Below are 57671 nucleotides of genomic sequence, written 5' to 3' on the forward strand. Positions count from 1 at the left end.
TAAAATAGTTACGTTAACATCTGCATTGGCATTTAATTTAATATGGCGTTGTCCATACGCTACTCCAAGAAAAAATGATGTGCCAAAAGGAAATATACTCAATTTACCTTCAAATTGAGTGTATTTCATTTGCAGTGTATTGATTGTAAAACTACTGCTTTGATTATTTAATAAAGATTTTATTTGCGGAATAGCAAATAAGTTCACACTGTTATATCCAGCGTAACTCACAGATAATCCAATGTATTTAAAAATTTTTGATTCAATACTGAAATTTGGACCCATCAATAAGCCAAAACCTACCATCGGACCGATCCGAAAAGATCCAAACAAGCCATCATCTGCATCCGGCCTAGATTCTTCTTTTTTCTCAGCCGTTTCTGATTTTTTCTCTTCCTTCTTATCCGCTGCTTGTTGTTCTGTTTTTTTTACCTCTTCAGCGGGTTGATTTTTGGGCTCTACCTCAATTTTTTTCTGAGGATTTAATGCGTCATTTGGCTTTAAAATCTTATTATTTGTCTTTTGAGAACCCTTGGATTGTATAAATGGATTATCACTTGGTATTGGATTTCGCGTTGTATCATTAATAAGTGGATTGTTAAGATATCTTTGAGAAATAGGTACGGTCGGATCTTCCTGAGCAGAAATTTTTGAGAAAAAACATAATAAAAATATGATTATAATTGTTTCCAGTGACTTCCTCATAAGGACTCAGATCTCCAGGAACTCCCATAAATTTAATTTCTAATAAAGATTATATTTTATTTGTTTATTTTATCAAGCTAATAAATTCACTCACCCATAAATCGCCTCTTATTTTTTCTTCATCAAAGAGAAAAATCGAATCATTATCTAGGATAATTTTACCCTCTTCTATGCCACGCTTGATTTTAGCATTTGCAAGAATCTTCTGCGAAATTTTTTTATTTTCTGTTACTTTTTCAAGCCAAGATAAAGAAATTCCTTTCGGAGTTCTTAGTAAAGTAAAGATCATTTCTTCTAAATATTCTTGTTTTGTACGTGAAGGTTCAAAGTGAATGGAAAAATTTTTCATCCTGTTTTCTTGTTGGGAAAAAATAAGTTCATCGTTACCGGGAGCATAACTTTTAATTTCCTCCTCGCCAATACGGTAACGAATACCAAAGGGATGCTCTTCAGAAGAAGGTAAAAGTCCATGCGCACCAGTTCCAATACCAACATAGGGCATTCCATACCAATAAATATTATTATGATATGTTTCCATTTTAGAAAAATTACTTGTTTCTAACTGTTTGAAGCCAAGTGATTTACACTTATTTAAAAGTAATGAATATTCCAAAGCAGCATTTTCGTCACATGCAATATCTTTATTTGCAAAAAGAGTTCTTTTTTCTATTGAAAGTGCATAGGCTGATACTCCTGTTGCTCCAGCCTCATTTAACTCCTGTATTTCATCAGCAATATTTATGGTACGGATTTCTTTTTTCAAACCATAAATTAAATCAACTTGAATATTATTAAATCCTGCCGCATGGGCCCATTTTATATTTTTTATCACTGTTTCTCGTGTGTGCTTTCGTCCAAGAATTTTTAAAGTTTCTGGGCAAAGAGACTGGGCGCCAAGAGTTATGCGATCGAAACCAACTGATAAATAATCAGAAAATCGACGTTTGATATTTGTAAGCGGATTTGTTTCTAAAGTCATTTCCTCGATATAGAAACGGTCACGAATTATATCTATGAGTGGTTTATAAACAAAAGCATCAAATAAACCAGGAGTTCCGCCTCCAAAATAAACAGTTGCGTACTCTTTATTTGTTGAAACGGGTATTTTTTTCAGAAAAAATTCAAGTTGAGCTGACAATTCAGAGAAAAATGAATTGACGTCTTTTTTGGTAAATTTTGATGTTTTAACAAAATCACAATATGGACAAATATGAGGACAAAAAGGAATATGCAGATAAATTCCAATTCTGGATTTTTGCTTAGGAAAAGAAATCATTTTTTTATTAACCACTTTCTTGAAGAAGAGTTTCTCCAAATTGTAAATACTGTTGCAAGAGCATTGTAGGTTTCTACTGGTTCTAATGTTGCAAAATTAATACGCATCTCATCACTATATGTGCCATAAGGATAAAAGATATGGCCTGGTGCAATGGATATTTGTTTTTCAAGAGATCGCGTATGCACTTTTTGTAAATCACCACCTTCCGGAAATTTAAACCATAAAAACATTCCAGCTTCTGGATGACTCCATTTTGAGTTTTGCGGAGCTAGTTTTTTAAGCATAGCTATAAGTGTATCTCGCTTGGAGCGATATTGATCACGTGATTTTTGAATATGTTTTTTGAGTATACCTCTAATAATCATCTCATATATGAGTTGCTGATCAAAAATCGAGGATGCTATATCTGTTTTTAATTTTGTTAGAATAAATTTTTGAATTATTTCATCACTGGCAACAATATATCCTAAGCGAATTCCTGGGGCAAAAATTTTTGAGAAACTTGAAATGTAAATCGTTTTCTTCAAACCATCCATAACAGAGAGTAAAGGAGGTAAAAACTCATCGAAATTAAGTCCTTTAAATATGTCTAACTCAACAATAATAGCATTTATTTCTTGTGCCAGATTTAATAAAGAGTGTCTTTCAATTGAACTGAGTATTCCTCCTGTGGGATTATGGCAATTGGTATAGGTCAAAATTATTTTAGGTTTTTTACTGCGAATTTCATTTTTCTTGTTTTCATCTAACATAAGATGCATTTGAGTTCTTTTAATTTCTATTATATCTAAGCAGCGGCTGGATAATATTGGAAAAAGTAAGGCAAAATTGGGTACCTCTATGACGACACTGTCTCCCGCGGATAAATAGGTGTCAAAGACAATATTTAAAGCATGCATTGCACCATTTGAAATAAGAATTTGAGAAGAATTTAAAACAGGCATGCCAATCTGTTCAAGTTCAAAGGTCAAAGCTTCCCTTAAATTTGCAAGTCCATGAATAGATGGATAGGAAAATATTGCAGTGTGAGAACTTGAAAGTATAACTCGCGAAATAGCTCTTAACTCTTCCATTACAGGCAAGTTTTTTGGAGGCTCAGCATTTCCTAAATAAGTTATGTTTTCATTAATAGAAGTAGAACAAGGTAATATTTTTGGAAGACATTCTTGAATTTGCAATTGAGGTAAAGTGTTTGTTTGAGACAAAATATTTGATTTTTCAGCAAAAGATGTGCGTTCATCAGGATTATTTTTTACAAAGTATTCATTTAAACTTCTTTGCTCAGCCTTATGGTTTCTTTTCATATTATAGCTGACATAATAACCGCTACCACGCTTAGCAGTGATAAAGCCAGAATCACATAATTTTTCATATGCGGAAATTACGCCAATTTTATTTATACTTAATTGAAGTGACAAATCTCTGATACTAGGTAATTTTGTTCCAATAAGAAGTGTACCGCTTCTTATTGCTTCTTCATATTGATCGGCTATTTGGTCAGAAAATGACTGCTTCCTATTGCGATCAATTTGAATTTTTTGAAAACCGACCATCACCTAATACTCCATAAATTCTAAGGATAATTATAATGAGCATTCTATTATAACTTGCTTCTTGTAGCATTTTTGTAAAGAACTGACCAGTACAGTTGCAATAAAGTCATCGGTACAGTTTGAACTTCTTGCATGAAAGTGTATCTAACGTTTTTCTGCACAATAATTTATTCTAATTTCATGATTAAGTGTCACAAAAGTATGAAACAAAATTGACTCTTAATTTTTAGCATAAAGATATTTAAGGAGGAGAAGAATATGAAAGAAAGAAATATTTTTGATATACACTCAGTTTACTTAAAAATGCCTGTCAACGATACATCACAATGGGAGCGTATTGAAGGAGTGAATGATGGGCAGGCACGTTTGGACAATAAAGCGGAGCAAAGTTTTATTGTTGACAGTCCGAAACTAAATAAAGTATCGAAAGCAAAATTAAAAAATATAGATTTTAATGGTGCTGTTAGAAAAGTTATTAAATTTTTGAAATAGATTTTTATAAAATTTCGTATTCTGATTAAAAACTCTCACTCCGCTCCACTTGGGAAACCTTAGGTGGAGTTATTTTTTTGCTATAATTAACTTATAAAACTTGCTGCTGCAACACGATAAATGCTGAGATAGCCTGTTCTTTTCCATAAATACTGCATAATATAAACTAACTTAGGATTGTGTTCTTCATTTTCTTTAAATGCTCTTGCAATGATTTCTGTCCATTCTGTTTTTTCTAAATTTTCCCACTTTGAGTCATACAAATTTTCATATTTTTTATGTAAATTTTCTAAATCCATGCGTTTTGGAAAATTAGCTTTAGAAAATAAAATACAGAGCATTCCTACCCAGTAGTTTTTAATAGCAAAAAGCTGTTGCTCTATAGGTAATTCATTTGCTATTTTTTCCATAGCATACAATGAAGTGAGCAAATGGAGAATGATAAAATCACCTGGCTGAGATAAATAAACAATTGTCATAGTGTAATAGAGCTGCTCCCAGGATAAAGATATTTTTTGTTGCATTATCCACAAAGGTTCTTCATAGATGATGGGATGTCCTTCATTTAATACTTTTACAATACGATATTGCAAAGAGTTTTTAAGATCAGGATGTATTTTTTGAGCCGCTGCGGATGTTTTATCAGAAATTAAACTTTCTGCCCAATTGTGAAGTTCTTCAAAATTGTTATCCCATTTTTCAGCAATATTTAAAATGGAATCTATAACAAATTTCTCATTCGAAGATTGTTTTTTAAAAAGACATTCTGGCTGACATGAGATAAAAGAATATGCCATATACGCAAGACCTTCAATCATCATACAGCGATTGTTTACGCTCAGACCCCACCCCAGGTGAATTGTTGCATGGGCTAAGGAGCCTGCCCAACCTGGCAGTAATTCCGGAAGATATTTTTTTAATAATTGATCTCTACCCAATTCTTTTTCTTGTTGGTCAAAAAAATTGTAGTAGGAAGCATAGCTCGTGCGATGGCCGAAATAATCTTTCCAATTATTTTCTGTAATAGAATTAATAGAAGGTTTAGTTGCCTCGGAAATGAGATCAGTCTTAGTTATGTAAGCTTTATGGTATGCTTTAATAATTTCTGTATCTGCCCCTAAACCTGCGAGGGCAATGACTGCATGCTTGGCATGATTTGTCGCATATTTAGAATATTCAATATAGTATGACCGATCATTTAACAACTCTTCAATTGGATTATTCTGTTGCATCTGACTAAACCTTTCTAAAAATAATCGTTGCTTATTATTATGATTCAATCGTTATCTAGAAAAAAAGTTAAAACATTTCATGTTTCATAGATGATTGAGTTTCTCTCTTGTTATCATTTTTCAATAGATACTAAAAATGTTTAATATATTTCTTAAAACTCTCATGATTTTAAAGTTATATAAAGATAATGTTGATGTCAATTTTTCTAAATAATTAATAGCTTTTCAACAGATTTATTTAAAATCACTTTAACTTTTAAGGGAAATTTTAGCTAATATTATTATTATAGTCAGCTTTCATCATTAAATATCGCTGACCGCTCCATGTGGTTTTTAACCAAGCTGAGTTATTTTTTATATCCCAGACACTCACTAATTTTGCTTTTTTTCTGTCCAAATGATCTTGAAAAAAAGCTGCTTTTATGTACTCTGGAGTGATTACAATCAGAGGCTCTGTACCAGCTATTTTGTTTTGCATATTTTGTGTGCTTAGATTTTGGATATCAAAATTTGGAAACTCTGTATGCGCTGCCATAATTTTTGTTTTTATGCCGTTTTCAAAATCATTATTCACTTCCCAATAAAATATACCACCGTGTTGAGCTTGAAATCTTTTTGATTTTCGCAGTTTCTCATATAAATATATATTTTCTGAGTGAAGTGGGTTTTCACCATTATAATCGGCAAAGCAAAAAAGATCATGATCTCCGTATATTTTTTTATTTGGAGCGATTTTTAAATATAAGAATGGTTCTTTGACGAGTACAATATCTTTATATTTTGTCTTGTATTCTCGATCTTCTTCAAAATATTCATAAGTTCTACTTTCAAAGATGCCTTTTAATTTCTCTGCAAGTTGTTTATCAATAAAATGCTTTTGTTTTATTTTTTTTTAAAGTGTTTTCCCAAATTTCTTCTTTGAGCGGGAGGAATGATTTCTTAAATTCTGCGAGGGAATTAATTTTTATACCAAAATTAATTCTATCATCTTCAAAAGGTTTATAGTGCACGACAGCACCAATATCTTTAGGAAGAATTTTAGGATTGAGAAGAGTGTCTTCATATTTGCAGGTTTTATTTTTTATTTCTCTGGGCTTTGTAGGATGACCAACTTCGTTTGCCCAAAAAGCACTACAAACAGTCGGTCGGATGACAATAGATAATCTAAATTGTCGCGCAATATAATAAGCTTCTTGTAAAGCGCCTTTGACCATATTGTTAATAATATATTCTTGTTCTGCATCTTTTTGTAGTGAGTTTAAAATATTTTTTTTCTTGAGATTATAGAGTCGATTTACAAATAAGTCACGATCATATATTGGTGATAGATCTGCTTCATTATAAGCAAAAACTTCTTCTTTAAAATAATTTTTTCTTAGCAAGAACTCTTTAAACATTTTTTTTTGAGGGAGATCGAAGTTTTTAAAATGGAGCATAAAAAATTTATCCTTTAAAACGTTTTAAAAATATTAAGAAATATAATTAAAATTTATTATTTTATAAATAAATCACATTATTCATTAAAGAGAACAATGTAGAATCAAAAAAAAAAATAAGCAAAAAGCAAACCATAACTTAACAAATGGAATTTAAGGTTGTTAACTTAGAATTAAATGGATGGAAAACGTTAAAAAAATGCATTTCACTTTTTAAAAGGATACCATAAAAAATGATGCCACTTTTATAGGATATTTATAAAAATTCATTTATGAATACATAAGTTTTTCCTGGGCTTGATTGACATTTAGGATGAGGCATGACAGTTTCCAACTGTTGATGGTTTTTAGAACTTTGATAGTATTTTTATGAATATTTTAAAGTTACACAAATTAAAAGGGAATTTAGTGAGAATCTAAAACTGTCCCGCAGCGGTATGAAAGAACGAAATCTGCATTAGAGCACTGGATATCTGGGAAGCTGCAGAGATTAGGAATCATATAGTTTGTATATGCGTGCTTTTAAGTCCGAAGACCTGCCATCATGCACTCAATGTAGGTGCTTATAGATCAAGATCCGAGGGGATCTTACTGTAAAAAAGAATAAAGTTATGTTCAAAATAATAAGTGTAAACTGTTGCACTTTAACATTTGCTGTATCTGCACAAAATTCTATTCTGCATCAATATGCTTCTGAAAATCAAAATAATCCCAAAGTGATTTCTGAAACTCTTGAAAATAAGCAAAACGTAATAACGATTCCTGTAATTCCTGAAATCAACGATTCTGAAAATTTAACTGTAGCAGAGAAAAAAAATCAATCTGCGCAGGAAGCTGTAGAAAATCCTGCTCAATTAAATGTCAATCAAGAAAATATTTCTTCGCAAATTGTCCCGGGCAGTGCGGCTGCGCCAAAAAGCATTTCTGACCTCGTTGATAAAGTAACAGCTGCGCAGGTGGAGCATTTTGGCGGAGAAGCAGGAGCGCTCAGAGTTCGACTGCGTGGCGCTCGTGCTTTTGAACCGACATATTATTTCAATGGATTTGTTTTAACCGGTGCTGGAAGTGGGGAGCAAAATTTAAGTTTGTTGCCTCTTACTTTTGTTGGGCAATTAAATGTTTATCCCGATTCACCACCTTTTTGGCTGAGTTCAATGGGTATCGCGGGAGATATAAATATTCGATCCTGTCGCAGGATTGATTGTTTTTTTTATGGAAAAAGGAATAGTAGCAATTTATTTAAACTTGAAACACGTATAGGATCTTTCGGCTATCAAGAAGGATCCGCATCTCACTCTCTTAAACTTGGGCAAAAAAGTGAAATCTATACTTCACTCGACTATACAACAAGCCAAGAGAATTATTCTGTCTTTAACAATAATAATTCCAATTTAAACGCAGATCAGGGAACCTACGAAAAACTGCAAAATAATGATTTTTCTAAAACGAGTGGTGGAATTGGCGCAGAAAGTTATTCCAATACATTTGGCAAAATTAATTTTGATTTTATTTTTGGCTTACAGAATAAAGGGGTTCCTGGACCCGTTGGAAGCCAAGGGGCTAAGCAGAGACTTGAGCGCAATATATTTTTAGGTTTGATACGCTCTGAAAAGTTTTTTGCTGAAAATGGTTTGCAGTGGAATAGTCAAATTGGTTACCTTTACAATACGAGTGAAAATAAAAGTTTTAATTCTACCACAAATTATGTTGCGCAAGCTGCGTCTTCTTATAATTCCTCTTTACAAGCAAAAACATATTTTATTTTGCCCTCAAGTCTTATCAGCCAAGAGCAAACAGGTTTGAGTTTAGATATTATTTATGCGACCCAAAAAACGAGTACGACCGTGCCGAATTCTGGTTCATCGATGGACAGTCATGTGCAGGTTGAGCGCACAGAAATCCGTCCAAACCTGTTTGAAGCCGTAATTTTTCCAATGCAAAAAAATTGGACTCTGTCAGTCAATGCCAATGCTTGGATGTCCATGGCGAATTCCAATGTAAATATGAATTCCAATTATCCTAGTATAAGTAGTATGTCTTCATACGAAAATTCCGAGCGCGAAAAACCAACGGCAGGTTATACTGTTTCCTTGCAGAATAAAATTTTTAATACCGTGCAGTATATTCGTTATGTAAAATCGCAAAGAAGACCTTATTTATCTGAAATATATGGGTCACCGGATGGAGTGATTCCCAATGTCAATATAGTTGCAGAAAGCAGTCAGAAAATAGAAACTGGGTTTAACTTTCCTATGGGAGAGTTTGGTTATTTTTATGCAAAAGACAGTGATCTTATTTTTCTTATTCCTGTGTCGCAAATTTATTATCAATACAATAATATTGAAGACAGCGCGCGTAATGGATTCTTTTTAAATCTAGACACGAATATCACTCATAATTGGAATATAAGTTTTACTTATCAATATCTGCTAGCAAAAATGCTTTATAAAGGAGAAGAAACAGATGTTCCAAGGTCTGCTCGGCATTTTGTAAATGCAGCAACTTCTGTCGAAAATATTCCCCTGGGATCTATTTTTACTTACAAAACTTATTTAGGTGCTTATGCAAATGTGAATTGGCAGAGTTCATTTTATTTGGATTACACAAACTCTAGTCAGATGGACATTCCACCTATTTATAATTCTGGGGTGGCTTTTTCTTTTTACAATTCATTGTCAGCGCAGAAATTTTCTCTTTCCCTCGATATTTATAATTTAGCCAATGAGTCGTTTGCTACTTTAACAAGTTCTTCTGGCTCAGTGCAAAGTGTTCAGTCAAATGGTTATCTTGGTTATCCTCCCCCTGGTCGGCGTATTTATTTAACTCTTGCAGGAGAATTTTAGTATGAAAAGATATTCTTTATGCGGTCTGATTCTGTCGGTTCATTTCTTTATTGGTTGTGGTACAGAAAAGCAGAATGTTGTGCCCACTATTAATGTAACAGCTGATCAGGTTTTATTTACGAGTGATGATTATGGTAAATTCAATGACCTTTATTCAATTGATTTGGCGACTAAAAAATTTAATACTCTGCGGCATATAGATGCTTCTTCAGATACAGGAGCTTATCAAATAAATAACGCGGCTGGGGAACTTGAGCATTTTTATCATGTGGAAAAATTTTCACAGAAAAATAATACGCGGGTGACTCATTACTCAAGCACTTATCGGCAAAATGAAAATGTTAATTTCCCGATAAATACTAAAGATCTTATTCTTCATAAAGGCAAACTGTTGGGCATTGGTTATGATGATCGGAAAATAATTAAAACCGATTTAAATTTAAATGAAGAAATGCCAGCAACTTTTATCAAGGGGCTTGAGCATGATATAAATTCAGTTTCAAATTCCGATAAAAATATAACTTCTATTTTAATTGCCAATGAGCGTGTCTTTGTTGTTTCTGCTGGAAAATATGAAAAAGATGATAATAATACAGATGAGAAAAAGCCAAAAGTTTATTTATTAAATCAAGAATTGAATGCAGTGGAAAAATCCTGGTCTATGCAGTATTGTTTTAATGCATTTTCCATGCAAAGAGTCGAAAATAATAGTAAATTATTAATATCATGCAATCCGAATTATGGAACAGGAAATAATAACCCTTCATTTATTTTAATTGATGCAAATAAGATTAATATTGATAAAAATATTGATGCAATGAATGAGCAGAGTTTTCTCGATAAGGATGCTGAAGAGATAGTTTTACTAAATCAATCACAAAGATCTGATTATTATTTTGTCAAAGTCAATGGAATTTCTCTGGATAAAAAACAAGCATTTATAACTGAATATAAAAGAATTGGATTTGGCTGGGAAGCAAAAGGGGAAGTCGAAAACTCCTACTGGTATAACATAGAAACTAAAGAAATTACCCCCACAAAAAATGTTGCGGGTCACGTTATTTATAATAAAAAACACAATATGTATTTATTTAGTTGTTTCCTTAAGAACAATGTGTGTGAGAAAGATAAATTTGTTCTCGCAAAAGATATGTATGGAACGGATCCGGAGTTAATAGACGTTAAGATAAAAGGCATCTTTTCTGGTTTTGCCAAAGTTTTAAATTGATTCTCTATGCAAAGATATTTTTTTAAATCCCATTGTGCAGCCGATTTTGCTTGCTAAGGGTGCTTAAAAGCAGGTAATCCTGAGCACGGATGTCTGCCAGCGTGCAAGACGTGGGTTTTATTTAAAATATGAAAGTTTAAACAATGTCTTTATCTCTCCTTTTTTACTGTCGTGCCGGTGTTGAGAATGACTGCGCTGCGGAAATCATGGCCTACACAGCCGCCAAGAATGTTCAAGGCTTTGTAAAAGCGAAGCAAAACACAGCACATGTGCTCTTTCAGGCGCACAGTCAAGAGGAGTTGATAGCACTCTGGAATGACATTCAAATTCGCGATTTTATTTTTGTCAGACAAATCCTGTTAGCATCTGAACTTATGAGCAATTTGCCAGATAAAGGCAGAACTGTGCCTATATTACGGGCATTTGAAGAAAATTTTTCTTCAATTTTAGCAGGTAAAAAGTACTTGGACGATCTTTTTGTTGAGGCACTTGATGTTGAAGTGCATAAAGAAGTCTTAACATTTTGTAAAAAATTTACGAGCCCTATGCTCTCTGAACTGCGGAAAAATGGTTATGTTGTTGGCGATAAATTGCAAAGAGCTCTGCGCTTGCATTTGCTCTTTTTAACCGGGCAATCCTGCTATATAGCCCTTTGTGCGCCGAAAAAGGCCTCTCAGTGGTTTATGGGCATCCCTCGTCTTAAATTCCCAGCCGATGCCCCCAGTCGCTCAACCCTGAAATTGGAAGAAGCATTTTTTGCCTTTATCAACGAAAATGAACGAGAAGAAAGATTGAAAGCGGGAATGACAGCTGTTGACCTCGGCGCTTGCCCGGGGGGCTGGACGTACCAATTTGTCCGCAGAAATATTTATGTTTTCGAAATCGACAATGGTGAAATGGATACTAAGCTCATGAAGACTGGGCTTGTGGAGCATCTAAAAGAAGATGGCTTTAAATTCCGACCGAAAAAACCTGTCGATTGGCTTGTCTGCGATATGGTCGAGAGACCTTCTAAGGTAACAGACTTGATAATTGAATGGGCCACATTAAAATTAGCCAATGAATTTATTTTTAATTTAAAATTACCTATGAAAAAGAAATATCAAGAAGTCTCAGCATGTCTTGAAAAAATCCGCACAGAACTCGACCAAGAAGGCCTTGCGTATGAATTGAAGTGCCGTCAACTTTATCATGACCGTGACGAAGTCACAGTTTGGTTAAAGCTCAAAAGAAAATAAGAGAGTTTATTTGCAAGAAAAAATAAATTATGTCATTTTGATGTAAATATAATAATCTTGCAAAGGAGTTTTTATGTTTTTGCGAGTCAATGAAAATATTTATTTAGATCATTTAAATATCAATTTAGCGAAAGATCTTGCAGATATTATCGAGAAAAATCGCAGTTATTTAAAACAGTGGCTTCCTTGGCTTAACCATTCAATTTCACCATCTGACAGTGAACAATTTATTAAAAAATGTTTAAAGGATTACGAAGAGAAGACATCTTTTACCCTTGGCGTTTGGTATGAAAAGAATTTGGTAGGTCTTATTTCATTTAACGATATTAATTTGCAAAAAAATGAAACTAAAATAGGTTATTGGTTAGTTGAGAATCGTATGGGATATGGGATAATATCAGCTGCTTGTAAAACATTTATTCAGTATGGAATGGCTGTTTTAAATTTAAAAAAGTTTATTATTTGTTGTGCAAAACAAAACCATAAAAGTAGTGCAATTCCTTTAAGGTTGGGTTTTATTAAGGTTGCTGAAGTCAAGGATGCAGAATGGTTATATGATCACTATGTCGATCACAATGTGTTTGAATTGCTCTGTAATTAACATTTATGTAATTGTATTCGACCTGTTAATTTTATTTTAACAGGTTTGCGAAAGTTATTTTATATAATCAGCTTCTGCTCGCTTTAAAGCAGCTATGAGTTCTGTTACGTCGTCAGAGTTTGTATTGAAAGATGTTACTAAACGAATGAGTGAGGTTTTTTCCAATAAATTTTCAGCAAAGACATAAAAATAATATTTTTTAGCAAATTCATCTTTCATAGCAGTTGGCAGCTCAATAAATATTTCATTTGCATCGACTGGATAACAAAGTCTTATGTTTTTTATTTCTTTAATTCCATTAGCAATTTTCTGAGCCATGCTATTTGAATTCAAAGCGCATTCGTGCCACAAATCATTTTTCAAATATGCCAAGAATTGTGCGGGGATAAAACGCATTTTGGAGAAGAGTTGCATGGACTGTTTATGAATGTATTCAAAGTCTTTAATGAGGGATTTATTAAAAATTATAACTGCTTCTGCGAGTAATGCTCCATTTTTAGTTGCACCAAAAGAAAGGATATCGATACCAACGTCAGCTGTTAATTCTTTTAAGGATTTATTTAAGGCAGCTGCAGCATTAGCTAAGCGTGCACCGTCCATATGAACAATCATGGATTTAGCATGGGCAAAAGCACAAATTTCTTTTAATTCTTCTACTGTATAAACGGTACCATATTCTGTTACCTGTGTTAATGAAACAATCTTTGGATAATTGTGGCGAATAGGATGAATAGAATTAAAGTATTTTTTTAGACTTTCTAAGGCGATTTTACCGTTAACATTCTGAATTGTAAAAAGTTTTGCTCCGGTAAAGTTCTCGAAAGCACCACATTCATCTTGGGCAATATGAGCTACATCTGAGCACAAAACACCATCTATAGATCTGAGAGCAGCTTGTAAAGCAACGACATTTGAGGCTGTTCCTGTGGCAAAGAAATACACTTCACAATCAGTTTGAAAGATACGTCTAAACTCTTCTTTTGCGCGGATTGAGTAAGTATCTTTCCCATATGGAAGTTCAGTCACAAGCATAGATTCATTAATAATTTTAATGATTTCAGGATGAGTTCCGACGTAATTATCACTCGCAAATTGCGTAATTTTGTATTCTTGCATGAAAAAACCCTAATAATATAAAGAAGCCGCTTGCCAAAGTGAAGTCAAATTTGCTAGCTTCATTTTTGGTTTGGGCATCTTAAGCACAAATCATATGTAAAGGAAACTCTTTTATAGGAATTCCCTCATGAATTTCACTCTAAATATTAGCATTGTCGAAAAGTTTTCAAAATTAATTGCAAATCGTGAATTGTTTTCTTGCCATATTGCTTCTGCTCATCATTCATCCCATCATTAAAATACTTTCTGTTTAAAATTGATCGATTTATAAATAAAGTCTTTTAATATCTGTTTCCTTTTTAACTCTGAAACTGTATATATAAAAAAGTATTTAATGTTTAAAAAATAAATTAAAAAAATTTATTTATTTTTAATACTATAAAAGGATGAAATCTTATGAAATTATGTAAAAAATTTGCTACTGCTCTCATCGCTCTTTCTCTTTATGGTGTAAATTATGCAGATGAAAAAAAAGATAATAGTTTTTTAAATGTTCAAAAAAAGGGTGAAATTCGAGTGTGTTCTCAAGCTGGTTTTATTCCGTTTGAAATGAAAGATAAACTAGGTGAATGGAAAGGTTTTGATGTAGATATAATGCGTAAATTTGCTGAGTTTCATTCACTAAAATTAACAATGCTCGATACAACTCTAGATGGACTGATTCCAGCATTGATGACAAATAAATGTGATATGATAGCTTCGGGATTAACAATTACCGAAAAAAGAGCTAAAGCAGTCCTTTTTTCAAAGCCAGTTTTTAAAGTAAAAATCACAGCCGCATTATTAGATACACCTGAGAATAGGGAAAAATTTAAAAACTTTTCCGATATTGATAACAGCAATGTTAAAATTGCCTCACACACAGGTTCAGCAGCAACCCTGTATTTAAGAAAAACAATTAAAAGCGCCAATCATTTACAATTTGATAGTGAAAGCGCTGAAGTCGATGCTCTTGTCCAAAAGAGGGCACATGTCTTTGTTGATGATAATGTTTTTATTGATCAAGCTTCTAAAGAAATGAATATTAAATTCTATACCTTAGACTCTAAGCAGGAAGGTGATCTTGCAATAGCAGCCAGAAAAAATGATGTTGCTCTCATTGAGAAGTTTAACAATTTTTTAGAGATGATTGATAAAAATGGACAATATGAGAAAATCAAAAAGGTCTACTTTAACTGATTCTGCTTTTTTGGAGAAATCTATGACTACAACTCATTTTTATGAATATCTTTCTCAAACTCCTCAATCGAATGAGCAAGAATTTGCAATAAAAAATTTGTTTCGCATAGCTCGCACTAAAAACCCCTCCGATGCGGAAGGTATTTTGCAAGGTTTAAAAGCACTTGATTTAAGTTCTTTTCCTGAAACAAAAAAATATTTAATGGATTCATCTTTTTTTAAATTTATGCCACATTTGACGTCATTAAATTTAGATTACCAAAATATTACAAATTTAAATGACATATTATTTTTAAGCTCTCTCCAGAGAATTTCACTTAAGGGAGTAGGGCTTAGTGATTTTTCATTTTTATTTCCTCTTAATAATATAGAAGAGCTTATTCTCGAAGAAAATAATATAACGACTTTATCTGGTATTGAAAAATTCATAAATCTAAAACTTCTTTCATTAAAGAAGAATAAATTAAGGAAGATTGATGAAGTTGCAAAACTAGAAAAATTAGTGAGTTTGAATGTTTCAGAAAATGATATTTCAGATATTTCTTTTATTAAATTAATGTCACATCTTAAGTTTTTCTCAGCGAATAAAAATATGATTGAGGATGTGAGTTCCGTTGAAAAAGTTAAAAATTTAAATACTTTGAGCTTGGCTGAGAATCAAATTAACAACGTCGAGCCTTTGCAGTATTTAATTAGTCTAACAAAACTTGATTTGCGCAAAAATAAGATTAGAAATATAAAATGTCTCAAAGAACTGAGGAATTTGTTTGAACTGGGATTATCAGGAAATCCTCTTTATGATGATGACTACGATTTATTTCCGAGATCATTAAGGATAGAATAAATATGGATGGGAACAAAGTCATTAATCACCGGATCATTTTTCTGGTAATTCTCTTTTTAGTTCCCATTTCACAGGTCTCAATAGATATTTACTCCCCTTCTTTACCCAAAATTGTGACATCACTTTCTACTGATTCAAGTGCAGTGCAAAAAACAGTTTCACTGTTTTTAATTTCACTTGGTATTGGTCAATTTTTTTATGGACCAATTTCAGACAGGTTTGGTCGAAAGAAAGCCCTACTGTATGGAATGATTATATTCACAATAAGTAGTATCATGTGTGTTTTTGCAGAAAGTATTGAGTTTCTAATAGTTGCTCGCTTTATTCAAGGATTTTCATCTGCCTCAATTGCTGTCCTCTCAAAAGCTGTGTCAGTTGACCTGTATAAAGGTGTTGAGCTTATGAAAGCAACTGCGTGGGTTGGATTAGTCTGGGGTGTTTCACCTATAATTGCTCCAGTCATAGGTGCGTATCTTGATAAATTTGGTGGATGGCGTTTGCCTTTTATTGTCCTCAGTGCTTACGGTTTTATTTCCTGTGTAGTCATTGTCTTTTTCATGCAGGAGACCAACACTTCACCGCAAAACTTAAATATTAAGAAAATTCTCATTAATTCTCTAAAAGTTGTGAAGAATAAAGATTTTTTATGTTCAACTATTATTGTAGCTGCAACTAATCTAGGAATTTTTTCATTTACCATGATGGGGCCTTTTCTTATTCAAGACATTATGGGTAAAAGTGAAGTTTTTTATGGACAAATGGCATTATTAGTTGGTCTTGTTTATATGCTGGGTGCTTTTGCGAGCCGATTTGTCATTAAGTATTTTGAAGGGCAAAAAATCATTCATTTGGTTTCAACCCTGCTGCTCATAATGGGAATATTAATGGTTTTTCTTTCTTTTATTTTTCCACATTCCATTTTTTTATTTATGCTTTCATCTTGTATGGTTGCTTTTGCTTCTGGTATTCTATATCCCTATTTAGTTTCGATTATGTTTGCTCCATTTAAAAATTTAGCGGGGACAGTTAGTTCAAATTATGGTGTTATTTCATATACATTTTCCGGACTTGTCACAATATTTACAGGTTATCTCGTTATCACCTCCATCCGTGAAATAGCATATACTTATGCAATGGTTGGTATAATTACATATATCGCCATGAAAATTATGTATTATTTACCGTCAAGAATATAACAGTTTTGTAAAAATATTTATTTTAATAAAATATATTAATTATCAATTCGAAAGAAATTTATATGTGCATTTATTCGAAATTTTTACAGATGATCGTAAAAAAATTTCAAATTATTTTATTTATATTAATAGTAATTACTTCTTGTGCTGACTCCGAATTACATTCAAATAAAAATAGTTTTTCTGAACTTTATTATTCAGATCAAAACGGAGTACATATATTGTCAGAAGCCGCTAAACAGGGTGGAAATAAATACCTGATTTGGACTGCTGAAGTAAATCCTTATAAGCGATCAATTTCTATAGTTCGAGCCGAGCAAGATCTTTCACGCAGTCAAAAGGTATCTGTTGTAGCAAATAGTGAAAATGCTATATTTGCAATTAACGGTGGTTTTTTTAAAATATTTGATGAAGAAAGTCATTTGTTACCAAATAAATATTTGCAAAAAAGTGGTATAAATCCAAATATATTTCCATACTATGCGTTGCCTAAAAAAACTTTAAAAATAAATAATACTTGGTATGGTACCAACGCTACTTGGCACAGTGCGGTGGGTTGGAATATAAGTGAAAATAAATTTTTAATGGATGAGATATCTGTTACTCCTGTTTTAACATTTACAAATAATATAAATCGTAGAAAAAAAACTTTAAAGCTATCTGCGATAAACAGTTTGTCATTTAAATATCCATATATAGCATACACAAATCTTTGGAAAAAACCTATACAATTTCCAAATTTTGGATTTTTGCTTCTCTGGAATAAAGAAAATGATCATAAGGCAAAAATAATTAATTTAAGTGAAATTGAAAAAAAAGAAGAAAGAAAATTTAAAATTAATAATAATGAAATTATTGTATTTTTTAAAAACTTAACAGATATAATTAAATTTAGCGATGTGAGTGGTTTACAAATAGATTATAGTATTAAATCTAATAGCAAAGAAGATTGGAATAAAATGGATTTCATTGTTGCCGGAAATCCTTTGCTTATTAAAGATGGGCAAATACAATCCCCTTTTCCAAATAAAAACTTCTATGTTCAAAAATTTGCACGTAGCGCTATGTGCAAGCTTAAAAATGGTAATATTCTTTTTGCTACATTGGGTAAAGGTGATATAACTGAAAACGTAAAAGATGGTGCTTCTATTCAAATTTGGGCAGAAATTTTGCAACAAAAGGGTTGCAAAGTAGCAATTAATTTAGATGGTGGTGGATCCTCTGCTTTTTATTACGATAAAGAATTGAAGAATAAAGTAAATACTACCAAAGAAAAAAGTGGATATTCTGACTTTGATTATTATAAGATAGTAACTCAAGAGAGATTTATTTCAGATGTTATTATTGTTAAATAATTTTTAGAAATACGCGATGATGTTTAAAAAATATACGAACCTAAATTGGGTTGTACTCATACGTATTAAACATCTTCATACTTTTTATTTCACCATTAAACCGACTTCCACCAAAAAAATCATATAGAGAATATGAAAAATCATATTTTAAAGGATTTGCATAACCTATTTGATTTAATTGCGCGCTCGATATTATACGAAATCTTTGAGGATCAAAATCACATAAAATTTCAATTGGTTTTTCTCCAAGTTGGAGATTTACTTCAGAAATTGCTTTGTTGTTAGCTATATTAGGATTGAAATTAATTTTGCAATGATGCCAAAAAGTGCCATCGTCCTGAAAGACTGCTTTTACAAAATACTCTCCTGAAATTTTTTCCGTCTTTGGATCGAAGCCAAAATTATTTGCTTGGGTGGGAACTGAATTATAAATGCTTGCAGGTAGAAATAAATATTTTGCCTGATTGAAAGTTTCTGCTTGAATTATACTTTTCATTGAGTATATTTTTCTTAAATTGCCTTCATTTGCAAATTGTTGATGAGCGATATTAACTTCTTCAACAAAAGCAGGGCACTTATGATTTGCTTCTTCATTAAAGCAGTATGTTAAAGCATTTGAACTGTGTTCCATTAATTGCTCGATTTTTGACTCTAAAGTTTTTATTTCTCCTGGTAGTGCGACAGGAATAATTGGACGTAATTCAGGCTTAGATATTAAATATGAAATATATTTACTTAAATAAATTTTGTCCTCAAAATCACTTTGATATTGCTTCGTTAATTTAGCAATGGCTGATTTCGTTAAAGGAGATAGGTTCTCAGGAATGTAATTTATGCCAAAAGTCGAGTATTTTTCAGATGAAGGATTAAAATAATACAAACTTTGGGGATTGCTTAAATCTAATCCATTTTGAAATTCACCTTGAGCATAGGAAATTATATTGTCAATAATTTTATTACATTCTTGAATATTTTCTTTACTGCAATTGCTGATAGGGTATCCTGTTTCACTGGGTTTACCAAATATTTGAGCAAGTTTAGATGGGTCGCCACCATTTTGAATTGCTTTTACACTTAAGGTAGCAGATATACCGCTTTTAGTAACTGCATTTTTAAATTCCTGAGTTATGCTAGCAATTCCTGAAATATTTCCTTTAAATTTTGTATCAAATTCAGTTTTATCTTGAGCTGAGTTGAAATTTAAAGTGACTGTAGTGATTAAGGTTGCACCAGCTTTACTATTTGAAATAAATGAATCTCCACATATTTGCCCAAATTTTTTTTGAGCAAGTGCTTTTGCTGCGGTCTGATTTAAAAGATCAATACCATAGTCATCGGGCAGTTCATAGCTTGCATCCGCAGAGTAAGTTTGAATAAAAGTAAAATTGTCTGTGTAACGTGAGTCAGTGATATCTTTTAAATAACTGGCATTTGCAGTTGCTGAAAACCATGCGTAAGATATCTCTGCTCCAGCAGAAATATTAAGTACGGAAGATAGATCTTTTTGTGAAACAGATCTTGAGAAATTTATTTGTCCTGATAAGTTTCCGAATTTTATATTTTTGGGATCTTTATTATTTTTAAAGCAATTAAACGACATAGGCATGCCAAAAACTTTTACCATACCGTTTCCCGGGGTTGAGTTATCAGTATTTGATGATCTTATTTCCCCTATTTTTTCTAATTGAGTGTGTTCTTTTGCTAAAATGGAGAGTGGCAGAAACATGCAAACGGGAATATAAAGCTTTTTAAGCAGTAACATTGCTTTGATTCCTTTCACTATTTAATTATAAATTAGACACTCTGTTTATTTAAAATTATTATTTTCTAGCTGTCAAGGAAAGAATTAATTATAAAAAAAATTTATATTAATAAAAATTACTTATATTAATTTTATTTATTATAAAATATTATTATTAATTATAAATAAAATTAAAAATTTGTTGCTTGTTTTTTTTAAATACGGTATTTGATGTATCTATTTTTCATTATGAAAGGGATTTTCAGTGAATGTGTCTGCTCAACTTAAAGTTTTAGAAAAACAAAAACAAGAACTAATACAGAAAATACCCGAATTAAAACATTACTTTGTCGATCTACAGTTTTCTCAGACGGGTGAAAAAGTATCTTTTTTGCCGATACGTTGTTTTAGAGATTTTATTTTACATAAAACATATTCGCATGATATATCGAGAGGTTTTAAAATATTTAATTCAAGCGGGAGCACTGGCAATAAGCCTTCACAGCATATCTTTTCACATGATGCTTTGGTTAATTATGAATTAAATACATGTAAAGGATTTTTATCTTTTTTGGAGCGAAATAATTTTAATAAAAAGACTCCTATAGTGTCACTTATCCCTTCTGTAAAAAAATGGAAGAGTAGTTCTCTGTCTGCAATGATAAGTATGTTTGAAAATCAGGGATTTAATATTCTTTGGTGTGATCTTGAAGAGTCATTAGAAAATATTTTAAAATGTTTAAAAGAAATTCAGACACAATCTGCATGCATTATATTTGGTACTTCTTTTCATCATTTTATGCTAGCTCACTTGGCAAATTGTGAATTGAAAGAACGCATGCAAAAAGAATTCACACGTCTCAATTTATCTGTTATAGATACTGGTGGAACTAAAGGCAGAACACAGGCATTTACTCTTGATGAGGGACTTGCAATTCTTAAAAATTTTTATAGATCAGAAAAACTGTCTATTTTTTCTGAATATGGAATGTGTGAACTTGGTTCTCAGGCTTGGTCAAGTCAAAAAATTCATGATGGTACTTTTCAATGCAACGAGACTTTACAACCTTTTGCTGTTTCAATTGAACAGAAATCTATTTTGCCTTTAAATGAAAAAGGATTTCTTGCATTTATAGATTCAGTTAATTATGAGTCTTATGGTGCAATTATAACTGAAGATATTGGTTTTTGTTATGCCAATAATGCTTTCAAACTGATTGGCCGAGGCCCGGACTCGACTATCAAAGGTTGTAGTTTAAACATAAGAAATGTCTATAATTTTGATAAGAATTCTTATAAATACCTCATCGAAAATAGCAGCAAAGAAAATAAAAAATTTGTTTTAACTGATTTAATTTCTCAATTAAAATTGTTTGATTGGAATAACACTGTTATTACCGATTTGGTGAAAACTCTCACAAGTGTTGAGAAAGGTATCCCTATCGACAAGAAATTTAAGAATAAAAATATTCTCATTATTTCGGCTGCAAATACACCAATTGCCTGGGTTTATCCTTACATTATTGCAGCTGAAAGTGAGGCAAGATCGATCGTTATTAAAGTACCAAGTTTGCGTTTAGATGATTATTATTCTGGAGTTGTCTTAAAATACACTCAAGATCTGATTTTTGTGGTTGCCAATCTTTATGCGCAGGTTTCTACATATATTGATCAAGGCAAATCAATTGCCCATACTTTCAATGAATATGACTTCGTATTAACTTTTGGCAGTGAAGAAACTTTGACAACTATTTCGCAGCAAATTAATCCCATCAAAACAAATTTTATTGGCAAAGGCGATATCAAAAATTCTTTGATAGTGAATACTGTTCTTGATTCTCCAAGCACGATTGCACAGCATTGTAGTGTTTGGAATGGACGTGGGTGCTTAACGCCCATTGCTTTATTTTTAAAAGGCGATGCGTTAAAAAGTGAAAATTGGACAAAATTATTTGCCTTGGAATTTGAAAATATTTTTATTGAGCGTGCAAAAATAGGGGAACCAGAAATCATTCAAAATTTTTGCCATTCACATAATCTTTTATATGTATCTAGCCAAATTCGAAATTTAAATATTGATATACAAACAGTCTTGCATAAAGGAAAAAGAACCTGTGTGGTTGATTTATCAAGATATTCAGAGGACGAGTTGAAATCTTTTATACCAGATTTTAGTTTTGGTGGATGTGGATTTATTTATATTTTTAATGAATCCCTCAGTTGTAAATTTACAGAGCTTAAAAGATTAAATATTTTTCCAGATATTCAAGATTATTCTTTTTAATTTTTTTCGTTTATGTCTGGATCTTCTATACCATATTTGGATAATAGTTTTTTATACTTGTCACTCTTCTTAAATTCTATGATATTATCATCAAATATTTTTTTATATTCTGCCGCTTTTTTACTTTTTATGGAAAATCCTACGTAATTTATATCTAAATTTAAAACTCCGGCTTGTTTTAATTTTTTTTGTAATTTTTCTGTATTGATAAAATGCATTATGACACCTTCGTTGTCACATATGAAATCTAATCTATCCGCTAAGATCATCTTAATAATTTTTTCAGTTGCGTCTTCGCCAGAAATAATAGATACTTTACCGCTTTTTTTCTCTGTTTCGTTTTTAATATATTTGTCAAATTCAGGATGTATACTAGAATAGTCAAAACCATTCTGGACTCCGATGCGAAGATTCCCTATCGATTTTACTCCTTTGAAACTCCAGGGAGTGTTTTTTCGGGTAAAGCAGCTTATTTTGTACTTAATAAAAACATTTTTTGAAAGAGTGATATTACTATATTGGTTAGCCTCTACGAGTGGAGTTAAGTCATAACTTCCTCGTTCAAGTTCATTCACTGCTCTTTGCCAGGGCATGAATTCAAATGCTAATTTATGGCCAAATTTTTTATATATTTCAATTAAAACTTCATTATTTAATCCCTTAAGACCGTTGTTTTTTTCTGGAATGCAAATATAAGGGCAGTACTCAACTGCAGTGACTTTAATAACGTCCGCAAAAAGATTAACATGAAAGATTAAAAAGATAGAATAAAATATTATTTTTTTCATTACTCATATATCCTTTTTTGATTTTATGGTTTATTTTTTGCATCTTTATTAAACTTATTGAGTAATTTATTAATGTAATTGTTTTTTTGTGACTCAGAAATACCGGTGTCTAATATTTTTTTTATTATAGCTGCGTTTTCAGATTTTTTACTTATCATTACATAATAATTTTGTTTTGGCATAACTGCGTTTGGGATATAAGCAAGGTCATTTAATTTGATCAAACCTTTACTTGCTATGTAATTTACAACTTCAAGTTGTTCAATCGCAAAATCAAATCGGCCTATTTGCAGTTTTTGAAATAATAATTCTCTATTTGTGGAGCCTGCGTCCATAATCACTTTATTTTCAAAATATTTGTAATTAAAACCTAAATATCCTCCAACCGTATAATTTTTAAAATCCTCCAATTTATTAATAACAGCTTTTTTCTTGAAACGTTTTTTTACATAAAATAAAACTATATTTGTTGAATAGAGCGGTTCTTCAGTGAAAAAGGCATACTCCTGCCTCTCTGAATTGATTGAAGCATTGGGGACGACATCGATATTCCCATTTTGGATCTCTACTAGACACCTTTTCCAGGGAAGAAGAACGTTTTCAGCTTTTATATTATTTTTCTTAAAAATGTTTTGGACAATTTCAACAGCTACTCCTGTTAAAGAATCTGTCCCTTTAGATTCACCATCCTTGTACATAAGATACGGGGGTTTTAAGCCGTCTTCCCAGCAAATAGTTACCTTTTTCAGTTCTGCAGAAAAACAAAGCTGAGCTTTTAATAATAAATAAATTAACATGATTATTCTTAAAAAAGATAATCGAAGCATAAAGATAATCCTGCTTGAGTTTTAAGAAATTTTTATTTAACGATACTAACAAGCATATTATAGTTGAGTCTAAAATATTCTTAGGCAAATAAGAAGAAAGCAAATAAAAAAAAGACCACATTTGTGAAAACGTGATCTTTTTTTGACTCTATTAAAAGTTTTGTACTTAAGCCAAATGTCCTTCAAGAGCAGTGAGGTTGGCATCAGTAATTTTTACAGGTAAAATCAGGCCCATAATATTTCTAGGCGAATGAACTTTTACAAGGCGACCTTCATAGGAACGTCCATACCAAGTGTTTTCATTTTTACGATTATTATAGAGTATGAGAACATCACGAACTTTACCAATTTCTCCGAGATTTTGTCTTTCTGTCTCTTTCTTTTGGAGATCGAGCAAAATTTGTAGACGTTTGTCCTTTACGTCCTCAGGAACTTGATCCTTAAAGCGTGTGGCTGGAGTGCCTTTACGAATTGAGTATTTAAAAGCGTAAATAAATGCATACTGCATTTCTTTTACGAGACTGAGGGTGTCGGCAAAATCTTGATCTGTTTCACCTGGAAAACCTACAATAATATCTGTGCTAAAAGCAATTTCAGGACGTACATTGCGGATCCATTGTACACGTTCTAAATACTCTGCACGGGTGTATTGACGATTCATTCTATCTAGAATGCGATCGCTACCCGATTGTACAGCAAGGTGAAAAGAGTTAGTTACTTTAGGTAGTTTGGCAAAGGCTTCTGCAAGTTGAGGAGTGAAGTCATGTGGGTTTGACGTTGTGAAACGGATACGCTCCACTTCAGGGATATCGCTGACAGTGTGCAATAAATCCGCAAATGGCAGTTTTCCGTTTGATGAGTGAATATCTGCTGCACCAATCAGGTCAAGTCCATAAGAATTTACATTTTGCCCAAGTAATATAATTTCCTTGACTCCTTTTTTAACAAGGAAATTAATTTCATCAATTATTTCATTTTCTGGACGACTTTTTTCTCTTCCGCGTGTGTATGGAACAACGCAGAAAGTACAAAAGTTATTACAGCCTTTAATGATATTTACATAACGTGTAACTTCGTTTTTATTTTCATCATAATAAGGAGGTATAACATCTATAGGAATAGAATAACCTTGTTCTTTATTATCAAATTTAGTCAACACATATGGTGTGTGCTTATGTGTTGTGTAAGTTTCTTCTGTCTTGCGTTCAAGATCATTTTTTTCAATTATTTTTTCAATTAATTGAGGCAATTCTTCAATCTGATCGGGGCCAAAGATCATATCAATATAAGGAACTTCTTTGGCAAGAGCTTGTGACTCTGCTTGAGCCACACATCCTGCTACGGCAATAATAATATTAGGATTTGCTTCTTTTAAGGGTTTGATTTCGCCGAGACGACTGACCACTTTATGCCGTGCTTTTTCACGAATATGGCAAGTATTTAATAGAATAAAATCTGCATCATTAAGGTTTTCGGTTGGCCTATAATTTAACGTACCAAGAAGTCCAAGCATGCGCTCAGAATCGGCAACATTCATTTGGCAGCCCCAAGTTTGCATATATACTTTCTTTAAATAGGTCTCATTTTTTTCACCAACATTTGGATAATTGACTTGCGGTTTGGGCATGTATTTAGCAAACAATGCTTCTGGTCCGCTCGGTATGGAGGCATCTAAAGTAACTTTATTTTTAATTCCAAACATGATTGATCCTATTTAAAGTAACAAAGCGAAATTAACGTTTCTTTTGTTTTTTTAATTTTTCTTCTTTTTTTCTTTTTTTCATTCGGTTGATTTCAGCTAAATCTGCTGAACTGAGTCCTCCGCCCATGCCACCAGGCATAGCAGGTGAGCCACCCCCGCCAAACATATTGGCAAGTCCGCCCATGCTTCCTCCAGGCATACCGCCGCCGCCCATCATTTTTGCCATTTTCGCCATATTTGCCATTTGATTTAGCTGTCCAAGCCCAGGAATTTTAGAGAGAATTCCTCCTCCGCCGAGGCCCATACCGCTCATCATCTGCATCATTTGACGCATTTGCATGAATTGATCGACAAGATCTTTTACTTCTTTCTCACTATGAGCAGAGCCTTTGGCAATACGAGCAATACGCCCGCGTGCGGACTGTGATTTTTGAATAAGCAGAAGATCAGGAGTTTCACGCTCTTGGACTGTCATTGACTGAACAATGGCACCTTTACGGGTCAGGTCTTTATCTTTGACTTTATCCATATCCTTTTCTGACAACTGTCCTGCAAGAGGGGTCTTGGCAATGATGTCTTTAATAGGACCCATTTTTCCAATCGTACCAATCATTTCGAGGAAGTCATTGAAATCAAAATGACCTTCCATCATGCGATTTGCGCTTTTTTCTGCTTTTTCGACGTCGATGGCTTTGCCAAAATCGTCCATCAAACCAACGACATCGCCCATACCTAGGATACGGCCTGCCATACCATCTGGACGGAACTCTTCGAGTTTTTCGAGAGACTCACCAGTACCGACAAATAAGATGTTTTTTCCGGTAACTTTCTTTACTGAAAGTGCTGCTCCACCACGTGTATCACCGTCTAATTTTGTTAAAATAACTCCCGATAAACTGAGGCGTTGATCGAACGCAGAAGCTGTGCGAACGGCATCTTGTCCAATCATAGAGTCAATTACGAGAAGAATATTTTGTGGTTTGACTTTAGCTTTTATAGATTCGAGTTCTGTCATGAGATTATTGTCGATTGCAAGACGACCTGCGGTATCGATTATGACTAAGTCAAGCCATTCGTTACGTGCAAACTCAATACCTTTTTCAGCAATTTCAACAGCATCATTTGTATCTAAGGAAAATACAGGGACATTGATTTTCTCTCCTAGAATTTTCAATTGATCTCGTGCAGCTGGGCGGTAGACATCGGCTGCTACGAGGAGTGGTCTCATTTTGTGCCGCTCTGCTAACAGCTTAGCTAATTTCGCTGCGTGAGTTGTTTTACCTGCGCCTTGTAGGCCAACGAGCAATATTACTGTTGGACCTTTGGTATTTTTAATAATTTCTGTTTGATTACCGCCTAAAAAGTCAACGAGTTCATCATGGCAGGTCTTTATAAAATGATCTCCTGCTGAAACCTTTTGGCCAGACTTTGCCTTGAGCTGAACGACTTCATCGAGGGCTTTTCCGCGGACGTTTTCGAGAAATTGTTTAGTTACTTTAAGATCGACATCAGCGTCTAGAAGCGATCTTTTAATTGCCTCAAGAGCTGGCGATATATTTTCATCTGTCAGGCGGGTTTGGCCCTTAAGCTTGAGAGATGCGTCTTTAAATCCTTGGGTGACTAAGTCAAACATTTTTGTAACCTTTCCACAAAAAATCAACTACAAACGTGATTCTATAACTCTCGCAATAGGCAAAGGTCAATGTAAAATCACGCATACTCTTAGCAGTGGTTTTGCACCTAGAGCTTTGCTAGGCTGAACAGAAATCACACTGGAGACATTTAAAAGACTCTGGTATTCAGAGCATGTGCAAAGACATCGCACTTATTAAGGAGAATGAATTATGTCTGATATCGTATTCGTGTTTCCAGGGCAAGGAAGCCAGACCGTTGGAATGGGTAAAGAAATCTCAGAGCAATTTCAGGAGTTTAAGGAAACATTGCAAGAAGCTTCCGATTCCCTTGGTTTTAACATGGAACGCTTGTGTTTTGAAGATCCCGAAGCAAAATTAAATTTAACCGAATTCACGCAACCCGCTATCTTGGCAATAAGTGTTGCTACATTGCGTGTATTGCAAAAAAGGGTTGGAGTCACTCCCACTCTTGTTGCTGGCCATAGTTTAGGAGAGTATTCGGCTCTTGTTTCTTTAGGGGCACTTGATTTTTCCGATGCGTTGCGCGCTGTTCATTTTAGAGGTCAAGCAATGCAGCGTGCTGTTCCTGTTGGAGTAGGAGCTATGGCTGCCTATTTGGGGAATTCGAGTGAACTTATTCCTGAAATATGTAAAGAAGTATCCACATCTGATTGCAAAGTTGAAGTCGTTAATTTTAATTCCCCAGGACAGCTCGTTTTAAGTGGACATAAAAAAGCTGTGGCAAAAGTATGTGAAGAAGTTTCTGCAAGGAAATTAGGAAGAGCAAAAGAGCTCCCAGTCAGTGCACCTTTTCATTCCTCTCTTATGCAACCAGCAGCTGATGAAATGGCCAAATTTCTTGCCAATATTCCATTGAATTCATTTTCTGGAAAAATCGTTGCAAATGTGGATGCAAAATTACATACTGTGCAGTCCTATACTCATGAGACGCTTATAAAACAGATAGCAAATGCAGTTTTGTGGACACAATCTTTAGCAATATTAAAAGACTCAGCACCACACGCAAATTGGGTAGAAGTGGGGCCAGGGAAAGTCTTACAAGGACTCACTAAAAAAACTTATGAGACTGTCAATTGCCTAGGAACTCAAGATTTAACTTCACTTAAGTCAACAATTGAAACTCTCTCAAAATAAATTTGGAGTAATAAACAAAGTGCCTAAATTAAAGTCACAAGAAGATATCTTAAAAATGCGTGAAGCAGGAAGACTTGCTGCACATACTTTGCAGCATGCTGGGACTGTTATAAAGCCTGGGATCAGCACTGAAGAAATAAACACAGCTGTGCATGAGTTTATAATTTCTCATGGGGCTTATCCGAGTCCTTTGAACTATAAAGGCTATCCAAAATCCGTTTGTACAAGTATTAATGATGTAATATGTCATGGAATACCAAGTAAAACTGAAATTTTAAAAGAAGGCGATATTATAAACGTTGATGTTACTGTTACCTTAGACGGTTACTTTGGTGATTGTTCAAGAACTTTTTTTGTTGGAGAGCACATTTCTGAAGAAAGTATTAAGGTAACAAATGTTGCTGAAGAGTGTTTAGCGCGTGGGATAGCAGCTGCTAAACATGGGAGTCGCTTAGGAGATGTGGGTTGGGCTATTCAAAGTTATGCTGAAAAAGAAGGCTGTGGAGTCGTAAGAGATTTTGTCGGTCATGGAATAGGAAAAGTTTTTCATGAACCTGACTTACAAGTTCCACATTATGGCCGCTCAGGGACGGGGCTCAAAATTGTCAGAGGGATGATTTTTACAATCGAACCTATGATCAATGCTGGTGACTGGCGCATGAAAATGATGAAAGATGGCTGGACTTCTAAAACTTTGGACGGTAAACCTTCTGCACAATTCGAACATACAATTGCTATTGTTGGAAATGGTATTGAAATTCTAACGGCTCTTGAAGATGACCCGATTGCAATCCGAGCAAAGGCTTTGGGAGCAAATATTCTCTGGCCTGAATTAAAGGTTTAATACTTTTTATGTTTCATACAGAAAATCTAACAATAATAAATATTATGGCTTCATCTGTAGATGGTAAGATTTCTGCTCATAAAATGGAGTCTACAGAAGATAGAAATAAAAGTGGTTTAGTTTGTAATGAAGATTTTTTACGTATGAGAAATTTAGTTGCAACTTGTGATGCAGTTTTTTTAGGTGCAAGAACTATATCTACTGAAAAAGGGGCTTTTCGAGTTGCAAATCTTTCACAAAAGCAAGAAGAACCTGAGTGGATAGTTTTTACTCGAAGCGGGGAAATTTCTTTTTCTCATGAATTTTGGCAACAGAAAAATATACCCAAAAGTATTTTTTTTGTATCTTCATTTAATAAAAATGATGAACCATGTCTTAAAACTGAAGAGAAACAATTTCCATTTGCAACTATCAATTGCTATTTAGGCAATATTATGGGGCTTCTACAGCATTTAAAAGAAAAAAATTATAAAAGGATAGCTTTACTTGGTGGCGGAGAGTTAAATGCAGCTTTTTGGGAACAAAAGCTTGTTGATGAGTTATTTCTAACAATAAGCCCAATAGTTATTGGAAATAAAAATGCTCCAGCGCTGATTAGCTCAGAAACAATTTTAAAAAGTACACTTGAGTGTGAAAATGTTTCTCGCTCCGGTGATTTTATTTTTATTGACTATAAAGTTAAGAAATAATATACCGCATTATCTTTTTAGTTTTAAACAAAATTATATGGATATTAATTTATGGAACATGATATTTTAGTGCGAAAAGATAGTGAAAGTTGGGGAAAAATAAGGACTATTTTTTTTGTTTCAGGTATAATATTTATATGTGCAATAGGCTTTGTTGCTTCTGATATTTATTTACCCTCGTTACCAACAATTGCTGATTACTTTAAAAAAGATGCTGCTTATGTTCAATTAACAATGAGTTTGTTTTTATTAACAATGGCTATTTTTCAAATTTTCTCTGGTTCAATATCGGATAAATATGGAAGAAAAAGAGTCTTATTTGTTTTTTCTCTAATTTTTATTTTATCCTCTTTGGGGTGTTTCTACTCTTCGTCGATAAATGAACTCATTATATATCGTTGCTTACAAGCTCTTGGTGCTTGTGCTGGTATGTCTATTGGACAGGCAATGATTGCAGATGCCTTTGGTGCAAAAGATACGGGCAGAATTCTTTCCATCACAATACCTCTTGTTGCTTTTTCTCCTGCAATAGCTCCTGTTCTTGGAGGTTATATTGAAATATTATATAATTGGAGAGCAATATTTTTAGCTTTAGGTATTTACGGATTAATTATTTTATTCTTACTTTGTTCACCTATATTTCCTAATAGTAAAGTTACTGCAAAAAAACAGAAATCCGCCTTTGATTTCCCATTATTTTTAGCCATGTTAAAAAATAAAAAATTTATTGGTTTTGCCTTATTTATGATGACTTCTAATGCAACATATTTTTCATTTTTAGCAGGGGCACCTTTTCTGTTAAAAAAGTTTGGTTATTCACCTTCAGCAGTTGGTTATGCTTTTTGTATCGCTTCCTTCCCATATATGTTTGCTTCGCTGTTAGGAAGACGACTTTCATATAAATTAAGTAATATGCAAATCATATTTTTAGGCTTGGTTTTAAATATCATTGGTGGAATTATTTTTCTTATAATGTATTACTTTTCATGGCAGCATATGGCTGCTCTTATGATTCCTATTTTTGTTATTACAATTGGGAATGGATTTTTAATGCCTTTTTCTTCAGCCAACGCCATTGCTTTGTACCCTAAAAATTCTGGATTAGTGACAGGAACTATGGGATCGGCCCAACTTACAGCGGCTTCCTTAGGCACAGCAATGATGGGTTTTATAGAAAATGGAACATTTCTTCCCTTTGCTGCAATTGTTATAAGTTTTTCGTTGTTAACAATTTTTTATTATTTATCTGTATTTGGCTCTCCTAGGCTCTATCTAAAAGGTCAAATAGATTATTAATTTTACTGTTTTTAAAATGAAGTGATAGCAATTGCACGATGTGAGTAAAATGGATGTGGATTTAATTTATAGAAGACGAGTGCTTAATTTAAGAGTTCATTTAAAGTAATGGTCAATAAAGGGTTTTGTATCCTGGGAAAATTTTTCCATTTTGTGTGGCAAAGACAAACCAATTGTTGAAGATGCTACTTGCTGGTTGTGGATATGGATATCTATTCCCAAATTCTTCCGCGCATTTTTCTGCAAGATAAATATAAGCATTTTCTCCGCCCGTCAGGATAAAAACTACGAAAGAGTTTGTAATATTCATTGGATAAAAGCGCCATTTACCTGGAACAGTTATATTTCTATTATTAAGCCACTCCCAATCGTTATTATCATTGCTGCAATAAATATAAGCTTCAGCTGCAGTGGAATTATTTTGTGGAAAAAATGCAGCAGTTGCAATGGAATTATTTTGTGGAAAAAATGCAGTAGTTGCCAGAATTGAAATTAGGAAATGACTAAGCTTCATATAAAACCTTCCAATCTTAAATTTTTCAAACAATTTTTATATTATATTTTAAAAAATAGAATTCAATGAAAAATTATTATTTTTATTGAAAAATTTAAATATTTTTACGGAAATGTGGATATTCAGATTGAAAGAAAACATGAATCACTTCTCTGACAAAAAGAGAAATTTTTACTTACTTGGGGAGTTGCTCATAAAAGTGAAATTTTTTTCTCATCAAAAAATGGAGAATAAGGTAATATTTGCTTAATTTGCTCAAAAATTAAGTGTTAATCTGTAACAAGGCGTACTTTATGACAGGGAAAAAAAATGCTAAAAAATATTTATGCTCCACTCTCGGGCGGGGTTCTGCAAGAAAGAGTCATGGAAATTATATCTAATAACTTAGCAAATACCAATACAACCGCATTCAAAGAAGATGAAATCGCATTTCAAGAACAAGAGGCAAATCCCTGGCCAAGTTATGCATTCCCACATCCTCCTGCGCCATTCAAAATAAATATGCAAGAACTTTGGCCGCTCAAAGGGAATGAAATGAATTATGTTACTCTCAGTGAGATAAAAACAGCGCACACACAAGGTCCTGTGAGGAAAACATCGAATACGACTGATGTTGCCATTCAAGGAGATGGTTTTTTTGAAGTGATGACACCTTTTGGCGAAAGACTAACGCGTGATGGTGGTTTTAGCATTAGCAATGATGGAATTTTAATTACAAAAAATGGAGCAGTAGTTCAGGGAGAAAATGGAGCAATAACTGGACTTGGTGGAAAAGAGTTAAGTATTTTGCCTACTGGAGAAGTTTATGCGGGCAAAAAATTTGTAGACAAATTGAAAATTGTTTCCTTTGAAGATACCAAATTACTTGAAAGGCTTGGGGAAAGTCTATGGATCCACAATGGGCCTCCTGAAAATTTAAAAGCTCCATCAGGTGATATTGCGCAAGGATATTTGGAAGGAAGTAATGTTAATCCAATGCGGAATCTTACCAATATGATAATTGCTCATAGAAGTTATGAAGCATTGCAAAAAACTGTAAAAGCCCATGATGATACAATGCAAAATGCAAATAAGATTTCTGAAATATAATTATTCCTTTTTTTTTTAAAATTATAGTTTAAAAAAAGATTTTTTTTAAAACTTGAAAGACCTTCTAATTTGAGTTAATAAGTCTTTACTTATTCAATAGTTTTTGGAAGGTTAAATATGAATCTTATATCATTTCGATCGATTCGCTATTCAATGTATTATACAATTTCAATTGGTATTTGTTTCTCATCGTTTTCAGAAGAGTTTCTAAAACAAAATCATAACTTTATCCAATCTAATTCTCTTGTCACGACAACTTTATCTCTGGAAAACGCCATGGATATGTCTGAACAATATTCATTTGCTGCTAAAATGGCAGAGCAAGACGAAAACTCCAGTGAAGCACAATATAATGCATCTATAAGAAATATGTTTCCCACTTTAAGTGTGAGTAGCACTTATTTACAAAATAGTAATCAAGTAAATAAGCTTATTGGGACAACGACGGGTGCGCAGTACGGATTTCCTGATACGACATCCATGACTGGGACATTGAATGTTACACAACCGCTTGTAGGTTTGATTCCTCTTTTCCTAGGGGTGAAAGCAAATGCCGCACAAGCAAGAGCTTCTTCGCTAAACAAAAATCAAAGCCAAGTGGATGCTCGTTACAATGGTGCAAGCACTTTTATCAATGCGCAAAAAGCAAATCAATTGTTAAAGACCGCTGAATCTTCTTTACAGGTTTCAGAAAAAGAATTGCGTGACGCCGAAGCTCAATATAATGCAGGGAAATTAACCAACGCAGATTTATTAAAGTTCAAATTAAATCTCGAGAATTCACGATCGACTTTAATTCAAGCGCAAACAACATATAAAATTGCAATGCTAACATTGGCAGAAGCAATTGGAGTGAAAGATTTTCGAAGCATTTCTTTACAAAGTGGTGACAAATCTGTTTTTGAAAATAAAGGTGTCAAAATACCAGATTTAAATTCCGACTTAACGCCAGCTTATGCCCTTAGGTTCGATCTAAAGGCAGCGCAAGAAAAAGTTGAAGCAGCAAAATTTTCAAAGTATCAAACAATATCTTCTTATCTGCCAACACTGAATTTTATAATGAATTACACAAGAAATTTTTTCATTGATGATGTCACAGTCGGTAACACAACCTATAAAAAGCAAGATATTCAAGATACATTTTCATATGGCCTTCAATTAAATTGGGTATTAATGGATTGGGGGGTGCGACAAGCACAGATTAGCAATGTGGCAGCTCAGGAACAAAAAGCGAGATACAATCTAGAAAATTTGAATTCACAAGCAAAAATCGATATCACACGTTCTTATTTACAATTGAAAGATGCTGTGCAAGTTCTCGAATCCGCTGTGGTTTCAGTTCAGTATGCACAAGATGTGTATGATCAAATGAAAGCTCGATTTGACAATGGACAAGTCACCGCTACGGATTTAATAAACTCTTCCAATGACCAAACAACTGCAAGGGCAAATTTAGCCAATGCACGAGGAGGTCTTGATCTTGCATGGATTGCTTTTCAAAGAAGTACAGGTGCAAAATTAACAACAATGAATTGAATGTATCATTAATTTAAATTCAATTAAATCTTGCTATATTTGAAAATAGTCAATAGGCTTCAAGATAATTTGATAATAGGTCATATATCTTATTAGCAAATTATATTTGAGGTGTGAATGCTTGTAAAAAAAACTGTGACTCAAGAAGAAATCAATTCTATTTTGTGGCAGGCTTGTGATACATTTAGAGGAATTTTAAACTCCGCCACTTATATGAATTATTTGCTTCCTATGTTATTTCTTAAATATATCTCTGATTCATGGGAAGTAAAATATGAAAAAATAAAAGGTGAAACATCTCTTCAACGTGATAATAAAAATAATCTTCAGTTTGCAGATCGATTTATTTTACCTAGTAAATGTCATTTTAAAGATCTCTACAAACAGAGAAATTCAAAAGAGATTGGCAAGATTATCAATGAAGCTTTTCATAGAATTGAAGAAGAAAATAAAGAAAAACTCAACGGAGTTTTTCGTAACATAGATTTTAATTCTGAAGCTTTACTTGGGCAATTGACTGAAAGAAATAATCGTTTAAAAAATTTATTAGAAGATTTTAACAGTCCAAAGTTGAATTTAAGAAATTGTCTTATTGGCAACGATGATATTATTGGAAATGCATATGAGTATTTGATTCATAAATTTGCTGCAGGTGGAGGGCAAAAAGCGGGTGAATTTTATACTCCGCCAGAGGTTTCAGAACTCATTTCGCAATTGATTGAACTAAAAGCAGGTGAAAAAATATGTGACCCAACCTGTGGCTCAGGTGCATTACTTATAAAATGCGCAAATAGTCTTATGAAAAAAGGGATAACTGATTTTAAAATATATGGGCAAGAAATTAATGGACAAACATATGCTTTAGCAAAAATGAATATGTTTTTACATAATATCGATAATGCTCGAATTGAGTGGTGCGATAGTATTCGCAATCCTAAATTAATAGAAAAATATAAAGTAATGAAGTTTGATGTATTGGTTGCAAATCCACCATTCTCACTCGAAAAATGGGGGGAGGAAACTGCTGCAAATGATATATACAATCGTTTCCAAAGGGGTGTTCCACCGAAATCAAAAGGGGATTATGCGTTTATTTCACATATGATTGAATCTATGGAAGAGAGCACTGGACGTATAGCAATGGTTGCCTCCCATGGTGTTTTATTTAGAGGATCGAGTGAGAAAAAAATTCGCCAGGCGTTGATTGAAGAAAATTTATTGGATGCTGTTATCGGTTTGCCAGCTAATTTATTTTATGGAACGTTAATTCCAGCAGTGATTTTAATTTTTAAGAAAGAGAAAAAAAATAATACAGTTTTTTTTATTGATGCAAATAAAGATTTTTCAGGGGAAAAATCACAAAATTTCTTAAGGGTGCAGGATATTGAAAATATTGTAGCTGCATATAAAGCTAGAAAATCAATTCAGGGATATGCTTATTCAGCAGATCTGAGCGAAATTATTGCTAATGATTTTAACTTAAGCATATCAAGATATGTTGAGAATGACGAAATTATTGAGGAATATGATCTTTCGACGATACAATCTGAAATCAATCGACTGGAAAAAGAAATTTCTATTTCACATGCTGATCTGAATAAAAAACTCCAAGAATTGGGTTTTAATTTATGAGTCTTTATAATGACTAAAAAGACTTATTTACTAAAAAGTTTAAGAGATTTAGATATTAAAATTATTGATGGGGATCGGGGAGCAGAATATCCAAAAAGTAATGATATTTTAAAAAGTGGATATTGTGTTTTTTTAAATGCAAAAAATATTTCCGATGAAGGTTTTGTATTTACTGATATAAACTTTATATCATTTGAAAAGCATAGTAAATTATTAAAAGGAGTTGTTAATACAAATGATATTGTATTAACAACTCGAGGTACTGTTGGTAATTTAGCTTTATTTGAGAATAAATATTCTTTTAAAGCTGTTCGTATCAATTCAAGTATGGTCATTATTAGAAATGAAAATTCTAGTATCAAAACTGAATTTTTATACAAGGTTTTAAATTTTGATTTCGTTAAAAATCAAATTAAAAAAATATCTTATGGAAGTGCACAGAATCAAATAACTGTGAAGGATATTAAAAATATTATTCTTCCTATACCTACTCTTGAAAAGCAAAAAGATTTTTTAGATTTTATTTTTTTATGGGATAATATCATAGAAAATTATAAAAAACTAATTGAGTATTTAAAAAAATATAAAAGAATTCTTCTGCTGAAAATTAGTAAACCTAAAATAGAGAATGTTAAAATAATTTTTGAGCAAAAATTATTAAAAGAAATTTGTGTAATAAATATTGGTACAAAGTTTGAAGGGCAATTTAAATACAAAGAAAATGCTGAAGTTCCATTTATTAAAATAAATGATCTTAATTTGCCAGGCAATGAAAAGTATATTGTTAAAACTAAATTATCACTCGACAAAAAAGATATAAAAAAAATTAATGGTAAACTATTTAATAAAAATTCGATTGTTTTGCCTAAAGTAGGCGCAAGCGCATTGCTGAATAAAAGAAGAATCTTATCGAGTGAGAGCGTAATTGATAATAATTTATTATGTTTAACTGCGAAAATACATAAGTGCAACCCTGAGTATTTGTATCAATTATTACTAACTTTAGATTTATCTAAAATTTCTCAAGAGAGTGCGATTCCTTTAATTAATAAGCGAGATTTATCAAACATAAAAATTTTTATTCCAGAATTAGATAAACAAAATAAAATTGCAAATATACTAAAAAAACATGATGAATTAATTGAAAATAGAAGTAGAATTTATAAATTATTAGTTAAACAAAGATTGATAATATCAAATAATTATTTCTTATAAAAAAACAAAGATCCGAGATTTTTCTTGCAAACCACTAACATAACTGATAATAAATATTTTAATAAATAGTTTCTAAATTTTCGCTCAAAATTTGTGCATAGTGTGCAAATTAAATATTATGGAGAATTATATGAAATTTTTTCGTAATTTTATTGTTGGAGTTTTTGGAATAACATTTGCAATGAATGCATCTGCTGAAATTCCTCCTTATGTAACAATTCCACCAATTGTAAATGGTCAAGTAAATCCATCTTACGGTGGAACAGGTTGCCCGGCTGGAACAGCTCGTGCAGCTGTTTCACCAGATTTAAAATCATTTACTATGATTTTTGACGAATATGTTGTTGAAGCTCAAGGCTCTAACAGTATAACTCGTAAAAATTGTCAGATTTTAGTTAATTTTGATTTTCCTCAGGGCTGGTCATACTCCTTAGTGCGTCTGGACTATCGCGGTTTTTATTCTTTGAGCGCAGGAGCAACTGCTAAGCAACAATCTTTATATTATTTTCAGGGAGGTTTACAACAAGGAAGGCTTTACACACAATTCACAGGTCCGACACAAGGGGATTATACCATCAGTGACACTTTAGGAATCAATGATGTCGTGTGGTCACCATGTGGGGAAAAACGAGCATTAAATATCAATACGTCTTTACTAGCGCAAGTAGGTCCAAACAATCCAAATGGATTTTCTCATTTAACAACAGACTCCGTTGATGGAACTGTACAAACTACCTATGCATTAATGTGGAAAAAATGTGGACAATAATACTGGAGTTTTTATGAAATCGATTTTTTTAATTGCAGCTCTTATCTCTTCAACGACTTCTGCTTTTGCAAGCTATGAAGGCCCACTGTTAACAAAAACGTATCACTCAGGCTATGTTGCCCCAGGATATAATTCAAGTTTAAGTTGTGAAATATATAGTAATAAAATTGTATTAAAACAAGAAGCTGAAATGATTGGTGCTGAACAAACTCGCCCATTAGTTTTGTCAGGAAATATTAAAAGAGCAATTCAAGCAGCGAGTATGGGGAGAATTGAAGAAACTCCTGCTCCAGTGGACGCTCCAGTGACAATCTATAAAGCCTATAATGTTTTAACTAATTCGTCGGTTGAACTTGCGAGTTCTATGAATAATAAAGGAATGAAATCTGTAAATCAGTCACAAGAAGCACGCGGATTAATGAATTTAATGGATATGCTTTGCAAATAAATTTTAGATTATTCATTTAAATCATGTGGCATAAAATCACGAACGGCTCGGAAGTTTTTATGTGAGCCATAGTGCCTTATGTTACTTAATTTACTTGTATAGAGACATGCATAGTTCTCAACCTGGGCGGCAAAACGTGAATTTTGCCGCCCTGTTTTCATGAGTTCTCCCCAAATAGGATGCAATTTTAAATGATAAGTTCTAATTTCTTTTTTCTCGAGTTCTCTTAACTTAAGTAAATCATATCCGGCTTTTTTAACATTTTTATCGGCATCATCTAAGATTTTATTTTTAGATTTTTTTTGTGACTTTTCTAATAATTGTAATCGCTCAAACTCTGCCTCTAAATGAACTTTTTTAGAATTTAAAATATCGCAGAGTTTATATTGATCTTTTAAAGAATGTGATGCAATGATTTCTTTTTCGAGTTCTTCAATGACAAGCATTGTTCTCCATCCAATTTCTTTCTTGCTCCGCAATATATCCCCATAAATATGATCTCCAACATAAAGAATTTCTGATCCAGTTTTGGTTCCTAATATATCATAAAGCAATTTAAAATGCCCTCCTTGATAGACTGTAGGATATTCCTTATTGTTTTTTTTAAAATGGATGAGATCAGTATTTATAAGGTGACCTGTTTTCAAATCAACTTCATATAATGGATTTTTCGCCATAAAAAAAGCAGGCTTATGCGCTCCTGTAATGATGACATCAAAATAGTTTGTCCAACTATGATTCAATTCTTTTTTATGATTTCCTAATAAATAATTCATTACAATATTCGTATAATCCCAAAGACTATTTGTAACAATAAAAACTTTTCGTCCTGATTCTCGTAAATCTTTTAAAATTGAAGACAAATATTTATCTAATATAATATATTTTCCAGGATTTTCTGCTACACGGTGCTTTATACTTCCATCTCGGTGGCATAAATCAATACATTTTCTAACATCATTATAAAAATCAAGAAAATTTTTATTTTGTAATTTTGTGCTTTTGTCTTTATAGTCAACAAGTTGAGCAAATAAAAAGGCTTCAGCGAGTGAAAATAAAGTGTCTATCAAGGCAAAATTGGGTTCCTCGTAAATAATTACATTTTCGACATCATAGAGTTTGCGCCTTTCATCTCTCGTTAATTCACGAAAGCCATGATAAGCAACCTTAACGTAACGATGTCGATCCATTTTTAAAATATTGCCTCGTATTTTATCGATAACAAGACCACGTATCATATAGGTATGATCAAATTGCCAAGTTGAAATTTCTTTAGGATAACCCATCTCAACAAGTTTTTTTAAAGTTTCTTCATAAGCAAGTTTTTCAAATGTTTCAGGTTTATAAAGCGCAAGGGTATAATCCATATCAAACCCAACAGCTTTTATCGATTTCATATTTAATGAGCGATTGCAAAATATCTTTTCATGTACAGGTATATCATCTAAATTTTCGGGAAACATTCAAACTTCTCCTTGTGATATGACAACATCTCAAAGAGAAGTTGTCTATTTAAGAGTAATACTTTCCAAAGCGATTGCCTATACACTTATTATAAGAAATATCTTCTTGACGGATGAAACCATGCGCAGGAAGTTGAGCTGTAGCATGTATATCGAGAACAGAACATATGCCTGCTGCAGTCGTGATTTGTATAGCGCCCCAATGTTCTCCACCAATTTCTGCATGATATATTTTCTTAGCGTAGCTTTGTTGTGTGAAGCGCCCTTCTTTTTCTCCTGTTACAGTAACAAAAATAATAACTACATCTTGTGAGGTGTGAGGTAAGGATCTTTCAAAAACTTTTTTTAAGCCTTCTCTATCATCTATAAATTTTAAGTCATGTAGGAGAGTGCAAAGAATATCTCGATGACCTGGGTAACGTATAGATTTATAATCCATATGTGTTACTTTACCAGCTAAACTCTCTGCTAAAGTACCAAGACCTCCTGAAGTATTAAATGCCTCGTATTCTTCTCCATCAATACTTAAGTATTCTAAACCTTCTAGGGCAGGAACAGCTTCTAATTTGCCATCGGAAATGATTTCGCAGGGATTGCAATACTCATTAATAAGACCTTCTGTGCTCCAAGTTAAATTATATTTTAATCGATTGTGAGGATACATTGGCAATGCTCCCACTCTCATTTTAACTGTGTTTACTTTATCAAATTGATTTGCTAAATGATTTGTAACAATTGTGATAAAACCAGGTGCCAAACCACACTGTGGAATAAATGCACTCTGAGCTTCTTTTGCAAGTTCTTTTATTGCTGCTGTGGTTTTCACATCTTCAGTGAGATCTAAATAATGAACTTTTAATTTTTTAGCAACTTCTGCGATACCAATATTGCAATAAAAAGGCGCGCAGCTTAAGATATAATCCTTACCAGTTAGAACACGTTCAATGTCTCTTTGTGACATGAAATCTGCTGTGTCATAATCGACATTTCTGAGTATTTTTCCACTAGTAGGCGATGTCGCTGCAATCTGAGCAGCATTTTTATTGGAGTCTATGACTGTGACGTGATAATCGTCGGATTGTGAGAGCATGTGAACTACCAATTTTCCAATTTTGCCTGCTCCAAAAACGGCAACATTTTTTTTCAACGACATTGTCATTCTCCTCTAATATTTAAAATGGCTCTTGATCAGATCTATATGATCCGTGGTAACTGTGAATTGGTATTTTTGTCATTTAGCTTTGCATTGGTCAAGGAGTTTAACAGTGAAAGAGGAGTTAGATTTGAATAAAGGCAGTCATTTTCGCTTTTGGGATTCTTTGTCTGAAGATAAGAAAGCTGAAAATATTAAGAAAATTCAAAGTAAAATTGGTGTGCATTCTGAAATTGGAAAGTTACGCAAAGTATTTTTGCACAGTCCAGGACAAGAAGTTGAGTCAATGACTCCTAAAAGTGCATCGGAATTATTATATAATGATATCATTTATTATAAAAATATTGTTGCAGGGCATGCACAATTAAAATCTGTTTTGTCTTTAGTGAGTGAAGTCCTTGAAGTTTCAACATGTTTAGAGGAAATTCTAGATTTACAGCAAGCCCGTAACGAATTGCTTGATCAAATATTATATTATCAAGGATGTCCTGATTTAAAATTTGAGCTGAGCGAAATGCCTTCAGATGAACTGGCAAGAACATTGATAACAGGAGTTTCTTTAAAAAGAAATTCTCTTGAATCTTGGCTTTCATCAAAAACTTTTTCACTTGTTCCCTTACCAAATATGTATTTTATGCGTGATACAAGCATGGTTGTAGGCACAAGAGTGATTTCTTCGCGCATGGCAAGTACTGTGCGCTTTACTGAATCTTTAATCATGCGGGCTATTTACGAATACCATCCTGACTTAACGGGACATGGTTTGTTACTTGATGCTTGCTATAAAAATAATGATCCTAAATTCACTATTGAAGGCGGAGATATAATTGTAGTGAATGAAGATTTACTCTTAGTCGGAATTAGTGAAAGAACAACAACCAAAGCAGTCGATGCTCTGGTGGACTCTATTTTGAGCGCTCGTTCACAGGAAGGTAAAACTGAACCATTTAATATTTTATGTGTCATTTTACCTCAAGAAAGAAGCACCATTCATTTAGATATGATCTTTACTGTTGCAAATAAAGAGCAAGCTGTAGTCTATTCACCTTATGTCTTAGGAAGAGAAAGAGCGAGGGTAGTACGTATTCGAGTTAAATCCGATGGAGACAAAAAATTTAAGGATGTTGAAGACCTTATTTTAGGTTTGCGTAGTGTTGGTGTACGCATGGATCCCATCCCCTGTGGTGGTGATAATCCCTTGCATCAGCAGCGGGAACAGTGGAACAGTGGTGCGAATCTCTTTTCATTTGCTCCTGGAAAAGTCATAAGTTATATGCATGAACACACTCTCTTAGCTTGTGAATCTGCAGGTTTTAAAATAGTTTCTGCCAAAGACGCTATTAAACATCCTGCACTTTTGAGCAGTGAATCGCCGTTGGTTGTAACGGTAGAAGGCAGTGAACTTTCCCGCGGTGGAGGAGGACCGCGCTGCATGACCTGTCCTGTTCTCAGGGATCCTGTCTAAATAAAATTTTATTCATCTTTGCCCTTTGCTTTGTGAAACGTCTCAAGTCATAATAATTATTGACGATATATTATCTTGAAGTGAAGGGGGTTTTTGCGAATGCTCAAATTCTTACGGCGAAAAGTAGAATTTTATTTTAGAGCATTCTGTGTACTCATTCCCTATGTTTTCTTAACAAGTTGTTCAAGCAATGAGATATTAACAGAAAATTTAGAGTTGACCTTACCGGATCAAAAACAGATGCAGTCAAGGATTGAGCGCAATACAAGTGATATTTATTTATCTAATTTAAATTCCTATGTTCCTCCAACAGAGAATCAACTTATTGAAGAAGCAAACTTCAAAAATTTAAAATTATACAATGAAAATGTACGTATTTTATCTGATTGGATTTTGAAAATTATATCTCAAAAAGAGAAGGCACAGTTATCAAAAAACTGTGAAGCACTTGTTGGAAGCTTTAAAAAAGAATTTCCTTTGAACGAGCACTCATTAGCATGTGTAGCATGGTGGTTAGAGCGAAAAAATAATGAAGAACTTAATTCTCTACAAAGAAATTCATATTCTTCAACAACAATTACAAAAAGATTAACAAGTAAACAAAGGCAAGATTGGGAAAATTTTAGAGGAATGAGTTTTAATGATTCATTTTTGCAAATCGATCCAGATAATTTAAGACAAGCCGTTACAATTTCGACAAAAGCGTTAGAATATTCTTCAGATTGTGATTTTGCAGGCCCTACGTCTGCTGTTATTTTACGCTTAGAGTCATTTCTACCAAATCATTATGCTTATTCGAATATAGAAAAATTATATTCAAAAGTACAAAAATGCCTTTTACCAAACTTAGAAGGAAGTGAAAAAGTTCATTTAAGAGTAGGATTATTTCGATTAATATCTGGATTTCCCAATTCTGCATCACAAGCATTAGAAAAAGTATTGCTTGAAAAGGATCCTCAAGAAAGCTCCAGAAGTCTTTTTTGGCTTGGCGCTATTTATCAAAAAAATAATAAAAATTCAGATCCTGCAAAAAACCCATATTGGAAAAAACTGCTTAATGATGTTCCTATTTCTTTAGCTGCAATAATTGCTTCACAACAAATGGGCATTGATCCTATGGAAAATTTAGTGCCTGACGAAGAAATTTTATTGCAAAGTAGAGAGTCGCTTGCATGGAATGATAATAACTTAGAAGCATTTATTTTTGACTTATTGCGTGCTCGTAAGAATATTTCAGCAGCAACGGAGTGGGCTGGATATGTAGCAAGGACAACTTCAGTGAGTAATTCAAAAATGTTACTTTATTGGGCTATTGCACAAAATTCAGTTTATAATTATCGTTATTCCATATCTATGCTTGGACGATATGGGAAAAATGAAAAAACATTTAAAGTGAGTAAAAATCTATTACGTATATTTTTCCCTAAACCATTTCTTAATGAAATCTCTGATAAATCAATGGATATAGATCCAATATTTGTATTATCTGTCATTCGGCAAGAAAGTGCATTTGATCCCTATGCGCGATCGGGTGCAAATGCCCGTGGACTCATGCAAATACTTCCATCAACCGCAAAAAGTATAAAACGGAGAGTCAGCGCAACTCAGTTGTATGATCCTTTAACAAATCTTGAAGTCGGTATTTCATATTTAAGTAGACTTTTAAAAAGATATGATGGACGGATAGAATATGTTTTAGCAGCATATAATGCAGGAGCGTCGAATTTAGACAAATGGCGAGATCGTGTCTCCAATGACAACATGATGCTTTTTAGTGATTTTATGCCTTTTCGTGAAACGCGCAGCTATGTTTCCATTATACTCAGAAATTATTATTGGTATGGCAGAATGCTATCTGAAAAAGATGATTTATTAGCCAAAAAAATAAAACAACAAAGCAAGCAAGCGCGATGGAAATCAGAAAGTATTCTTGCTTTGTTAGAAGGGTCGTGGAAAGGTAATCTAGATGCTCAAAAAAGAGCAATCCTAGACAAAATATATATATTTGGAAATAATAATTCACAGCTCAGTGCACAATCAAAAGTATGGAAAGATGTTTTGATACCAAAAAATAAAACCTTTGCTGATCAAGCTAAAGGGGACGAAAATAAGGATAAGATTTTTTTAGAGCCAGTGATTGAGCAGGAAAATAAAGATAAAACTGCATTAAGGCCAATTCATTAGTGCATTCTGCGTAAATTTTAAGCAAAAAAATATAAAAATTATTTTAAAAGCAAGACAAAGGAAAACCTTTGTGTTATTTCTGCTGAAGATTTTTAATGAATTTTTTATTTAAAGATATGTTATTTGGGAGTTTAATAATGAAGAAAAAGTTGATTCAATATTTTATTGTTTCATTATCAATGTTATACTTAATATCCTGCAATTCAAAAAATAAAAGTGATAAAGCACAATTGCCCCCATCAGGGACGATGCCTCAAGTTAATTTAGAATCAAATAGTTATAGTGTAGAGAAATCAATCAAGACAAATAATGAAAATATTAAAGCAGATGAAAGCAAAGAATTGGTGTTAAATAAAAGTGAAATTATAAATGAGAATGATAATAAAAAAGTGGATGAATCTATAAAAAATGTATCTTTGCATAAAGATCAAAGCGATCTTGGTTTTCGAGTCAATGGGAATGTTTTATCTTTAAAGCAAGGAAATTTAAGCTTTCAAACACGCGGTTTTATTTCTCAACAATACGTCAATGTAGGTGATAAAGTTAAAAAGGGACAAATTATTGCTATACTTGACGATAGAAGTCCTCTCTTACAAAAAAAGCTGCAACAACAAAATTTGCAATTAGCTAAGGTAAAATTTGAGCAAGCAAAAAGAGAATTGGAAAGAACGACAGAATTAATTAAGAAAAATGCTACAACCCCCTATGCTTTGGAACAAGCTCAAGATATTTTTGCATCTTCACAAATTCAGCTTTCGCAAGCAGAAACGAATTTAACTATTGCTGAAAAAGCTTATAATGACACACGTCTCGTAGCGCCGTATGATGGAAAAATTTCTGGAAAATTTAAAGATATTGGTGAATTTGTTTCAGAAGGAGTTGCTGTCTTTAGTGCATTTGAAGATAAAGATGTTGAAATATCATTATTAATTAATGAAGCACAATTTTCAAAAGTTAAAATTGGTATGAATATTGATATTAATGTCCCTTCGATAGATGCAAGTACTAAATTAAAAATAACTAAAATTGTCGATTTGATTTCGAAAGAAACAAGAATGTTTGAAGTACGTGGAAAGGTAATGACAAGCGATATTAACCTTGTACCTGGGCAATTTGTAGAGGCGGAATTTTAATGTTTTTATCTAATTTATCAATAAAAAGACCAGTATTTGCTACGATTTTGAATCTATTATTTATTGTTTTTGGATTATTTTCTCTAATGAAACTGCCTGTAGAAAATAATCCCAACGTTGATTTTCCCATCATCATTGTAAGTTCAGTGTGGCCAGGTGCTGATGCGACTTTAGTTGAAGAAAAACTTTTAAAAGTCATGGAACAGAATTTAAATGGAATTGAAGGACTTGACAGCATAATGGGTACAGCTTCCCCAAATTCTGCACTTGTTGTTTTGCAATTTAAGTTGGGGGTTGAAACCTCTACCGCAATGCAAAATGTTCTGAATCAAGTCGCTATTATTCAAGGGGATCCAAGTTATCCTAGCTCATCTGGAGCCCGCGCTCCACAGATAAGAAGAATACAAATAGGGGAAATGCCGATCGCAACATTGGTTCTGCAAAGTGATGGTAAATATCCATTTGGGGCTTTGTCGACTTTAGCAAATGAAAAATTAGTAACGAGTTTCCAGCAAATTAATGGTATAGGACAGGTCAATGTAATTGGGGATAGAGAAAGAGAAATTCAAGTTCTTCTTAATAAATCTAAATTGCAAAGCATTGGTTTGAGTCCAACCCTCGTTGCAAATTCAATACAAAGTCAAATAATGGAAATGCAAGGTGGTTCTCTAGAAACAAATTCTAATCAAATTCAGATTAAAACCACAGGAGTTCCCTACTCCGTTGAACAAATTGCCCGAATTGCCATACCTGTTCCAGGACAAAGTGGAAATATGATTCGAGTCAGTGATGTGGCTGAAGTGATTGATGGCTTAGCATATGAAAGCACATATGGACAATATAATAATAACTCAACAATAATATTGCTCGTAAATAAACAAGCGGGTGGAAATATTGTTAAAAGTGCACATGAAGTAAAAGAAAAAATCAATATCATTAATAAAACTTTACCTCCAGGTGTGTCTTTAAAAATGATAAAAGATAGTTCGATCTATATAAAACAATCTATGAATTCTGTTTTTACAGATATGGTCATAGGAGCTATCCTTGCAATTTGTATTATTTATATCTTTTTAAGGGATTGGCGCTCTACAATAATCAGTGCTTTGGCGTTACCTACAGCAATCATTGGTACCTTTGCCGCATTTTCTGTATTTGATTTTTCTATTAATAGTATGACACTTCTCGGTCTCACTCTTTCAATAGGATTATTAGTAGATGATGCAATCGTAGTTATAGAAAATATAAATCGCCATTTAAATATGGGTAAGTCTGCTGTACAAGCCGCAAAAGATGGAACTGCGGAAATCGGTTTGGCTGCAATAGCTATCTCTCTTTCTGTCTGCGCGGTATTTATTCCTGTTGCTTTTATGGATGGAATTGTTGGTAAATTTTTCTTTCCCTTTGGTATTACTGTGTCTGTAGCAGTTCTTATTTCACTGTTTATTGCTTTTACTTTAACCCCGATGATGTCAAGTAAAATTTTAAATAATTCTCATGATTTCGATCCAAAAAAGCGTCCAATCAGTGCAAAATTCGAAATTTATTTTAAAGCAACAGAAAATTTTTATAAAAAAGTATTATCCTTTTGTTTATTTAATTTAAAGCGGAAATTACTGACAATTTTATCTGGCATAATCGTTCTTATTTTAAGTTTCATTATGCTTTTCTTTGTACCGAAAGCTTTTTTACCAGCGGATGATTTGAGTGAATTAAGCGTCGTTTATCAATTTTCACCGAACACTCCTATAAGTTATACAAAAGAAAAAGCAGTTAAAATGAGCGAGCAAATTCGTGCTTATGGAGGGGTAAAAGATGTCTTACTCACAATTGGGAGCGAAATGGACAAACCCTCTTATAAAGCAAATCTGACTGTATTATTGGTTGATAGAGCAGACAGAAATTATGGTGTAGAAGAACTGATTGACCGATTAAGAACAGACTTAAATAAAACGTTTTCTGAAAAAGGAACACTTATTCAAGTTGATATGCCAAGTATAGGTGGGAGAGCTCAGCTCATTCAATTAAAATTAATTGGAAATGATCCTGAAAAATTGCAAAAATGGTCGGATCATATGAAAGAATTTATTGAAAAGAAAGTACCCGGGTCAGTTGATACTTTTGTCGATCCCCCTCCCTTTTATAAACAAATATCAATAAAACCGGATGCTGTGCGTTCTGCAGATTTGGGTATAAATGCAAATGATATTGGACAGACAATTAATATTTTATTCAATAAAGAAGGTATGAAACTTGGAGAAATGCAAGATGAACTTGGCAATCGCAATGATGTTAAAATAAAAATAAATCCAAAAGACTCACAAAAAGTGGAAGATATATCTGGACTGTACGTACAAAATAATAAAGGAACTCAAATTCCTTTGGCTGCGATGACCGATTTAAGTTTAAAAGATTCTCCCTCAAAAATAACACACTCAGGTGGCATTCCCTTTGCATTTGTTCTTGCCAATTATACAGGAAAAGATTTAAGCAAAGCTCTCGATCTCATCAAAAAAGAAGCAACTGCAACAACTCCAGAGGGATTTCTTTTTGAATTCGATGGTCAGGGGAAATTCTTGGGCGAAACAATTTCAGCTATGCTTATTGCAGTAACACTTTCTATTTTGTTAGTCTTCATGACATTGTGTGCACAATTTGAAAGCTATATTTATCCTTTTGTAATTATGACTTGTGTTCCTTTAGCTTTTTCAGGTGCTTTTGGCTTTTTGCTTATCACTGGTAAGCAATTAAATCTCAATGCAATGATTGGTCTAATCATGTTAATTGGACTTGTGGTGAAAAGCGGAATCTTATTGATAGACTTTACTTTGCAACGCATGCGCCAAGGATACAAAGTCAATGATGCTTTGTTAGAAGCAGGTCCATTGCGCTTGCGTCCGATTTTAATGACAACGTTTGCAATGATTTTTGGGATGCTGCCAATTGCTTATGGGCATGGTGTCGGTGGAGAAGGGCGCTCACCAATGGCAATTTGTGTCATTGGAGGACTTGTTTCTTCAACCATTTTGACTCTCGTTGTCGTACCGTGTGTGTTAAGTGTGATTGATGAATTACAAAGAAAATTAAAAACTAAATTTAGTTTTTCTAAAATCAAACAGACTTCAGTGATTTCAGATCAATAATTTTATCGGCAAATTTAAGAATACCTGCACGATGGGAAACAATTACTGTCGTGCATTTTGTTTTAATTTCAGCAAGAATTTTAGCAATCAAAAATTCATTTTCTTCATCTAGATTTGCTGTTGCTTCATCGAGAATAAGCAGTGCAGGTTCGTTTAGCAATGCACGGGCTAAACAAATTCTTTGTTTTTGACCAGCAGATAATCCAGATTGATCCTCGGCTATTTCATAAGACAAGCCTTTTTCTTCAATAATTTTAGTTAAAGATACTTTATTTAAGATATCTATAATATCTCGATCGTTTATTTCTTTAGATATTCCATAACAAAGGTTGTCTTTAATTGTTCCTTTTATAAGAAAAGGTTCAGCACCAACATAACCAATTCGGATGTTTTTTTGTGATACATATTCCCAAGGTGGCATGTTATCAATCGAGGCTTTACCAGAAATTGGCTGTAAGAGTCCAGTTAATAAAAACAATAGAGTGGATTTACCGGTGCCACTTGCTCCAATTAGGCCAATCTGACTGCCTTTTTCAAAGGTCATATTCAAATTTTCAAATATAGGCAGAGAGTTTGGATATGCAAATGTTACGTTAGAGAAGGTAATTGTTGGCGAAATCTGGAATTCAGATTTTTTATTTGCCATAAAATTATTTGGAACTATTTTTTTACTTTTTCTCCTATACCCATTTAAGTGAATTCTATCAGTTGACTCCTTCGAAGCTATTTTAAAATTACTATTAATCGACATAAGTGATAGTTTATATTGAGGAAAAAAAGTATTGGCATTACCAAAATAGCCAGAAAATATCGATAAACTTTGGACAAATCTTGACAACAAATAAATAAAAGAAATCAATGTTGCTCCATTAGTATGAAATAGACCAATACTAATTGAAATTATACAAACAAGAAGTAATATACCTAAAAAAGGACCCGTTTGTGTTGCTAAATTACTATAAAAATAAGCACTAGTTGATTTAGCGGAATACTCTTTTAATGCTTCAGTTATTTCACTATATTCTTCATCTCTTTTCTTCATCAATTTAATAAACAGAAAATTTCTGGAAATTTTTTCTATACCTTCGTTTAATTTAATTTGTTGGGCAGGGACTTGCTTGGCATTTTTTGCTACAAGATTATTTATTTTAAAAACAATTAAGCCAATAAGCCCAACACCAATTGTTGCTATAATCGCTTCTTTCCAGGCAACAATATATAAAATACAAAGCAATATCGCTGATTGTACGAGCATACAAAGTGCGCTCGTAAAAAATGCGATAAAATCTCCTGACTTGCTATATAATTCAGATATTTTAAAATTAATTGCAGATGAATTTTTAACTTCATCACTAGAATCATATAAGATTCGATAGATTGAAAATCTTCTAAGTTTTAAAAATAAATATTCTTTTAAAAATGATGCTGTCTGGGTTGTTGTAAGCTGCACTATAAAGCGAATTATTGCAATAACTATTAGGATAATAGATATATTAAGTAATGAGATGTTTGGGATAGAGAAAGATAATACTTTCACTTCTACACTTAAAAGACCAAATGATATTAATAAAAGTTGAATAATTATTGACATGCTGAGTTCAATAATAGCTATTCCAATAGAAGAAAAAATAGCAAATATTAAATATTTGATTCCTCTTGATCCTAAAAGTTTAACTGTTTCTTTTATTAAAAATATTTTTTTCAATTTAATCTCCAAGAAATTTATAGTCATGATTTATTTTTTGGATTTTCATAATACTCTAGATATTTTTTTTCTATAAAAAATCCAACTTCCGTTAGCTTTGATAATTTCCAAGCCGGTGTAACTTCAATTTTGAAATAGCAGAAGTTATTATTAGTTATTTTATCTAAACATGATGTAAATTTTATATTATTTGGAATTTTGATTGAAACCCAATCTGATTTGTTCAAAACAAGGTTATTATCTTCGGTCTGATTGAACTGGTTATAAAATTTTAGCTTTAAATACGTTGGTTGATTTTTTAATTCACTGTGTACAAATAATCTTATTTCTTTTTTTATTAGAATAATTTCTGTTTTTGGAGCTACCCATATTCCGTCTTGAGAAAATTCTGGTTTATATAATTTATTTATTCCACTTAATTTATTGCGAATGATTTGTGAGAAATAGACTCGCTTAGAATCAGTAAATCCCTCTGGATGAGGCAATTCTCCAACAGCTTGAGGAAATTGCGGTTCATTTCTTTCTTTCCAGCGAAAGTTAGGTATAGAAGGAGCAGAATATATAAGATATGAACAAGAAATAATAAATAAAAGACTACAAAAATTTAGGATGCTTGTTATGTAAATCCGATCTTTTTTTGTTTTATCGATCGTGAGTGCAAGTCCAGCTGATATAGCAATTGCAGTGAAAAAAGCTGATGTAGCGTTTGAAAGCAAATGACTGATTGATGCATATATGATGAGTGGCACAAACAACCATTTTATATAAATTTTATTTACAAATAATGATTCATTTGTGTATATAGGTAATAAATTTAATTTTCGAATACAATTTATTACAATAAAAATTGTTATTATAAGTAATATAAGTCCTACAAGACCCAATTCAGAAATGATTGAAAAATACAAATTTGATGGCATATCAAGTTGAGTCATTTCGATGGGTTTTTTAAATTGATAAAAATTAACGGAAAAAGAACCAAGTCCAGTGCCAATTGGAAAGTGTTCTTGAATAGATCGTAACATAATTTTTAATTGACCAGCTCTCTGTTCATCAAATTGATTGTAATATGCGAGAAAATCTGTCGTGAAATTATTATGAGTGAATCCATTAACTATTCTGTTAAATCCTTGCAATTGAAATTTTTTTAATAGAAGTAAAATAAATCCACAAAATAGGATAAATGAAGATGTTATATAAAAAAGTAATTTATATTTTTTATTAATATATAATTTATAAGCTTTATTAGATATATAAAGTAAGATAGAAATTATAGAAGATAAATAAAATCCTCTTGAATCATTCATAATACCAGCGAAAAGTGTGACTGATGCAAGGAATGCTATAAAAATTTTAGATTTTAATGAAAAAATATTTTCAAAAAATGCTATAAAAAATATTACAAAATTTATTGAAAAATAGAGTCCAGCAATACCTGAATCTTCTAAAAGTCCAGGAGGTCTGTTTGCATCAACAGAAGTTCCACTTCCTTGAGCTAAAAAATGTATATTAGAGATTCCCTGCAAAATAGCAACTAAAGAATTTATGATTGCACTTACAATTATTATTAATAGAAAATATTTTACAAAGTTATTTTTGGACCTATTGTATAAAATATCTGAAAAAAAGTTAAGTGATGGGAAAATAAATAAAACAAAAAAAAGCAGATAAAGACGAGTTTGTGTTATTGCAAAGTCAGCGGTGATGTTATTCTGTAAGATGTAGTTTTGGAAAGAAATTCCGCTTCTGAAAGATGGTTGATAGAAAAGTATAAAAGCATGCAGAACAATCATTGTTATCAATATAAGTAGACTAATAGTGAGTGTTTTATATTTATTAAAGGTAGAAACAAGAGAAACTATAAAACCAATTATAAAAATAAAATATAAGAAAAATCTCAAAATATTTATTGATAAAATATCTGGGATTCTGATGAATAAATTTATAAAAGTAAAATTTATTAAAAATAATATATGTGATAAATTTTCTATTTTATGCTCACTTATTTTTAATTTTAGCATTTTTTATCCTTAATTTTTTAAATTAAGTTAAGTCTATAATCTTAACAGCATTTTGTAAATAGCTTTTTTCTATATTTATGAGTTCACTTTTTATAGATTTTCTATCAAAAGAGTTCGTGTTATTCCATAAATTCAGCATGATTTCTGAGTAGTTTTCTTCATTGCATAGGCATCCACCATATCTTTCAATCAACTCCTCAATCGGTTCACAACCTCTCAATGCTAGGACAAGACATTTGTGTTTGATAGCTTCTGCTGTAATAATTGAATAAGCTTCGCGCATGGAGACCATTAGCAAGGCAATTGAATTTTCTAAAAGAAAAATTTTTTCCTTTTCAGTGACATGTCCTAAATAAATAAAGCGCTCATCTTGTGGAAATTCAATTTTTAGTTCACCAGCAAAAACAACCAAACAATTTTTAGGTGTTTTTTCAAATATAAAATTTACGTTTTTATTTTTATCAATTCTCCCAATATATGTGAAGAATTTTTTTGATGCAAGATGCATAATTCTTGTATCAGTGTCACTGTTCGAAGCTATATTATTATTGAATCCTGGAGGTAAAATTATAAAAGGTTTTTTCTTGGAAAATGGTTTCAAAGTGTGACACAGATTTTTTTCTGCAATTGATACAAATGCAAGAGTATCTGAATCTTCAATCATTTTATTTACGAAATTTAAATTGAATTCAGGTTCATTATGAGCAGTAACAATAAAAAGGACTTTAGTTTTTTTATGTGCTTTACGAACAGCATAATAATTCGGAGCATATAAATATGATTTTATAATAATTAGGGAATATAATTGTGCATTTTTTTCTAAATACTTCCATAAATCTGGGCACCATGGTCCTTGTGATTTCAAAAAAATAAAATCTAATATAGGTGATAAAATTTTGTAAAAAATGGACATATGTTTTTGAGTAAAAAAAATGATTCTTTTAACAGCGCCAAATAAAATACGCTTTCTATCATGTAGAACAGGGAATCGTTTTATTTGAAATTTGCTACCTTCTATTTGTTGTTCTTCATTTGCTGGAAGATTATTATTCCAAGATATATAATCATCGCTTTGGCTAGTTAATATTTCAATTCTTTGCTTTTTTAATGCAAGTCCTTCTGCTAGTTTTAATGCATATACTTCTGCACCTGCATTAATATTTATTCCACATCTTTGCACAACTATCGCTATTTTTTTTTGAATCTTCATTTATAAAGAAGGAAAGCCTTCCTTCCCTCCACTAAGGGTTTTTTCTGTTTTGCAATCCATATTGTTTATAGACTGCAAGAGGAATTTCAGGAAGATTAATATGCGATACTACTGGAGATATGACTTGATGTTCGTCAAAGAGATCATGATTGCTTTTTTGTAATGTATCTGCTTTAAATTCAAGACAATCTGTATAATAATACCGACAATGAATTCCTTCTTTTCTTTCCTTAAAGCTATGTGTAAAGTATGACATTACTTTAAGCAAGAGGGATTGGCCTTTATTTAAAGGGTAGCAATTAAAGAAATCCATTCTTTTTGAATTTATAAACCCGCTTTTCTTTAAGACTTCAAATATCTTTTCAATATTTTTATTTCCTAAAGAATTGCAATTGACCATCATGTAGAAATTAGAATTTTCATATTTTGTAGCTTTTAAAGCGCATTTTAAAAATACATTAAGATCTTCGTAATTTTGTGGAGGATCAAAACAGACGACATCAAATATATGTTGCAAAAATTTAGGGAGTCCATCATATAAATCTACATGAAAGAATGTGACTTGATGTTTTGCATCTTGAGTAAGCACTTTTAACTCCTCTAGGAGACGCAGATCGCAGTCTAAAACAGTGACATATTTGAAGTTACGGGCTGCGAGTTCTACTGAAACATGATCATCATCACCCATAAGTAAAATACTTTTATCTCTGAAACCATTTCTTTCGAAGAGATCAGCTCTTTTTTTTCGTGTTTCAATTGTGCAGGGGAGTTGATTATAGCTTTGCACAAGTTTGAATTTTGATTTTGTGTGCTGTATGAGATTCGTATTCTCATGAAAATTCTGTTTTTTGTTTTCTTCAATGATTTTTCTTAGAAATTCTTTTTTTTCAGTACGATTTAAACTTAAGACATGCCGTACCGTCCGACTGGCAAAAAAGATGCTGACAATTTTGCATATTAATTTGTGTATTTGATCAATTATTTTCATGCAAATAGTCCAATATATTAGAATAGAAAGATTTTAATACCAAAAATAAAGGCAAATAATATAAAGAAATATCCCACCCATTTTTCAATTTTTGCAATTCGAATTTGTAAAATCCTTTCTGGGATTTTAAGAACAAAAAATCTGTAGGTCTTAAAAATGAAGAGATCACCAATGCAAACTCCTATTGCAATAAGAATCACTGCAAGCGAAATGGGATGATAGTAGGTTAAATTTTGCCCCATCCACCAAAGATACCAAAAAGGCAGCAAAGTCGGTATCGTCAATGTTCCAACGATTCCTTCGATAAAATGACGAATTAATTTGCTAGATTTGTTTTTTTCAATATCAGGATTTTCAATCGGATTGTTTTTTAATGAAGGCTGATATTTTTTTGTTAATATGTGGGTGAAGCCAATGTACAAGAGTACGACCAAAAACGAAATTTGAATTAGGAAGAGATTATTTTTTCCAAATGTGATTAATTGAGTTATGTTATTTGTTTTTTGAGCAATAATGAAGGCAATAATGCAGATAGTTACGTCTACTAATAAGATTCCAAGTTGAAAATAAAATAAACTTTTTCTTTCACCCTTAATATAGAAAAGAAGAAGTCTTATATTTAATGGACCAGGTGGTAGAGTCGAAAGTGCCCCACCAATAATCGCACAAAAAAAATAAATGAAAAGCTCTGAAATAATCATGCAATCCTTAATAATAATAAACAATAAAATTAATTATAACTTAATTGAATATAATTAAAAAGGAAGTCAAAATTAAGTGTGGGTTAATTTTTTCCTATAACATAGCGCACGTAGCTTGTTTTCCACATATTTGCATGAATATTATCATGTATTTCTTGATCAGTCATTTTTGGTGCAACTCCGGTATCTTGTGCAGTTTTAGCAGTAGCATAAGCAATTTTATATGAGACTTCACGAATATGTGTCAGTGATGGCAAAAGAGAAAGGTTTGGATCTTTATTTATTTGTGCGCATTCACTGATAACTTTTGCACAAGCTACAAGCATTTCATCATTGACTCGTGTTGCTTTTGAAGCCACCACACCAAGTCCGAGGCCAGGAAACACAAAAGCATTGTTGCATTGGCCAATAGGGAAAACTCTTCCATTATATCGGACATCGGCAAATGGGCTACCTGTTGCCACAAGCACTTTTCCTTGTGTCCATTCAATCAAGTTTGCTGGTAATGCTTCACAGCGGGATGTTGGATTGGATAAAGGAAAAATAATAGGTCTTTCACAATGTGAAGCCATCATTTTTACGATTTCTTCTGTGAAAGCCCCCGTTTGAGTTGATGTGCCAATGAGAATTGTTGGTTTAACATTATTTACTACATCATACAGAAGTATAGGCTTTCCTTTAATCCGTTCCCAATCGTTGTAGACATCGACTGGCTGAGCATATTTTCTTTGAAAATACTCAAGATGATCCATGCTCGTATGCAGCATACCGTTCATATCTATTAAAAACATATTGGCAAGAGCTTGTTTTTCCGTAAGTCCATCTGCAATCATAGCTGCCAGAATTTGATCTGCAATACAGCAGCCAGCAGTTCCTGCACCATGAATCACAACTTTTTGTTCGCTCATTTTTGTGCCATTTACTTTCAAACCTGCAAGGATTGCGCCAACAGTAACTGCAGCAGTTCCTTGCATATCATCGTTAAATGTACACATTTCATTTTTATAGCGGTCCAAATTTTTACGTGCTGTCTGTCTGCCAAAATCTTCCCAATGTAAGTAAACATTTGGGTATCTCTTTCTGAGAGCTGACACGAAAGCATCGATAAAATCGTCGTATTGTTCGCCGCGAATGCGTTCATGTCTCCAGCCTAAATAAAGGGGATTTTGTAATAATTCTTTATTATTTGTTCCCACATCCAATACAATAGGCAAGACTTTAGTTGGATGAAAACCAGCACAAAGAGTGTACATGGCAAGTTTAGCAATTGAAATAACAATTCCACCCACTCCTTGATCGCCAATCCCAAGAATAGCTTCGGAGTCCGTGACACAAACCGCGCTTACATCGTAAGCATTTGGAATATTATTTAAAATATCGTCAATTTGTGACATTTGTGGATAAGAAATAAATAAACCACGTGGTCTTCTAAAGTTTTGATTAAACTGCTGAACAACATCACCAACGGTTGGTGTGTAAAAAACAGGCACCATTTCTATAAGGTGCTCTTGCATAAGTCTGAAGAATAAAGTTTCATTTCGGTCATATAGTTGAGTCAAGAAAATATTTCTCTCTATATCTGACTCTTTTTTTAGATATTGTCCATAAACCCGAACAACTTGTTCATCTAAAGTTTCAATGACATTCGGTATAAGTCCATCTAATTTAAACTCGATTCTTTCATCATATGTAAATGCTGTGTCTTTATTTAGAAATGAATTTAGCAATAACTGTTTCCCTTTTAATGAGACTTCATAATACTTTTGTCCATCAAAAGAATTTCGTTTTTCTTTAAACATTCAGATACTCCACGGAAAATTAAAGGTTCCAATCAATTTCTGAAATATTATGATTCCTTAATATTTCGTTTGCTTTTGAAAAATGTTTACACCCCAAAAATCCGCGGTGGGCAGAAAGTGGCGAGGGGTGCGGTGCTTTTAGAATATTGTGAATAGGATTTGTGATCATGTTGGCTTTAGACTGGGCTGCTGCACCCCAAAGCATGAAAATTATGGGTGTTGTTTTGTGATTGAGTTTTTCAATCA

The 57671-nt window shown here is 32.6% G+C and carries 46 protein-coding genes and 1 riboswitch (2 of these 47 only partly in view); of the genes, 24 read left to right on the forward strand and 22 right to left on the reverse strand.

Translation table 11 applies throughout. The features are described from left to right. The 3 genes from H7355_RS04615 to H7355_RS04625 form a co-directional block, all read right to left on the reverse strand. Nucleotides 1-705: the 5' portion of a hypothetical protein gene (locus H7355_RS04615; protein WP_186645547.1), read on the reverse strand. 327 nt of this gene lie to the left of the window's left edge; the window shows 705 of its 1032 coding nt (coding positions 1-705); the start codon lies at nucleotides 703-705; its stop codon lies beyond the left edge, outside the window. A gap of 64 nt (nucleotides 706-769) precedes the next feature. After that, the gene (locus H7355_RS04620) at nucleotides 770-1981 is read right to left on the reverse strand and encodes a coproporphyrinogen-III oxidase family protein (protein ID WP_186645548.1); all 1212 of its coding nucleotides are present in this window, start codon (nucleotides 1979-1981) and stop codon (nucleotides 770-772) included. Next, complete coding sequence (locus tag H7355_RS04625; RefSeq protein WP_186645549.1) at nucleotides 1978-3537, reverse strand: aminotransferase-like domain-containing protein; 1560 nt, start codon at nucleotides 3535-3537, stop codon at nucleotides 1978-1980. The genes H7355_RS04620 and H7355_RS04625 overlap by 4 nt, the downstream gene beginning before the upstream one ends. Before the next feature lie 258 nt (nucleotides 3538-3795). Here H7355_RS04625 and H7355_RS04630 point away from each other — a divergent pair, with 258 nt between their 5' ends. Continuing rightward, nucleotides 3796-4029 carry a hypothetical protein gene (locus H7355_RS04630; RefSeq protein WP_186645550.1) on the forward strand — a complete coding sequence of 78 codons (234 nt, stop codon included), beginning with the start codon at nucleotides 3796-3798 and terminating at the stop codon, nucleotides 4027-4029. A gap of 86 nt (nucleotides 4030-4115) precedes the next feature. Here H7355_RS04630 and H7355_RS04635 read toward each other — a convergent pair whose 3' ends face one another. The 3 genes from H7355_RS04635 to H7355_RS04645 all read right to left on the reverse strand — a co-directional run bounded on the left by H7355_RS04635 (nucleotide 4116) and on the right by H7355_RS04645 (nucleotide 6697). Further along, on the reverse strand, nucleotides 4116-5261 hold the full coding sequence (locus H7355_RS04635; RefSeq protein ID WP_186645551.1) for a questin oxidase family protein: 1146 nt from the start codon (nucleotides 5259-5261) through the stop codon (nucleotides 4116-4118). A gap of 268 nt (nucleotides 5262-5529) precedes the next feature. Beyond that, nucleotides 5530-5835, reverse strand: a complete 306-nt coding sequence (locus tag H7355_RS04640; RefSeq protein WP_186645552.1) for a hypothetical protein — start codon at nucleotides 5833-5835, stop codon at nucleotides 5530-5532. A gap of 289 nt (nucleotides 5836-6124) precedes the next feature. Further along, on the reverse strand, nucleotides 6125-6697 hold the full coding sequence (locus tag H7355_RS04645; RefSeq protein ID WP_186645553.1) for a hypothetical protein: 573 nt from the start codon (nucleotides 6695-6697) through the stop codon (nucleotides 6125-6127). A gap of 342 nt (nucleotides 6698-7039) precedes the next feature. Beyond that, nucleotides 7040-7255: riboswitch (cobalamin riboswitch) on the forward strand. A 53-nt stretch (nucleotides 7256-7308) separates the two neighbouring features. On the opposite strand from H7355_RS04645, the gene H7355_RS04650 reads away from it, so the two are divergent. The 4 genes from H7355_RS04650 (at nucleotide 7309) to H7355_RS04665 (ending at nucleotide 12607) form a co-directional block, all read left to right on the forward strand. Next, nucleotides 7309-9540: a TonB-dependent receptor plug domain-containing protein gene (locus tag H7355_RS04650; protein WP_186645554.1), complete on the forward strand. Its 2232-nt coding sequence runs from the start codon at nucleotides 7309-7311 to the stop codon at nucleotides 9538-9540. A 1-nt stretch (nucleotide 9541) separates the two neighbouring features. Further along, nucleotides 9542-10768 carry a hypothetical protein gene (locus H7355_RS04655; RefSeq protein WP_186645555.1) on the forward strand — a complete coding sequence of 409 codons (1227 nt, stop codon included), beginning with the start codon at nucleotides 9542-9544 and terminating at the stop codon, nucleotides 10766-10768. Between the two features lie 143 nt (nucleotides 10769-10911). After that, a complete protein-coding gene (gene rlmM / locus H7355_RS04660; protein WP_186645556.1) occupies nucleotides 10912-12006 on the forward strand; it encodes a 23S rRNA (cytidine(2498)-2'-O)-methyltransferase RlmM in 1095 nt (364 codons plus the stop codon). A 73-nt stretch (nucleotides 12007-12079) separates the two neighbouring features. Next, nucleotides 12080-12607 (forward strand): GNAT family N-acetyltransferase, encoded by a 528-nt coding sequence (locus tag H7355_RS04665; protein WP_186645557.1) that lies wholly within the window; start codon nucleotides 12080-12082, stop codon nucleotides 12605-12607. Between the two features lie 54 nt (nucleotides 12608-12661). Here the strand turns inward: H7355_RS04665 and H7355_RS04670 are convergent, their stop codons facing one another. Beyond that, complete coding sequence (locus tag H7355_RS04670; protein WP_186645558.1) at nucleotides 12662-13723, reverse strand: threonine aldolase family protein; 1062 nt, start codon at nucleotides 13721-13723, stop codon at nucleotides 12662-12664. Nucleotides 13724-14119: 396 nt separating this feature from the next. On the opposite strand from H7355_RS04670, the gene H7355_RS04675 reads away from it, so the two are divergent. The 4 genes from H7355_RS04675 to H7355_RS04690 all read left to right on the forward strand — a co-directional run bounded on the left by H7355_RS04675 (nucleotide 14120) and on the right by H7355_RS04690 (nucleotide 18297). Further along, a complete protein-coding gene (locus tag H7355_RS04675) occupies nucleotides 14120-14902 on the forward strand; it encodes a transporter substrate-binding domain-containing protein (RefSeq protein ID WP_186645559.1) in 783 nt (260 codons plus the stop codon). A gap of 22 nt (nucleotides 14903-14924) precedes the next feature. Beyond that, nucleotides 14925-15746, forward strand: coding sequence for a leucine-rich repeat domain-containing protein (locus H7355_RS04680; RefSeq protein ID WP_186645560.1), 822 nt, complete (start codon nucleotides 14925-14927; stop codon nucleotides 15744-15746). A 2-nt stretch (nucleotides 15747-15748) separates the two neighbouring features. Continuing rightward, on the forward strand, nucleotides 15749-16942 hold the full coding sequence (locus tag H7355_RS04685) for a multidrug effflux MFS transporter (protein ID WP_186645561.1): 1194 nt from the start codon (nucleotides 15749-15751) through the stop codon (nucleotides 16940-16942). Between the two features lie 62 nt (nucleotides 16943-17004). Continuing rightward, the gene (locus H7355_RS04690; RefSeq protein ID WP_186645562.1) at nucleotides 17005-18297 is read left to right on the forward strand and encodes a phosphodiester glycosidase family protein; all 1293 of its coding nucleotides are present in this window, start codon (nucleotides 17005-17007) and stop codon (nucleotides 18295-18297) included. Nucleotides 18298-18337: 40 nt separating this feature from the next. Here the strand turns inward: H7355_RS04690 and H7355_RS04695 are convergent, their stop codons facing one another. Then, nucleotides 18338-20059 (reverse strand): hypothetical protein, encoded by a 1722-nt coding sequence (locus tag H7355_RS04695; protein WP_186645563.1) that lies wholly within the window; start codon nucleotides 20057-20059, stop codon nucleotides 18338-18340. Between the two features lie 244 nt (nucleotides 20060-20303). On the opposite strand from H7355_RS04695, the gene H7355_RS04700 reads away from it, so the two are divergent. Next, nucleotides 20304-22322, forward strand: a complete 2019-nt coding sequence (locus tag H7355_RS04700; protein ID WP_186645564.1) for a hypothetical protein — start codon at nucleotides 20304-20306, stop codon at nucleotides 22320-22322. Here H7355_RS04700 and H7355_RS04705 read toward each other — a convergent pair. The 4 genes from H7355_RS04705 to ffh all read right to left on the reverse strand — a co-directional run bounded on the left by H7355_RS04705 (nucleotide 22319) and on the right by ffh (nucleotide 27272). Beyond that, complete coding sequence (locus tag H7355_RS04705) at nucleotides 22319-23110, reverse strand: substrate-binding periplasmic protein (protein WP_186645565.1); 792 nt, start codon at nucleotides 23108-23110, stop codon at nucleotides 22319-22321. The genes H7355_RS04700 and H7355_RS04705 overlap by 4 nt on opposite strands. A 23-nt stretch (nucleotides 23111-23133) precedes the next feature. After that, nucleotides 23134-23937: a substrate-binding periplasmic protein gene (locus H7355_RS04710; protein WP_186645566.1), complete on the reverse strand. Its 804-nt coding sequence runs from the start codon at nucleotides 23935-23937 to the stop codon at nucleotides 23134-23136. Nucleotides 23938-24103: 166 nt separating this feature from the next. Continuing rightward, the gene (gene miaB / locus H7355_RS04715; RefSeq protein WP_186645567.1) at nucleotides 24104-25639 is read right to left on the reverse strand and encodes a tRNA (N6-isopentenyl adenosine(37)-C2)-methylthiotransferase MiaB; all 1536 of its coding nucleotides are present in this window, start codon (nucleotides 25637-25639) and stop codon (nucleotides 24104-24106) included. A gap of 31 nt (nucleotides 25640-25670) precedes the next feature. After that, entirely contained in the window at nucleotides 25671-27272 is a 1602-nt protein-coding gene (ffh, locus tag H7355_RS04720; RefSeq protein ID WP_186645568.1) for a signal recognition particle protein, read from the reverse strand. A gap of 211 nt (nucleotides 27273-27483) precedes the next feature. Between ffh and fabD the strand changes: the two genes are divergently transcribed. From fabD to H7355_RS04740, 4 genes are read left to right on the forward strand one after another with little or no spacing between them, the layout of a single operon-like run. Beyond that, nucleotides 27484-28428: an ACP S-malonyltransferase gene (fabD, locus tag H7355_RS04725; RefSeq protein ID WP_186645569.1), complete on the forward strand. Its 945-nt coding sequence runs from the start codon at nucleotides 27484-27486 to the stop codon at nucleotides 28426-28428. Nucleotides 28429-28447: 19 nt separating this feature from the next. After that, nucleotides 28448-29272, forward strand: coding sequence for a type I methionyl aminopeptidase (gene map / locus H7355_RS04730; RefSeq protein ID WP_222435663.1), 825 nt, complete (start codon nucleotides 28448-28450; stop codon nucleotides 29270-29272). An 8-nt stretch (nucleotides 29273-29280) separates the two neighbouring features. Continuing rightward, nucleotides 29281-29961, forward strand: coding sequence for a dihydrofolate reductase family protein (locus H7355_RS04735; protein ID WP_186645570.1), 681 nt, complete (start codon nucleotides 29281-29283; stop codon nucleotides 29959-29961). 51 nt (nucleotides 29962-30012) lie between these two features. Further along, nucleotides 30013-31257: a multidrug effflux MFS transporter gene (locus tag H7355_RS04740; RefSeq protein WP_186645571.1), complete on the forward strand. Its 1245-nt coding sequence runs from the start codon at nucleotides 30013-30015 to the stop codon at nucleotides 31255-31257. A gap of 112 nt (nucleotides 31258-31369) precedes the next feature. On the opposite strand, the gene H7355_RS04745 is transcribed toward H7355_RS04740, so the two are convergent. Next, a complete protein-coding gene (locus H7355_RS04745; RefSeq protein ID WP_186645572.1) occupies nucleotides 31370-31771 on the reverse strand; it encodes a hypothetical protein in 402 nt (133 codons plus the stop codon). Between the two features lie 309 nt (nucleotides 31772-32080). Here H7355_RS04745 and H7355_RS04750 point away from each other — a divergent pair, with 309 nt between their 5' ends. From H7355_RS04750 to H7355_RS04775, 6 genes are all read left to right on the forward strand, one after another. Then, the gene (locus H7355_RS04750; RefSeq protein WP_186645573.1) at nucleotides 32081-32860 is read left to right on the forward strand and encodes a flagellar hook-basal body protein; all 780 of its coding nucleotides are present in this window, start codon (nucleotides 32081-32083) and stop codon (nucleotides 32858-32860) included. 117 nt (nucleotides 32861-32977) lie between these two features. Continuing rightward, nucleotides 32978-34396 carry a TolC family protein gene (locus H7355_RS04755; RefSeq protein ID WP_186645574.1) on the forward strand — a complete coding sequence of 473 codons (1419 nt, stop codon included), beginning with the start codon at nucleotides 32978-32980 and terminating at the stop codon, nucleotides 34394-34396. 117 nt (nucleotides 34397-34513) lie between these two features. Continuing rightward, complete coding sequence (locus H7355_RS04760) at nucleotides 34514-36028, forward strand: type I restriction-modification system subunit M (protein WP_186645575.1); 1515 nt, start codon at nucleotides 34514-34516, stop codon at nucleotides 36026-36028. Nucleotides 36029-36037: 9 nt separating this feature from the next. Continuing rightward, nucleotides 36038-37243 (forward strand): restriction endonuclease subunit S, encoded by a 1206-nt coding sequence (locus H7355_RS04765; protein ID WP_186645576.1) that lies wholly within the window; start codon nucleotides 36038-36040, stop codon nucleotides 37241-37243. Nucleotides 37244-37373: 130 nt separating this feature from the next. Continuing rightward, a complete protein-coding gene (locus H7355_RS04770) occupies nucleotides 37374-38012 on the forward strand; it encodes a DUF4360 domain-containing protein (protein WP_186645577.1) in 639 nt (212 codons plus the stop codon). Between the two features lie 13 nt (nucleotides 38013-38025). Beyond that, the gene (locus H7355_RS04775; protein ID WP_186645578.1) at nucleotides 38026-38460 is read left to right on the forward strand and encodes a hypothetical protein; all 435 of its coding nucleotides are present in this window, start codon (nucleotides 38026-38028) and stop codon (nucleotides 38458-38460) included. Between the two features lie 8 nt (nucleotides 38461-38468). Here H7355_RS04775 and H7355_RS04780 read toward each other — a convergent pair whose 3' ends face one another. Both H7355_RS04780 and H7355_RS04785 read right to left on the reverse strand, forming a co-directional pair. Then, nucleotides 38469-39923 (reverse strand): HAD-IG family 5'-nucleotidase, encoded by a 1455-nt coding sequence (locus H7355_RS04780; RefSeq protein ID WP_186645579.1) that lies wholly within the window; start codon nucleotides 39921-39923, stop codon nucleotides 38469-38471. Between the two features lie 49 nt (nucleotides 39924-39972). Continuing rightward, complete coding sequence (locus H7355_RS04785; RefSeq protein WP_186645580.1) at nucleotides 39973-41076, reverse strand: saccharopine dehydrogenase family protein; 1104 nt, start codon at nucleotides 41074-41076, stop codon at nucleotides 39973-39975. 112 nt (nucleotides 41077-41188) lie between these two features. Here H7355_RS04785 and H7355_RS04790 point away from each other — a divergent pair, with 112 nt between their 5' ends. The 4 genes from H7355_RS04790 (at nucleotide 41189) to H7355_RS04805 (ending at nucleotide 49001) form a co-directional block, all read left to right on the forward strand. Further along, nucleotides 41189-42541 carry an arginine deiminase gene (locus H7355_RS04790; RefSeq protein WP_186645581.1) on the forward strand — a complete coding sequence of 451 codons (1353 nt, stop codon included), beginning with the start codon at nucleotides 41189-41191 and terminating at the stop codon, nucleotides 42539-42541. A gap of 99 nt (nucleotides 42542-42640) precedes the next feature. Next, nucleotides 42641-44725, forward strand: a complete 2085-nt coding sequence (locus tag H7355_RS04795) for a lytic transglycosylase domain-containing protein (RefSeq protein ID WP_186645582.1) — start codon at nucleotides 42641-42643, stop codon at nucleotides 44723-44725. A gap of 137 nt (nucleotides 44726-44862) precedes the next feature. Beyond that, nucleotides 44863-45858 (forward strand): efflux RND transporter periplasmic adaptor subunit, encoded by a 996-nt coding sequence (locus tag H7355_RS04800; protein WP_186645583.1) that lies wholly within the window; start codon nucleotides 44863-44865, stop codon nucleotides 45856-45858. Then, a complete protein-coding gene (locus H7355_RS04805; protein ID WP_186645584.1) occupies nucleotides 45858-49001 on the forward strand; it encodes an efflux RND transporter permease subunit in 3144 nt (1047 codons plus the stop codon). The genes H7355_RS04800 and H7355_RS04805 overlap by 1 nt, the downstream gene beginning before the upstream one ends. On the opposite strand, the gene H7355_RS04810 is transcribed toward H7355_RS04805, so the two are convergent. The 7 genes from H7355_RS04810 to ung all read right to left on the reverse strand — a co-directional run. Next, entirely contained in the window at nucleotides 48970-50706 is a 1737-nt protein-coding gene (locus H7355_RS04810) for an ATP-binding cassette domain-containing protein (protein WP_186645585.1), read from the reverse strand. The genes H7355_RS04805 and H7355_RS04810 overlap by 32 nt on opposite strands. A 23-nt stretch (nucleotides 50707-50729) precedes the next feature. Then, nucleotides 50730-52727 (reverse strand): O-antigen ligase family protein, encoded by a 1998-nt coding sequence (locus H7355_RS04815; protein WP_186645586.1) that lies wholly within the window; start codon nucleotides 52725-52727, stop codon nucleotides 50730-50732. 22 nt (nucleotides 52728-52749) lie between these two features. Then, nucleotides 52750-53937: a glycosyltransferase gene (locus H7355_RS04820; protein WP_186645587.1), complete on the reverse strand. Its 1188-nt coding sequence runs from the start codon at nucleotides 53935-53937 to the stop codon at nucleotides 52750-52752. A 31-nt stretch (nucleotides 53938-53968) separates the two neighbouring features. Continuing rightward, on the reverse strand, nucleotides 53969-54925 hold the full coding sequence (locus H7355_RS04825; protein ID WP_186645588.1) for a bis-aminopropyl spermidine synthase family protein: 957 nt from the start codon (nucleotides 54923-54925) through the stop codon (nucleotides 53969-53971). A 17-nt stretch (nucleotides 54926-54942) separates the two neighbouring features. Further along, a complete protein-coding gene (locus tag H7355_RS04830) occupies nucleotides 54943-55626 on the reverse strand; it encodes a hypothetical protein (protein WP_186645589.1) in 684 nt (227 codons plus the stop codon). Nucleotides 55627-55709: 83 nt separating this feature from the next. Next, complete coding sequence (locus H7355_RS04835; RefSeq protein WP_186645590.1) at nucleotides 55710-57425, reverse strand: NAD-dependent malic enzyme; 1716 nt, start codon at nucleotides 57423-57425, stop codon at nucleotides 55710-55712. A gap of 19 nt (nucleotides 57426-57444) precedes the next feature. Further along, nucleotides 57445-57671, reverse strand: the end of a protein-coding gene (ung, locus tag H7355_RS04840; protein WP_315861824.1) for a uracil-DNA glycosylase. It continues 469 nt past the right edge of the window; the window shows 227 of its 696 coding nt (coding positions 470-696); its start codon lies off the right edge, out of view — the gene reads right to left on this strand; the stop codon is at nucleotides 57445-57447.

This window comes from Fluviispira vulneris (assembly GCF_014281055.1).
Taxonomy (GTDB): domain Bacteria; phylum Bdellovibrionota_B; class Oligoflexia; order Silvanigrellales; family Silvanigrellaceae; genus Silvanigrella; species Silvanigrella vulneris.

Excerpts from the sequence above, each read along its gene's own strand:
- H7355_RS04745 (WP_186645572.1), bottom strand. The coding sequence starts at position 31,771 with ATGAAGCTTAGTCATTTCCTAATTTCAATTCTGGCAACTACTGCATTT.
- H7355_RS04695 (WP_186645563.1), bottom strand. The coding sequence starts at position 20,059 with ATGTTACTGCTTAAAAAGCTTTATATTCCCGTTTGCATGTTTCTGCCA.
- H7355_RS04690 (WP_186645562.1), top strand. The coding sequence starts at position 17,005 with ATGTGCATTTATTCGAAATTTTTACAGATGATCGTAAAAAAATTTCAA.
- H7355_RS04740 (WP_186645571.1), top strand. The coding sequence starts at position 30,013 with ATGGAACATGATATTTTAGTGCGAAAAGATAGTGAAAGTTGGGGAAAA.
- H7355_RS04820 (WP_186645587.1), bottom strand. The coding sequence starts at position 53,937 with ATGAAGATTCAAAAAAAAATAGCGATAGTTGTGCAAAGATGTGGAATA.
- H7355_RS04645 (WP_186645553.1), bottom strand. The coding sequence starts at position 6,697 with ATGCTCCATTTTAAAAACTTCGATCTCCCTCAAAAAAAAATGTTTAAA.
- H7355_RS04830 (WP_186645589.1), bottom strand. The coding sequence starts at position 55,626 with ATGATTATTTCAGAGCTTTTCATTTATTTTTTTTGTGCGATTATTGGT.
- ffh (WP_186645568.1), bottom strand. The coding sequence starts at position 27,272 with ATGTTTGACTTAGTCACCCAAGGATTTAAAGACGCATCTCTCAAGCTT.
- H7355_RS04760 (WP_186645575.1), top strand. The coding sequence starts at position 34,514 with ATGCTTGTAAAAAAAACTGTGACTCAAGAAGAAATCAATTCTATTTTG.
- H7355_RS04625 (WP_186645549.1), bottom strand. The coding sequence starts at position 3,537 with ATGGTCGGTTTTCAAAAAATTCAAATTGATCGCAATAGGAAGCAGTCA.
- H7355_RS04655 (WP_186645555.1), top strand. The coding sequence starts at position 9,542 with ATGAAAAGATATTCTTTATGCGGTCTGATTCTGTCGGTTCATTTCTTT.
- H7355_RS04755 (WP_186645574.1), top strand. The coding sequence starts at position 32,978 with ATGAATCTTATATCATTTCGATCGATTCGCTATTCAATGTATTATACA.
- H7355_RS04650 (WP_186645554.1), top strand. The coding sequence starts at position 7,309 with ATGTTCAAAATAATAAGTGTAAACTGTTGCACTTTAACATTTGCTGTA.
- H7355_RS04765 (WP_186645576.1), top strand. The coding sequence starts at position 36,038 with ATGACTAAAAAGACTTATTTACTAAAAAGTTTAAGAGATTTAGATATT.
- H7355_RS04800 (WP_186645583.1), top strand. The coding sequence starts at position 44,863 with ATGAAGAAAAAGTTGATTCAATATTTTATTGTTTCATTATCAATGTTA.
- H7355_RS04835 (WP_186645590.1), bottom strand. The coding sequence starts at position 57,425 with ATGTTTAAAGAAAAACGAAATTCTTTTGATGGACAAAAGTATTATGAA.
- fabD (WP_186645569.1), top strand. The coding sequence starts at position 27,484 with ATGTCTGATATCGTATTCGTGTTTCCAGGGCAAGGAAGCCAGACCGTT.
- H7355_RS04685 (WP_186645561.1), top strand. The coding sequence starts at position 15,749 with ATGGATGGGAACAAAGTCATTAATCACCGGATCATTTTTCTGGTAATT.
- H7355_RS04620 (WP_186645548.1), bottom strand. The coding sequence starts at position 1,981 with ATGATTTCTTTTCCTAAGCAAAAATCCAGAATTGGAATTTATCTGCAT.
- H7355_RS04825 (WP_186645588.1), bottom strand. The coding sequence starts at position 54,925 with ATGAAAATAATTGATCAAATACACAAATTAATATGCAAAATTGTCAGC.
- H7355_RS04675 (WP_186645559.1), top strand. The coding sequence starts at position 14,120 with ATGAAATTATGTAAAAAATTTGCTACTGCTCTCATCGCTCTTTCTCTT.
- H7355_RS04815 (WP_186645586.1), bottom strand. The coding sequence starts at position 52,727 with ATGCTAAAATTAAAAATAAGTGAGCATAAAATAGAAAATTTATCACAT.
- H7355_RS04705 (WP_186645565.1), bottom strand. The coding sequence starts at position 23,110 with ATGAAAAAAATAATATTTTATTCTATCTTTTTAATCTTTCATGTTAAT.
- rlmM (WP_186645556.1), top strand. The coding sequence starts at position 10,912 with ATGTCTTTATCTCTCCTTTTTTACTGTCGTGCCGGTGTTGAGAATGAC.
- H7355_RS04795 (WP_186645582.1), top strand. The coding sequence starts at position 42,641 with ATGCTCAAATTCTTACGGCGAAAAGTAGAATTTTATTTTAGAGCATTC.
- H7355_RS04665 (WP_186645557.1), top strand. The coding sequence starts at position 12,080 with ATGTTTTTGCGAGTCAATGAAAATATTTATTTAGATCATTTAAATATC.
- H7355_RS04710 (WP_186645566.1), bottom strand. The coding sequence starts at position 23,937 with ATGCTTCGATTATCTTTTTTAAGAATAATCATGTTAATTTATTTATTA.
- H7355_RS04805 (WP_186645584.1), top strand. The coding sequence starts at position 45,858 with ATGTTTTTATCTAATTTATCAATAAAAAGACCAGTATTTGCTACGATT.
- H7355_RS04750 (WP_186645573.1), top strand. The coding sequence starts at position 32,081 with ATGCTAAAAAATATTTATGCTCCACTCTCGGGCGGGGTTCTGCAAGAA.
- H7355_RS04630 (WP_186645550.1), top strand. The coding sequence starts at position 3,796 with ATGAAAGAAAGAAATATTTTTGATATACACTCAGTTTACTTAAAAATG.
- H7355_RS04770 (WP_186645577.1), top strand. The coding sequence starts at position 37,374 with ATGAAATTTTTTCGTAATTTTATTGTTGGAGTTTTTGGAATAACATTT.
- H7355_RS04775 (WP_186645578.1), top strand. The coding sequence starts at position 38,026 with ATGAAATCGATTTTTTTAATTGCAGCTCTTATCTCTTCAACGACTTCT.
- H7355_RS04635 (WP_186645551.1), bottom strand. The coding sequence starts at position 5,261 with ATGCAACAGAATAATCCAATTGAAGAGTTGTTAAATGATCGGTCATAC.
- H7355_RS04670 (WP_186645558.1), bottom strand. The coding sequence starts at position 13,723 with ATGCAAGAATACAAAATTACGCAATTTGCGAGTGATAATTACGTCGGA.
- H7355_RS04780 (WP_186645579.1), bottom strand. The coding sequence starts at position 39,923 with ATGTTTCCCGAAAATTTAGATGATATACCTGTACATGAAAAGATATTT.
- H7355_RS04735 (WP_186645570.1), top strand. The coding sequence starts at position 29,281 with ATGTTTCATACAGAAAATCTAACAATAATAAATATTATGGCTTCATCT.
- H7355_RS04680 (WP_186645560.1), top strand. The coding sequence starts at position 14,925 with ATGACTACAACTCATTTTTATGAATATCTTTCTCAAACTCCTCAATCG.
- H7355_RS04785 (WP_186645580.1), bottom strand. The coding sequence starts at position 41,076 with ATGTCGTTGAAAAAAAATGTTGCCGTTTTTGGAGCAGGCAAAATTGGA.
- miaB (WP_186645567.1), bottom strand. The coding sequence starts at position 25,639 with ATGTTTGGAATTAAAAATAAAGTTACTTTAGATGCCTCCATACCGAGC.